Genomic DNA, 55679 nt, shown 5'->3' with positions numbered 1-55679 from the left:
GAAGCGTGTCGGCGAGGGGACGGGGCTTGGCCTGTCGACCGCATATGGCATCGTCAAGCAGACCGGCGGTTATATCTTCTGCGATAGCGTGACCGGGCAGGGAACCTGTTTTTCACTGTATTTCCCGGCGCATGCTGATGCTGCGATCCACATATCCCCTGTGTCTGCCGCACCTGCGGAGGCTACAGCACCGTTGCCGACACGACAGGCTACGATCCTTCTGGTAGAGGATGAGGCGCCTGTCCGCGCATTCGCGGCGCGTGCCCTGAAGCTCAAGGGTTACGACGTCCTTGAGGCCACGAACGCCGAGCATGCACTGGATCTGCTGTCGGACAGCCGGCTGACAATCGATGTTTTTGTGACAGACGTCGTGATGCCCGGCATGGACGGGCCCAGTTGGGTCCGCACGGCGCTTAGGGATAGGCCGGGGACTCGCGTCATCTTCATGTCAGGCTATACCGAGGACATTTTCGGAGAGGGGCATGCCCCGGTCCCGAATTCGCTGTTTCTTGCGAAGCCGTTCACGCTTGCGGAACTGACCCATCTTGTCGAGGCGCAGCTTGCAGGGACCGGAGCGCCGACACTGCATTAAACATCGCCAGCCGCCGCCTCGTCTGTGCCGTTGTCCTTTCCGATCTTCGCGTAAAGCGATATGTCATCACGAAGGCATTCGCGCAGCAGAGTTTCCTCGTCTTGGTCAAGACGCACATCGACCGAGGGGGGCACGTTGATACGCGGAAGTTCGATCGCACAATTCAGGCGATCTTCAAGAAATTCCACGAATCCAGCCATGTCTTCGTATCGGAAGATCCGGTCGACATGTCCATGGTCATCGGTCAGGAACTCGGATTGCGTCCCGATCATCAGGCTGGCACGACCTCCTGGCGAGATGTAGTCGCGCACAAAGCGGCTGAAACTTACGCCTTCCATGCGGTGTAGAGGATCTTCAAGATCGTCCCTCAACTTGAAGCGATACCAGCTGCGAAGCCAGTCCACCGGCTCGCGCATCAGCGCGACGGTCGTGAAGCGATCGCCCGTCTGTGCGTCAAGCCACGGGGCCAGATGGCTGCGATAGCTGGAAATATTCGTGTGCTTGAGGACGGCCGGGCGTTGGATCGCTGCGGAGGAAAGGGATTCAAGTGCCGTCTCGACCGCGGTGGAGCCTGCCTTTGGGGTCGCAAGAAAGACCAGCCGTTCTTCCCAGAAGATCAACATGTCCGAACTGTCCTGTGGCTGTCGCGTCGGGCGCGATAACGACAGAGATGCCGGTTGTAAACGCTTTGTTAAGCGTTGGGCGGGATAATCGCAGCAAGATTATGCGAAACGGCGGTGTTCGGCCTTGAAAAGCAAAGCTAGATCGCGCAAAGGTTAACACAAGAACAAGAAGTGAACATATCCCCCACGGCTCGACAGATTGCCCCGCTTCGAGGGCTGTGAAATAACGGTGAGGACAACATGGCACAGGCGAGCATTTTCGACATGAATGACAAACGCGGCGCGGACAAGCAGAAGGCGCTGGACAGTGCCCTGGCACAGATCGAGCGTCAGTTCGGCAAGGGCTCGATCATGAAGCTGGGCAAGGACAACCCGGTGACCGAGATCGAGGCAACATCGACCGGCTCGCTAGGGCTGGACATCGCCCTTGGCATCGGCGGTTTGCCCAAGGGACGCATCATCGAGGTCTATGGCCCTGAAAGCAGTGGCAAGACGACGCTGACGCTGCATGCGGTGGCCGAAGAACAGAAGAAAGGCGGCGTTTGTGCCTTCGTCGACGCGGAACATGCGCTGGATCCGCAATATGCGCGCAAGCTGGGCGTCAATCTTGACGAATTGCTGATCAGTCAGCCCGATACCGGCGAACAGGCGCTGGAAATCGTCGATACGCTGGTCCGTTCCGGCGCGGTCAACATGGTGGTCGTCGATTCGGTTGCCGCGCTGACCCCAAAGGCCGAGATCGAAGGCGATATGGGCGATCATCAGGTGGGTGCGCAGGCGCGCCTGATGAGCCAGGCAATGCGCAAGCTGACCGCCAGCATCGGCCGGTCGAACTGCATGGTGATCTTCATCAACCAGATCCGCATGAAGATCGGCGTGATGTTCGGCAACCCTGAAACCACTTCGGGTGGGAACGCGCTGAAATTCTATGCATCGGTCCGTCTGGATATCCGCCGCACCGGATCGATCAAGGACCGCGATGAGGTTGTCGGCAACTCGACCCGCGTCAAGGTGGTCAAGAACAAGGTCGCGCCGCCGTTCCGGCAAGTCGAATTCGACATCATGTATGGCGAAGGCATCAGCAAGATGGGCGAATTGATCGATCTGGGTGTCAAGGCTGGTGTGGTTGAAAAGTCGGGCGCTTGGTATTCCTATGGCGATCAGCGGATCGGGCAGGGACGCGAGAACGCCAAGCAGTTTCTGCGTGAGAATCCCGACGCCGCCACCGAGATCGAAGACAAGATCCGCGCTAGCCACGGCCTGGATTTCGGCACCGCTGGCGGCGAGGAAGAGGCGCTGACCGAAGACTGAGCCGAACTTGACGATTCGTGCCGCGCCGGGGGTATCACCCGGCGCGGCAGGTTTCTTCGCGAGTTTCACCTGCCAGACAATGCGCTGACTTCCTTCATGGCGATCAGACTGCGCGGCGCCTTGGATCGCTGGACAGCGAACCCCGCGGGGGCTAGACCGGGCGACAGCCCGGCTGTGGCCGGAAAGCATGCTTGCGATGAAGGCCCCTCATGCCCAGTCTGAACGATATCCGATCCACCTTTCTCGGCTTCTTCGAGAAGAACGGTCACCGCGTGGTCGACAGCAGCCCGCTGGTGCCGCGAAACGATCCCACGCTGATGTTCACCAATTCCGGGATGGTTCAGTTCAAGAACCTGTTCACCGGTGTCGAGACGCGCGACTATAACCGCGCCACGACGGCACAAAAATGCGTCCGCGCGGGCGGCAAGCACAACGATCTGGACAATGTGGGCTATACGGCCCGTCACCATACGTTCTTCGAGATGCTGGGCAATTTCAGCTTCGGCGATTATTTCAAGTCCGAGGCGATTCCCTATGCGTGGGAATTGCTGACAAAGGATTTCGGCATTCCGAAAGACAAGCTGCTGGTCACGGTCTATCACACCGATGACGAGGCCGCTGATATCTGGAAGAAGGTCGCGGGTCTGTCGGATGACCGCATCATTCGCATCCCCACCAGCGATAATTTCTGGCAGATGGGCCCTACCGGACCCTGCGGTCCCTGCACCGAGATCTTCTTCGATCATGGCGACCATATCTGGGGTGGCCCTCCGGGTTCTGCCGACGAGGACGGCGACCGCTTCATCGAGATCTGGAACCTGGTCTTCATGCAGAACGAGCAGTTCGAGGACGGCTCGATGCGCGCGTTGGACATGCAGTCGATCGACACGGGAATGGGGCTGGAACGGATCGGCGCGCTGCTGCAGGGCAAGCACGACAACTATGACACCGACCTGATGCGCAGCCTGATCGAGGCGAGCGCGCATGCGACCAGCGCCGATCCCGATGGACCCGGCAAGGTGCATCATCGCGTGATCGCCGACCACCTGCGCTCGACCAGTTTCCTGATCGCAGATGGCGTGATGCCCAGCAACGAAGGTCGCGGCTATGTGCTGCGTCGCATCATGCGACGCGCGATGCGCCATGCCCATATGCTGGGCGCGCAGGATCCTGTCATGCACAGGCTGGTTCCCGCGCTGGTTCATCAGATGGGCGTTGCCTATCCCGAACTGAATCGTGCGCAGGCCCTGATCGAGGAAACCCTGCGATCCGAGGAAACCCGTTTCCGGCAGACGCTGGATCGCGGTCTGCGCCTGCTGGATGACGAATTGGGCAAGCTTCCCGAAGGCGCGAACCTGCCCGGCGAAGCTGCCTTCAAGCTGTATGACACCTATGGTTTCCCGCTGGATCTGACGCAGGACGCGCTGCGCGAGCAGGGCAGGGCAGTGGATATCGCGGGTTTCGACAGCGCCATGGCCGAACAGAAGGCCAAGGCACGAGCGGCCTGGGCCGGCAGCGGCGAGACGAAGGACGCCGCGATCTGGTATGATCTGGCCGATCAGCATGGCGCGACCGAATTCCTGGGCTACGATACCGAAGAGGCCGAGGGGCAGGTCATGGCCCTGGTTCAGGACGGTGCCGAGGTTGCCGAGGCCCGGGAAGGCGACTCGATCCAGATCGTGGTGAACCAGTCGCCGTTCTACGCTGAGTCGGGCGGTCAGGTCGGCGATAGCGGTCTGATCAAGACCGAGACCGGCGCCGCGCGCGTGACCGACACCAAGAAGGTCGCGGGCGTGTTCGTACATGAGGCCGAGGTGACGATGGGAACGCTGGCCCGCGGTCAGGCTGCGCAGCTGTCGGTGGACCATGATCGTCGCGGCATGATCCGGGCCAACCATTCGGCCACGCACCTGCTGCACGAGGCTTTGCGGCGCACGCTTGGCGAACATGTCGCACAGCGCGGCAGCTTGAACGCGCCGGATCGGCTGCGCTTTGACTTCAGCCACAACCATGCGGTCGGCGCTGAGGAAATGGCGAAGATCGAAGGCGAGGTGAACGACTATATCCGCCAGAACAGCCCCGTCGAAACCCGCATCATGACCCCCGACGATGCCCGCGCCATCGGTGCGCAGGCGCTGTTTGGCGAGAAATACGGCGATGAGGTACGGGTCGTTTCGATGGGCCAGCAGGCCAATTCGGGCAAGGGCGGCGACGGTCAGACCTATTCGCTGGAGCTTTGCGGCGGCACCCACGTCGCGCGCACCGGCGATATCGGGGCATTTGCCCTGCTGAGCGACAGCGCCTCGAGTGCGGGGGTGCGCCGGATCGAGGCGCTGACCGGGCAGGCGGCGCTGGAGTATTTGCGCGGCGCCGACCGTCAGTTGGGTGAGATTGCGGTCATCCTGAAGGCGCAGGCTGGCGATGTCGTGAACCGCGTGCGCGCGCTTTCGGATGAACGCAAGGCGCTGGCAAACGAGGTCGCACAGCTGAAGCGTCAGTTGGCGATGGGCGGTGGCGGAGCGGCCGAGGCGAAAGAGATCGGCGGCGTCAAGTTCATCGGCCGCAGGGTCGAGGGTGTCGGCGGCAAGGAGCTTGGTCCTCTGGTCGATGAGATGAAGGCGCAACTGGGCAGCGGTGCCGTGCTGGTCCTGGCTGAAGCCGACGGAAAGGCGACCGTCGCGGCGGGCGTGACCCCGGATCTGGTGGAACGTCTCAGCGCGGTGACGTTGGTTCAGGCGGCAACGGTTGCGCTTGGCGGCAAGGGGGGCGGTGGCCGCCCCGACCGCGCACAGGGCGGTGCGCCCAGCCTTGATGCCGCCGATGCCGCGTTTGCCGAGGTCGAGAAGCTGATCGGAGAGATAGCATGACCGCACTTTGGATCGCCCATGTCCATGTGACCGATGCCGAGGCCTATGGTCGCTATGCGAAAGCGGCCGGCCCTGCCATCGCGGCCCATGGTGGCGTCTTTCTGGCCCGCGGTGGGCGCTACAGGCAAATGGAAGGCGGCGATCGGTCACGCAATGTCGTGGCCCGCTTTCCCAGCCTTGAGGCCGCAGTTGCCTGTTACGAGAGCAGCGAATACCAGGCTGCCCTTGAACATGCCAAGGGCGCGGCCGAGCGCGACCTTGTGATCGTCGAGGAAACCCCGCCCTCATCTGAATAGGTGAACGTCTCAGACTTTCGTGCTAGGGCTGCCGCAAAGACGTCATGACACGAAGGGGCAGGATCATGTGCCGTTGGGCCGCCTATGTGGGCCAACCCATCTTCCTTGAAGATATCGTCAGCCTCCCGGCGCATTCGCTGATCCGGCAAAGCCAGGGCGCGACGCGCTGCACGACGCCGGTCAATGCCGATGGATTCGGGCTGGCGTGGTATGGCGAACGGCCCGAGCCGGGCCTGTATCGCGACGTGATGCCCGCCTGGTCGGACTGCAACCTGCGCAGTCTGGTCGGGCAGGTGCGCTCTGGCCTGTTCATGGCTCATGTCCGCGCCTCGACCGGCACCGCGACCAGCCGCAACAATTGCCATCCTTTCGCCGTCGGAAACTGGTCCTTCATGCATAATGGCCAGTTCGGCGGCTACGAGGCTTTCCGTCGCGACGCCGATTATCTGATACCCGATGCGCTGTATGGACACCGCAAGGGCGCGACCGACAGTGAGGCGTTGTTTCTGATCGCACTGGGTGAGGGTCTGGCCGACGACCCGATCGGCGCGATGAGCCGCGCCATCGGGCGCCTGTCGGCCCTGTCGGACAGCCGGGGCATGGCACCGCATGTTCGCGTCACCTGCGCCTTTTCGGATGGCACCCGCCTGTTCGCACTGCGCTGCGCGAGCGACGACCATGCGCCCACGTTGTTCCATCGCTGGTCCGACAGCCGCAATGGGCGGGCGGTGGTGTCAGAACCTCTGGAGACGGATGAGGATGACTGGCAAGAGGTGCCGTCGGGCAGCTTCTGCATCTTCGAGGGGCAGGACGTGAAGATCAGCGATTTCCGGATCGAGGAAACGCCGCAGGTTGAGTGACCTCAGCCTTGCAAATCTGCCTTGTGGTCGGATCCACTTTCCGCCTTGTTCGACAGCTTGGGATCGGCGGGTTCGGATGAAACCGCGCGGCCAGGTGATGCGGCTTCAGGCAGATGCGGGGTGGGGCGCGGCTGCGGCGCAGGCGACGCCGCGGCGGGATATTCCGGCTGCGGCCTGCGTTCCATATCCGCGACGCTGCCGGCCGATGCGGTCTGTGGGCGGCGGAAAATCAGCAGATTGTGATAGACGGTGGCACGCCCCGTCAGTCCGCTGCGCTCTTCCGAAGGAAGAACATCGGCCCGAATATACTCCCAGCCGTCCGATGCCATCCGGTTCAGCTCGGCCGCGACCGCCAGGGCGTACCGGTCTGTCGGGGTCTTCGCGTCTTTCGCCTTTTCGCCGCGGGTCGGGGCCGGAATGGCGGTATATTCGAAGCGCATCGTGCTGTCCTGCCTGAGATCCGAGATGACAGATAAAGCAGTCGCCGCCACAAGGAAAGTGCGTGCGGGTCGCTCGGTTCGGCAAATCTGCGTCGGTTGTGTGGCCCGGCACTCGGCATCAGATGGGATGCTTGACCGGACCGCCACGCTTCGGTATCAGCGCGCGGTGCCTGAAATCGGGCATCGACTGTTGAAACCAAGAAATGCCGTGGCCATCCTGTCTCGCTTCGAGGATGTGTCCGGCCAAGGAGAAGCGACATGAAACTGCATGAAATTCACGATAACGAAGGCGCGAACCGCAAGAAAAAGCGTGTTGCGCGTGGCCCCGGCTCTGGCAAGGGTAAGACCGCTGGCCGCGGTATCAAGGGTCAGAAGTCGCGTTCCGGCGTCGCGCTGGGTGGCTACGAAGGCGGCCAGATGCCGCTGTATCGCCGCCTGCCCAAGCGTGGCTTCACCAAACCGAACGCAAAAAGCTTCGCGGTGATCAACCTGGGTCAACTGCAGTCCTTCGTGGATGCAGGCAAGCTGGACCCCAAAGCCGAAGTGACCGAGGATTCGCTGGTCGAAGCCGGTATCGTTCGCCGCAAGCTGGACGGTGTGCGTCTGCTGGCGAAAGGCGAACTGAAGGCTGGGCTGACCATCGTCGTCACCGGCGCGTCCAAGGCTGCTGTCGAGGCGGTCGAGAAGGCGGGCGGCAAGGTGACGCTGCCGGCTGCTGCGGCGGCCGCGGAATAAGCTGTTGATTGGGGCGCACGCGCCCCATAGATAGCAAAGCAGGTTTTCCAGGCGCCGCCGGTCCCCGGAAACGGGTCGGCGGCGCTGTCATGACACGGGACGGATTCACATGGCGTCAGCCGCAGAACAGATGGCCGCTAACCTCTCTTGGGGGGCATTGGGCAAGGCCACGGAACTTCGCCAGCGCATCTGGTTCACGATCGGACTGCTGATCATCTATCGCCTAGGTACCTATATCCCGGTGCCCGGGATCGATGGCGCCGCGCTGCGGAACTTCATGGAACAGGCGCAGTCGGGTATCGGCGGCATCCTGTCGATGTTCACCGGCGGCGCGCTGGGGCGGATGGGCGTCTTCGCGCTGGGGATCATGCCTTATATTTCGGCCTCGATCATCGTCCAGTTGCTGGCATCCATGGTGCCGTCGCTGGAGCAGTTGAAGAAAGAGGGCGAGCAGGGCCGCAAGAAGATCAACCAGTACACGCGCTACGGCACCGTGCTGCTGGCGCTGTTCCAGGCTTACGGCCTGGCACGCAGCCTGGAGGCTGGCGGACTGGCGCACACGCCGGGTCTGTTCTTCCAGGCCTCGGTCGTGATCACGCTGGTCGGCGGGACGATGTTCCTGATGTGGCTGGGTGAACAGATCACCGCGCGCGGGATCGGTAACGGCATTTCGCTGATCATCTTCGTCGGCATCGTCGCCGAGATTCCCGCCGCGCTGGCCAATTTCTTTGCGCAGGGACGGTCGGGTGCAATTTCCACACCGGTGATTCTTGGCGTGATCGTCATGGTGGTCGCGGTGATCGCCTTCGTGGTCTTCATGGAACGCGCGCTGCGCAAGCTGCGCATCCAGTACCCGCGGCGTCAGGTCGGCATGAAGATCTATGATGGCCAGTCGTCGCATCTGCCGATCAAGGTGAACCCGGCGGGTGTGATCCCGGCGATCTTCGCCAGCTCGTTGCTGCTGCTGCCGGTCACCATCTCGACTTTCTCGGGCAACCAGGCGGGCCCGATCATGTCCACGATCCTGGCATATTTCGGACCCGGGCAGCCGCTTTACCTGTTGTTCTTCGCGGCGATGATCGTGTTCTTCGCTTATTTCTATACCCAGAACGTGTCGTTCAAATCCGATGACGTGGCCGACAACCTGAAGAATCAGGGCGGTTTCATCCCCGGCATCCGTCCGGGCAAGCGGACCGAAGAATATCTGGATTACGTCGTGAACCGTGTGCTGGTCATCGGTTCGGCCTATCTGGCAGGGGTCTGCCTGCTGCCTGAAATCATCCGCCACCAGTGGTCCGTGCCGTTCTATTTCGGCGGCACATCGGTCCTGATCGTGGTTTCGGTGACGATGGACACGATCAACCAGGTGCAAAGCCATCTGCTTGCACATCAATACGAAGGCCTGATTGAGAAATCCCAGCTGCGTGGTAAACGGAAGCCGGGAACCGCGAAGCCGCGCCGCGCACCGTCGCGTCGCTGAGACTGACTGAAGAACAGCCAGCCGAGGGGGACAGGCTTTCATGACGATCAATATCATTCTTCTGGGGCCTCCGGGTGCCGGCAAAGGAACGCAGGCCAAGAAACTGGTCGAAGATCGGGGCGTGGTGCAGTTGTCGACGGGCGACATGCTGCGCGCGGCCCGCAGTTCAGGCACGGAAATGGGCAATCGCGTCGCGGCTGTCATGGACCGCGGCGAACTGGTTACCGATGAAATCGTCATCGGCCTGATCCGCGAAAAACTGGAAGAGGGCGGCAACGGCTTCATCTTTGACGGCTTCCCGCGCACGCTTGCTCAGGCTGACGCGTTGGGCGATCTGTTGACCGAGATGGGCATGAAACTGGATGCCGCGATCGAGCTGAAGGTCGATGACGAGGCGCTGGTTGCCCGCATCGTCAAGCGCGCCGAGGAATCGCGCGCTGCCGGCGAGCCTGTGCGCAAGGACGACACGCCCGAGGTCTTTTCCGACCGCCTGCGCGAGTACTACAAGAAGACCGCGCCGCTTCTTGGTTACTATTATGCCAAAGGCGATCTTCAGCAGGTGGACGGCATGGCGTCGATGGACCAGGTGGCCGCCCAGATCGCGGACGTTCTGGGGAACTGAAACCGTCGCCTTGATCCGCTTTGCGGCTTGTCAAGATGAATTCGACGCCTGCCCTTGACGGGGCAGGCGTCTGCCTTTAGATCACGGCATCTCGCAAGAGAATCATCCGCATGTCGGGTGGACGATAGACTGGCCCGAAGGCACGGCCCTCGGGCCTTGTGTTGTGAAAAAAGGTTCCGGTGCTACGGAACCGCAACTGGAAAAGGATAACGCGTGGCTCGTATTGCTGGCGTCAACATTCCGACGGGGAAACGTGTCCCCATCGCACTGACCTATATCCATGGCATCGGCTCCATGTATGCCGAACAGATCTGCGAGGCCGTCGGCATTGACCGCGCGCGCCGCATCAACGAGCTTTCGGATGCCGAAGTTCTGCAGATCCGTGAGTATATCGACGCCAATCTGACCGTCGAAGGCGATCTGCGCCGCGAGAACCAGATGAACATCAAGCGGATGATGGATCTGGGGTCGTATCGTGGTCTGCGTCATCGTCGTGGCCTGCCGGTCCGCGGTCAGCGCACCCACACCAATGCCCGCACCCGCAAGGGCCCGGCGAAGCCGATCGCCGGCAAGAAGAAGTAAGGGGGACGGACAATGGCACGCGACAAGACTCGTATGAAGCGCAAGGAACGTAAAAACATCGCCACCGGTGTGGCGCATGTGAATTCCAGCTTCAACAATACCAAGATCCTGATTTCTGACGTTCAGGGCAACGCGATTTCGTGGTCGTCCGCCGGAACGATGGGCTTCAAGGGCAGCCGCAAGTCGACGCCCTACGCCGCACAGATGGCAGCCGAAGACGCCGGCCGCAAGGCGCAGGAACATGGCGTGAAGACGCTGGAAGTCGAAGTTCAGGGCCCCGGCTCGGGCCGCGAATCGGCCTTGCGCGCATTGGCTGCGGTCGGCTTCAACATCACGGCAATCCGCGATGTGACCCCGATTGCACATAACGGCTGCCGCCCGCCCAAGCGTCGCCGCGTCTGATCCTGGATTATCAATACCCTGCCCGCGCCAAGAGGCGCGGGCAGGACTTTTCGCATTTCACCTCGGGCGTTTCCGACCTTGGTCATGGGCCGGGAACAAGTATGGAGGCAAATCCATGATCCACAAGAATTGGGCCGAGCTCATCAAGCCGACACAGCTGGTCGTCAAGCCGGGCGCAGACGCGACCCGGACCGCGACGCTGGTCGCCGAGCCGCTGGAGCGGGGCTTTGGCCTGACGCTTGGCAACGCGCTGCGCCGGGTGCTTCTGTCGTCGCTGCAGGGCGGCGCGATCACTTCGGTTCAGATCGATAACGTCCTGCACGAATTCAGCAGCGTTGCCGGGGTCCGCGAGGACGTCACCGATATCGTGCTGAACCTCAAGGGCGTCACGCTGAAGATGGATGTCGAAGGCCCCAAAAGGCTGACGCTTGCGGCGAAGGGTCCGGGCGAGGTCAAGGCCAGCGCCATTCAGGAAACCGCCGGTATCACGGTTCTGAACCGCGATCATGTCATCTGCCATCTGGATGACGGCGCCGATCTGAACATGGAACTGACCGTCGCGACCGGCAAAGGCTATGTCGCCGCGGACAAGAACCGTCCCGAAGATGCCCCGATCGGTCTGATCCCGATCGATGCGATCTTCTCGCCGGTGAAGCGTGTCAGCTATGAGGTCACGCCGACCCGCGAAGGGCAGGTGCTGGACTATGACAAGCTGACAATGAAGATCGAGACGGACGGATCGTTGACCCCGGAAGACGCCGTGGCCTACGCCGCGCGCATCGTTCAGGACCAGCTTTCCGTGTTCGTGAACTTCGACGAGCCGGAATCGGCCAGCCGCCAGGACAGCGACGACGGGCTGGAATTCGATCCGCGCCTGTTGAAGAAGGTCGATGAGCTGGAGCTGTCGGTCCGTTCGGCGAACTGCCTGAAGAACGACAACATCGTCTATATCGGCGATCTGATCCAGAAGACCGAAGCCGAGATGCTGCGCACCCCGAACTTCGGCCGCAAATCCTTGAACGAGATCAAGGAAGTGCTGTCGGGCATGGGCCTGCACCTGGGCATGGACGTGGTCGATTGGCCGCCGGAGAACATCGAGGATCTGGCCAAGCGTTTCGACGACCAGTTCTGAGAAATGGACGGGGGGCGACCCCCGTCCCATTCGGGCGCAAGCCCCAAGGAGAGTGGCCCGCACGCATGGGCTGCCGGACAAAGCAAAACACGCACTAGGAGATTATCATGCGTCACGCCCGCGGCTATCGCCGCCTCAACCGTACCCACGAGCACCGCAAGGCGCTGTTTGCCAACATGGCCGGCTCGCTGATCGAGCACGAGCAGATCAAGACGACGCTGCCCAAGGCCAAGGAACTTCGTCCGATCGTGGAAAAGCTGATCACGCTTGCCAAGCGTGGCGATCTGCACGCCCGCCGTCAGGCCGCGTCGCAGTTGAAGCAGGACCAGCACGTCGCCAAGCTGTTCGACGAGCTGGGCGCCCGCTACAAGGACCGCCAGGGCGGATATGTCCGCGTTCTGAAAGCCGGCTTCCGCTATGGCGACATGGCCCCCATGGCGATCATCGAACTGGTGGACCGCGATCCGTCGGCCAAGGGCGCAGCGGATCGGGCGCGCACCGAAGCTGAAGTCGCCGAGGATTGATACTGGCCTGGCGCCCATGAAGGGCGCGGCCCATACGAATCAGATGCCCTGCTGCTGTTGAAGTGGCGGGGCGTTTTTGTTGGATGCGCCAGAATCCATGGGGTGGCCGGGTCGATATAGCAGGTGCTTCAGTGCCACAGCGACGTCACGACACTCGGCAAGATCCAGCGCCCCGCAATGTTGCAGATCAAGCAATTGCTGGCGCAAATCGTCCGGCAAGGTTATCATCGGATCTGGCCGGGCCACGATATAATCCTGCTATCATTAACGGACTAGCAACTATATTGCTCCAACACTACTTTGTACGTTGACGGTAACGAACTCAATTTGTCTAAAAAGTCATGTCCTCACGCGCTGACATAAACGCCGGATTGCGGAAACTGGGCAAATTTGCCCCGTCAGGCTATTTTGTTGGCCTGCACATCCGCTTTGCCGCGCCATTGATGCAATTTCAAACCTATCCTCAGGAATGGGCCGATTTCTATTCCCAGAACGGCTATGCGCTTCGTGACCCCACGATCGCATGGGGGTTTTCGACGACGGGCGCCTGCCGCTGGTCGAATCTGCCGATTCCCGATCCGTTCAACATCCTCAAGGATGCCGCCGATCACGGCCTGATTTTCGGGCTGACGGTCTCTCACGGACCGATCAGCTCTCGCACCATCGCAAGCTTTGCGCGCGACGACCGCGAGTTCAAGGATGACGAGATTGCAGATATCTCGACAACGGTACGACGGCTTCACGATATAACGGAGCCGCCGGCGAGCCTGACAAAGGCTCAGAAAGAAGCCCTTCGTTGCATCGCGGAGGGCGATCGTCACGCAGCAGCGGCTGCCAAACTTGGCATTACCGAAAGCGCGTTCAAGGCTCGACTGATCTCGGTTCGTGAAAGACTGAAGGCCAGAACGACTGCCGAGGCGCTGCAGAGGGCCAAGGAATACCGTCTGTTGTAGGCGTTCGCCCAGGGGAACCGTGAGGCGGTGAGGGGTCCCCTCACACCCCAGGAGTACGTAATAATGCAGACGACCACCCTTTCATTCTCGAACCTCCACAACCACGGAGAGCTGTTCGCCAACCTGTTCCGTGCGCGCAAGCAAAGCTTCATCGTCCAGAAGAACTGGGACCTTCCCGAAGCGGACGACATGGAGTTCGACCAGTATGACACGCCGCAAAGCCGCTGGATCGCGATCCACGACAAGGGCGCCGTCATGGCCGGGATCCGGCTGACGCCCACCACGGCGCGCTGCGGCATCTACAGCTACATGATTCGCGACGCCCAGAAAGGCATCCTTGGCGGGTCGATCCCACAGGACCTGCTGTATGGCGATGCCCCGGTCGAGGAACAGACCTGGGAATGTTCGCGCGTGTTCGTCAGCCATTCGATTCCTCAGATGTATCGCCGCAAGGTTCACTTCAAGATGGTCGAAGCGATGACCGGCTCTGCCCGTGAACTGGGCGCGACCAAGCTGATCGCGCTGACCGGTGCGAACTGGCCGCGCTGGTATGGGCGTTGCGGACTGGATGCGCATGCGATCGGCCGCGAGATGTGGATCGACGACGGCAGTTTTCAGTGCGTGTCGATCGATTTGTCGGGCAAGATGCACTGATCTTTCAGGGTGCTGGAAGGGGGCTGGTTCGCCCCCTTCGCCAGGCCTAGTATTGCCACGTCATGGCAGATCTATTCGAAACAAGCCCAAACCCCGAGTCTCGTGCCGCGGCGTCGCCGAGGCCATTGGCAGATCGCATTCGTCCGATGCGCATGACGGATGTGATAGGTCAGGAAAATATCCTTGGGCCCGAAGGCCCGTTGGGGTCGATGCTGGCGGCGGGCAGCCTGTCCTCTCTGATCCTCTGGGGTCCGCCCGGCGTCGGCAAGACCACCATCGCCCGTCTGCTGGCCGACGAGACCGATCTTGCCTTCGTCCAGATCAGCGCGATCTTTACGGGCGTCCCCGAGTTGCGGAAGGTGTTCGATGCCGCGAAGCTGCGCCGTCAGCAAGGTCGCGGCACATTGCTGTTCGTCGATGAAATCCATCGTTTCAACAAGGCGCAGCAGGACAGTTTCCTGCCGCACATGGAAGACGGTACGATCCTTCTGGTCGGCGCCACGACCGAGAACCCGTCATTCGAACTGAACGCCGCGCTGATGTCGCGGGCGCAGGTGATCGTTCTGCAGAGGCTGAGCCTTGCGGATCTGGAACGCCTCGCGCAGCGCGCCGAGAAAGAGCTTGGCCGCAAACTGCCGCTGACCGCACACGCACGCGAAGCTCTGCTAGAGATGGCGGATGGCGATGGTCGCGCGGCGCTGAACCTGATCGAACAGGTTGCGGCGTGGAAGACGGAAGCACCTGTCGATCAACAGGCGATGGCGCAGCGGTTGATGCGACGAGCCGCGAAATACGACAAGTCCGGCGATGAACATTATAACCTGATTTCGGCCCTGCATAAATCCGTGCGAGGCAGTGATCCCGACGCCGCCCTGTACTGGTTCGGCAGAATGCTGGAGGGGGGCGAGGACCCACGTTACCTTGCCCGACGCATCACCAGGATGGCCGTCGAGGATATCGGCCTGGCCGATCCCGCCGCCGCCCGGCACTGTCTTGACGCCTGGTCGTTGTATGAACGGCTTGGCAGTCCCGAGGGTGAACTGGCGCTGGCACAGGCGTTGATCTATCTTGCGCTCGCTCCGAAATCGAACGCGGGCTATGTCGCATACAAGGGGGCACGGGCCGAGGCCCGGCGCACCGGCAGCCTGATGCCCCCAGCCCATATCCTGAACGCACCGACACGGATGATGAGGGACCAGGGCTACGGTTCGGGCTATGCCTATGATCACGACGCCGACGACGGGTTCAGCGGCCAGAACTATTTTCCCGACGGTATGAAAAGGCCCGTTCTCTATACTCCGGTCGAACGCGGCTTCGAGCGAGAGCTGAAGAAGCGGCTGGACTGGTTCGTGGGCCTGAGGAAAAAGCGCGGCGGTTGACTTTCGCCATCGTTCCGGCGCAGGAGCATGCCATGATGAATCCGTTCTTTCAGGTCGCTATCGGCGGCGCAATGGGTGCCACGGCGCGCTATGCTGTCTATCGTGCCATTGCGTGGCACGGGCCCGGTTTTCCTGTCGCCACAGGCGTGGTCAACGTTGTGGGCAGCTTTGCCATGGGCTTGCTTGCGGCGTTCATGGCCTATCGCTGGAACAACCATTTCGCGCCGTTGCTGCTGACCGGCTTGCTGGGAGGGTTCACGACGTTTTCGGCCTTCTCGCTGGATGCGCTGACCCTGTGGGAGCGCGGCCAGCATGTCGGTGCCGCGGTCTATATCATCGCCTCGGTGCTGCTATCGATTGCCGCCGTGGTGGCGGGCATGGTGCTTGGTCGCGGGCTATGGGCATGAGCGGAGTTCAAACCATGATCGTTGGCGCGGACGAGGGCGATCAGCGGCTGGATCGCTGGCTGAAGAAGCGGTTTCCGCAACTGACCCAGGGCGCTGTCGAAAAGATGTGCCGCACCGGCCAGTTGCGCATCGATGGGGGGCGCGTGAAGGCGAATGTCCGGATCGAGGCCGGGCAAGAGGTGCGCGTTCCGCCGGTGCCCTCTGCCGCGGCAACGCCCAAACCTGCGGCGGAACGAATCCCCGACGCAGATCGCGATGTGATCCAGCAGGCGGTGCTGTGGAAGGATCAGCATATCATCGCCCTGAACAAGCCGCCGGGACTGCCAAGTCAGGGTGGCAGCGGCCAGGGTAACCGCCATGTCGACGGGCTGACCGATGCGCTGCTGTTCGGCTACAAGGATCGTCCGAAACTGGTGCACCGCCTGGACAAGGATACCTCGGGCCTGCTGTTGCTGGCGCGCACCGACCGCATCGCCCGCGCCCTGTCCGAGGCTTTCCGGTCGCGCACGACCCGAAAGATCTACTGGGCGGCCGTTGCCGGCGTGCCATCGCCGCGCATGGGCACGATCCGCTATGGTCTGGTGAAGGCGCCCGGCCACGGACGGTCCGGAGAGGGTGAGAAGATGGTCGCCGTTCACCCCCGCGACATCGCCGCGACCGAGGGCGCGAAGCGCGCGACGACCGATTACGCCGTTCTGGATGCGCTGGGAACGCGTGCCAGCTGGTGCGCGCTGGTGCCGATCACGGGTCGCACCCATCAGCTGCGCGCACATATGGCGGAACTGGGTCACCCGATCGTCGGGGACGGAAAATACGGCGGTTCGGGTCAGGAAAACCTGGGCGACGGATGGGGAGCGCAGCTGGGGGGAGAGATCAGCCGCAAGCTGCATCTTCACGCCCGCAGCCTGAGCTTCGATCATCCGATCAGCGGCAAGCGCATGACGCTGACGGCGCCGCTGCCCGACCATATGACGCGCACCTGGAAAACGCTTGGCTGGCACGAAAGCGACGTGCCTGATGATCCCTTCGCCGAGGACGCATGAAGCTGGTCGTCTTCGACGTCGATGGGACGCTGGTGGACAGTCAGCACCTGATCTGCGCCTCGATGGGTCGCGGCTTTGATCTTGTCGGGCTGGAAACACCCGATCGGCCGCGAATCCTGTCCTGCGTCGGGCTGTCGCTGGATCGTGCCGTGGCAGAGCTTGCGCCGGACGCTGACGATGCCGTGCAACGCCGTATCGCCGCCGGGTATCGCTCGGCCTTCAGTTTCGGACGGATCGTCGAGCAGCCGCCCTTGTATCCTGGCGCGCGGGACTGTCTGGACCTGCTGTCCGCGCGGGATGATCTGTTGCTGGCGGTCGCCACGGGAAAGTCACGGCGCGGCGTGAACAGCATGATCGAGGCTCATGGCCTGGCAGGGTTTTTCGTCAATCTGCAGACGGCCGACGACCATCCGTCGAAACCCGATCCCGCGATGCTGCGAGCCGCGATCTTCGAAACCGGCGGCGATGCGTCGTCATCGGTCATGATCGGCGATACCGGATACGACATGCAGATGGCGGGCGCGGCCGGTGTCGCGGGGTTTGGGGTCGCTTGGGGTTATCACGATGCTGCGATGCTGCGCGAGGCCGGTGCGGCGCTGGTTGCGCCTGATTTTCAGACACTGACCCGCGAAATCGAAAGGTGGGCAGGATGAGCGAATGGAAGGCAAGGCGCTTCTGGACGGGCGCCTCGGTGCGGCAGGTCACGGATCGCGGATGGGAGGTGACGCTGGACGAACGACCGGTCCGCACCCCCGGAAAGCTGGCTCTGGAATTGCCGACAATGCGGCTGGCGCAGGCGATCGCCGCGGAATGGGAGGCGCAGCGCGAGGTGATCGATCCCACGACGATGCCGCTGACCCGTGCGGCGAATTCCGCCATCGAGAAAGTCGCGGTGCAGTTCGATGGCGTGGTGTCGATGCTGGCGGATTACGGGGCGACCGACCTGCTGTCCTATCGCGCGGATCAGCCCGAGACGCTGATCCGGATGCAGGCCGAAGGCTGGGATCCGCTGATCGATTGGGCGGCGACGCAGCTGCATGCCCCTTTGCGGATCACTCATGGCGTGATCCCGGTGCCGCAGGATGCCGGAGCGCTGGCCCGCCTGCGGTCCCAGTTGAGCGGGCTTGACCCTTTCGGTCTGATGGCAATGCATGATCTTGTGACAGTGCCGGGCTCGCTGATAATCGGGCTGGCGGTGGCGCATGGCCGGATCAATGGCGAGGAAGCGCACCGGCTGTCGCGCATAGACGAGGCATTTCAGGCCAGCCAGTGGGGCGAAGACGAAGAAGCGATGCAGGCTGCCGAATCGCGCCGTCAGGCCATCCTGTCGGCTGAAAGGTTCTGGCACCTGTCGCGTGCGGATTGAGTTGATCACGAAAGCAAGGGTCGGCTTGACCTGACAGGCGGTATCGGCACAATACTGCCTATCGAAGATCGGCGGCGGCAGGCGGATTTCATCAACGAGAACGGCGTGTCAGCGGGTAGCGGCGAAAAGGGTTTGTCGGCTCGGAAGAAGGGGCAGTGATGATTGGAAGGGCAACACTCGGCGCGCTTGCGGCTACCGGGATGCTGGTGGCTCAGGCATCTGCCGATGTGCTGGCGGATATCAGGCAGCGCGGGGAACTGCATTGCGGTGTGAATGCCGGCCTGGCGGGCTTTGCCGCGCCTGATGCCAATGGCAACTGGACGGGGTTCGACGTGGCGTTCTGCCGCGCCGTCGCCGCCGCGGTTCTCAGGGATCCGTCCAAGGTCAAGTTTGTTCCGACCGATCTGGATACCCGCTTCAAGCTGCTGATGGATGGCGAGGTGGATCTGCTGGTTCGCAATTCCACCTGGACCTTCTCGCGGGATGCCGCACTGAAGCTGGAATTCGCGGGCGTCAATTACTACGACGGTCAGGGCTTCATGGTGCGCAAGGAATTGGGCGTCACATCGGTCAAGGAACTTGGCGAGGCGCCGATCTGCGTGCAGCGTGGTTCGACCAGCGCGCAGAATCTGGCCGATTATTTTGGCGCCAACGGCATGACGCTGAACACGGTCGAGGTCGAAGGCGATGCCGAGGGTGAGCGGCGTTATACCGCTGGCGACTGCGACGCCTATACGACGGACGCCTCGGGTCTGGCCGCGACGCGCGCCGCCTTCGCCGATCCCGAGAATCATATCGTTCTGCCCGAGATCATCTCGAAAGAGCCGCTTGGCCCGGTTGTCCGCCAACAGGACGGGCAATGGGGCGACGTGGTGCGGTGGACATTGTTCGCGCTGATTGCGGCGGAAGAATACGGCGTCACCTCGAAGAATATCGAGGAACTGGTCAAGTCGTCGGCAACCCCCGAGATCCAGAGGCTTCTGGGCGTCAAGGATGATCTGGGCGCGATGATCGGGCTGGATGCGGAATGGGCCAAACGCGCCATTCAGGCCAGCGGAAACTATGGCGAGATCTTCGCGGCCAATATCGGAGAACAGACTCCGATCGGTCTGGCGCGTGGCCTGAATGCACAATGGACGCAGGGCGGGCTTATGTACGCGCCGCCTTTCCGTTGACAGCCGGTCCCGTGAAGTCGGCGGCTGACAAGGAACAATGACGACGCCCCGACGTCGGGGCGCCACGCGGGTCAGTTTCGTCCGTCAAGGCGCACGAAATCCATGACGCTGCCTTCGCCCGGACGCATCTCGGACCAGCTGTCGATCTGGAAATCCACGACCAATGTCGCCGCAGTCGGGTAACGGCGGAAATCCGGATCCAGGGGCGGGCGCGCCGGCAGCAGCGCGGCAAATTCCGAAATGCCCGGATTATGTCCGATCATCATCACGGTCGGGTGGCTGGCGGTTCGCAGGATCGTCAGCATCTTGTCGGGACTGGCGTGATACAATCCCGGTTCAATGCGCAGCAGTGGCCTGACCTCGACCGGGGCAGCCGCCACCATCGCCCAGGTTTCCTGCGTACGGCGCGCGGACGAGCACAGGACTTCCTCGGGCTCGTATCCACGGCTCGCCAGCCAGTCCCCCAGCGCAAGTGCGGATCTGCGGCCCCTGGCGTTCAAGGGCCGGTCATGATCTGCAAGCGTCGGATCGTCCCATGCCGATTTGGCGTGGCGGGTCAGGATCAGCCGTCGATGTCCAAGCGGTGTCATGGGGTAAACTGCCTCATATGCCATGCCAATTGTTCAGGCAGCCTGCCACAGGCGCTGCGGCGCGGGCAAGCGCCACCGACATCGCGCGAAGATACATGCGCTCGCGAAGTCGTACCCAGATCCGCAGCGTCTTGGCCGCGGGTGCGTGGCAGGTCGGTTTCCGGTACCGATCGTCGGTTTGAGCTATAGCCCGCCTTCGCCTTGCCGAAGGCCGCGCGGTGTCACGCGCGGTTCGGTCGAACGGATCAGGCTGCCCGCACCGTGTTCGGTGAAAAGTTCCAGAAGACAGGCATTGGGAACCCGGCCATCAAGGATGACGACGGCACGCACGCCATCCTCGATCGCCTTCAGCGCGGTCTCGGTCTTCGGGATCATGCCGCCGCCGATCCGGCCATCGGCGATCATCTCGCGGACCTGATCGGGGTGCAGTTGCGTCACCACCTCGCCGGTCTCGTCCTTGACCCCTGCGACATCGGTCAGCAGCAGCAGCCGGTCGGCCTTCAAGGCACCGGCGATCGCGCCGGCAGCGGTGTCGCCATTGACGTTGAAGGTTTCGTTGTCCTCCATGCCCGTGGCCACAGGTGCGCAGACCGGGATCATGCCTGCGGTGTACAGATCGCGGATGATCTGGATGTTCATTTCCACGGGACGGCCCACGAAGCCCAACTCTGGGTCATCGGCCTCGCAGACCATCATGTCGTCATCCTTGCCGCTGATACCCACGGCGCGACCGCCCGCGTCGTTGATCGCCTGCACGATGCGTTTGTTCACCAGACCGGACAGCACCATCTCGACCACTTCGACGGTTTCCTTGGTGGTCACGCGCTTGCCCCGCACGAAGCGGCTTTCGATTCCCAGCTTGGCCAGCAGGTCGTTGATCATGGGGCCACCGCCATGACAGACGATCGGATTCATGCCGACCTGCTTCATCAGGACGATATCGCGGGCGAATTCGGCCATCGCCTCGTCGTCGCCCATCGCATTGCCGCCGAACTTGACCACGACGACTGCGTTGGAATAGCGCTGCAGATAGGGCAGGGCCTCTGACAATGTGCGCGCGGTGGCGATCCAGTCCCGGTTCATCTTCTGTTTTTTCATCCCTAAAGGCCCTTGTGCGACAGGGCGGACCCTAGGACGGCGCGCGCGGTCAGTCCAGACCGGCGATGATCGCCCGCAATATCGCGATGCCTTCGCCCTTTTCCGACGATGTGGCGACCAGTTGCGGGAAGGCGGCAGGATGTTTCTGCAGTTCGGCCTCGACCTGCGCCAGAACCGGCTTTATCGCGTTCGGGCCCAGCTTGTCGGCCTTGGTCAGAACGACCTGAAACGGCACGGCGGATCTGTCCAGAAGGGTCATGATTTCGTGGTCGACCGGTTTTACGCCATGCCTGGCGTCGATCAGGCAAAAGGCCCGGCGCAGCGTCGGGCGGCCCGCCAGGTAGGATTTCAGCAACGCCTGCCATTTGGCGACGACGGCGACCGGTGCCTTGGCGAAGCCATAGCCCGGAAGATCGACCAGATAGCCGTGATCGCCAAGCGTGAAATAGTTGATCTCTTGCGTTCGGCCGGGTGTGTTCGAGGCACGGGCCAAGCCCTTGCGACCGGTCAGCGCATTGATCAGGCTGGATTTGCCGACATTGCTGCGACCGGCAAAGCAGACCTCTGGCCGATCTGCGGCCGGCAGGCCGTCCATCGCGACCACGCCCTTGACGAAATCGACCGGGCCGGCGAACAGCAGGCGGGCGGCCTCGGCCTGATCGGCGTCGGGTTCGGGGGCACAGGGGAAGGCGACTTTCATGCGGCGATCCTATCCCCGATGGCGATGTCCCCGCCGGTGACAACTTCGGCGAAAATGCCGAACTCGGTGTGCCCATACAGGCGTTCCAGCGTTGCGACCATATCCAGATCGCGCTGGCCGGTGCCGGTGTCCGCGCTGGTCGCATCGCATCGGCCAATATGATCGGTCACGCGCAACTCGACATTGCCGATGGTCAGAATCTGTCCGATCAGGTCGCGTTCCGCAAAGGGCTGCCACCCGTCGATCCACAGATTGCCACGCCAGCGATGGATCCCCAGCGTGTGACCAATTTCCTGTTCCAGATGCGCGAGGCTGGTCATCGACAGGATCGAGATCCAGGGCCATTTGTTGTCGGTCCAGATCGCCGCGCCCCTGACCAGCCGCGATGCGACCCCGGCCTCGCCGGGCCATAGAGGCCGCAGCCAGTCCAGCAGTCTTTCCTGCTCGGTCTCGGGATCGAAGATCAGGCCGGGCTGCGCGGGATGCGTCAGCGCGATGCGGTTATCCTGCCAGCCGCCACTGATCGCCTGGACCAGAGGCGAGACGACGCCGCGCACAAAGCAGGACTTGGGCAGCCAGCGATCAGGCTGGCCAGCCGTTTCGCTGGCGCGCGCATTGCGTTCGCCCCGTTCGGTGACGACCGCGAATTCGCGGTCGCCGGGCAGGCGGCGTGCGGCGGTCAACGTGACCTTGTCCAGCCCCTCGCCGCCGATCGACTTGATCGGATGGCGGCGGATATGGGCCAGACGTCCTGTCACTTGCCTTTGCCCTTGCCGTCGACCTTGTCATCCGGCTGGCCGTTCTTGGCCGCGTTCACCCGCGGTCGCTTCGGCATCGCGGCCTTGATGTTTCCGAACAGGTCTGGACGGTGGCCGTGCATCGACATGATCGAATACTGCTGGATGATGGTGATGGTGTTGTTGGTGATCCAGTACAGCACCAGCCCCGAGGCAAATCCGCCCAGCATGAACATGAACACCCACGGCATCCACGCAAAGATCATTTTCTGTGCGGGGTCGGTGGGGGTCGGGTTCAGCCGTTGCTGCATCCACATGCTGATCCCCAGCGCGATCGCCAGAACCGGCAGCGACAGCGAGTGCAGCAGCGTTCCCTGGGCAGGCGGCGAGAAGGGCAGCAACCCGAACAGGTTCAGCAGGCTTGAGGGATCGGGCGCGGCAAGGTCGCGAATCCAGCCGATCCACGGCGCGTGCCGCAGTTCGATCGTGACGAAGATCACCTTGTAGAGCGCAAAGAAGATCGGGATCTGCAGCAGCACCGGAAGGCAGCCCGCGGCCGGGTTCACCTTCTGGGTCTTGTACAGTTCCATGACCTCTTTCTGATACTTCATCCGGTCGTCGCCGGTGCGTTCCTTGATGGCCTCCATCTCGGGCTGCAGTTCCTTCATCTTCGCCATCGAGATGTAGGATTTGCGCGCCAGCGGGAAGACCAGCAGCTTCAGGATGAAGGTCAGGGCGATGATCGACCAGCCCATGTTGCCGATATGCGCGTTCAGCCAGTGCAGCAGGCTGAAGATCGGTTTCGTCAGGAAATAGAACCAGCCCCAGTCGATCGAATCGACGAAGCGCTGGATGCCGGGATCTTCTTCGTAACCGCGAATGATCTCGGTCACCTTTGCGCCGGCAAAGAGATAGCCGGTCGCGCTGGCCTGCGCGCCGGGCTGAACCGTCTGCAGCGGATAGCGGGCCTCGGTCTGATAGATATCCGCGTTCTCGGCGTACTTGACGACGGCGGTGAATGCCTGGCCCGGTGCCGGTGCCAGCGTGGTCATCCAGTACTTGTCGGTAAAGCCGATCCAGCCGTTCTCGTTCACGTCGATCACCTCGGCGCGGCCTTCGCGAGCCACCGGATCAAGATCGACAATATTTTTGTATTTCAGCTCCATCAGTTCGCCGTCATGCATGCCGACCGCGCCTTCGTGCAGAACGAAGAAGTTCTGCGTGTCGGGTCGTCCGTGACGCGCGATGATGCCGTAGGGCGCAGCGCTGAAGCTGCTGTCGCTGTTATTCTGAACGCTCTGATTGACGGTAAAGAGATAGTTGTCGTCAAGTTCGAAGACGCGACGGAAGATCTGGCCCGCGCCGTTGTCCCATACCAGCGTGACGGGCCGGCCGGGTGCCAGCGTATCGCCGGATTCCACGCGCCAGATCGTTGCCGGGCCGGGGACCTGCGCGGGATCCACGCCGGGACCGGGGGTCCAGCCGTAGACCGCGTAGTAGGGTTTGGTGCCAGCGGCGTCGATCGACGGGTCCGCCGTTGCGGATGAGGGGGCAAGCAGCCGGACATCCGGGGAATCTTCGGCCAGCGTCTCTTGGTATTTCGTCAGTTGCAGGTCGTCGATCCGTCCCCCCGCCAAAGAGATCGAACCGCTCAGCGAGGGGGTCTCGATCTCGATGCGTCCGGCGCGTGCCTCGGCCTCGGTGGCGTCGGCGCTGCCCAGATCGGCGGTGGTCGTCGCGTCCGGCGCGTTCGCGGAAGGCGGCGCCGCAGTACCGTCATTGACACCCTGTTCTGCCACGGCAGGTTTGCGTTGCTGTTCCGCTGGTGGTTCCGGTGCGAAGACGGTGTACCAGATCAGGATCACCAGAAACGACAATACCGTCGCCAGGATCAGATTGCGGTTGTTGTCTTGCATCGGGTCACCACTGTCATCGCGTCAGTCGCGCCGGTTCAACAGAAGGGGGGCTGAAAGGTCAAGCGCATTTGCCCGCGTGCGACGGTGCCGGGTAAGAAATTCACCCGATTGGCAGGCCGCGCGTGTGGTTTTGCAGGCAGGAAGGGATGGCCGAGGTCGCGTTGCGCAGCTTGACGCCCGCGATCTCAGCCTGCGTCTCGCCGCGGAAGCCCCGGCATGTTCCTGGAATTCGCGGCGTGCTGCGACAGGAATTCGAACGTATCTTCCAATGGCATGGGGCGCGCGATCGCATAGCCCTGCACCTCATCGCATCCCATCTGCGCCAGGAACCCGTGTTCGTCTCGGGTTTCCACACCCTCGGCCAAGGCCGCGATGCCCAGCCTTTCGGCCAGTGCCAGGATCGCTAGGATCATGCGCTGCTGACCGGCATCGATGTCGCATCCCATCACGAAGCTGCGGTCGATCTTGATCCGGTGGATGCCGAATTGCCGGATCGCGTCAAGGCTGGCATATCCGGTCCCGAAATCGTCCAGATCCAACCGGCAACCCGCACGCGTCAACAGGGACAGGTTTTCCCGGGCTTCGTTGCTGCTGGTGACGGGCGCGACGTTTTCCAGCACTTCCAGAACCAGCCGGTCGGCACCGATGTCCTGCCGGTCCAGTTCCCACAGCAATGCCGTGGCAAATCCGGGGTCCGACAATTCGCTGTTGGATATGTTGATCGAGACGGTCGGCACATGCCAGCCCTGCTGGTCCCAGTGCTTCAGGGCCAAGATCGCCTGACGCATCATGCACAGGGTCAGGGCCCGATGATCCTCATCGCTCATCCGCGGCATGAAGGCCGAAGGCGGCAGAAGGCCGCGGGCAGGATGGTTCCAGCGTGCCAGTGCCTCGAACCCGGTTACACGGCCGGAATTGCAGCATAGCTGGGGCTGGAAATGTGCCACGATCTGTCCGTCAGCCGCGGCTTCGGCGACCGTCGCGGGCAGGTCGCCGCCGTCAAGGTCGGGGTCATGCGCAAAGAGCGTGATCTGCCCCAGGCGTGATGGATCGCCGTCGTCCAGACGGCAGCGGGCGTTGCGAACCAGATCTTCCAAGTCGGGTTGGTCGGCGCCTTCCGCGTGGACCAGCACGCCGGTCAGGACGGGCAGAACCGATATTCCCGAGATCGGAAGATGTTTCTGGGCCTGCGCCTGAAGCCGCAGGGCGATGCGCTTTGCCTCATCTTCGTGACGGTTCGTCAACACCACGGCAAACATGCCGCGTTCTGGCATCTGCACAGGATCATCAGGGCGGATGGCGCGGCTGAGGCGCACCGTCAGGCCGACCAGCAGATGGTTGAATCCGGCCTTTCCAAGATGAGCCGAAAGCAGGTCACGATTTTCCAACCGCAGCAAAAGCAGGCTGCGCGCATGGGGTGTCGATCGTCCATTCAGGCGTTGCCGCAGCCCACGCAGGAACCGGTATCCGGAAGTGATTGCCCTTGCCAACATCGCGGCCCTTTCACGGAAGCGTCGCGACCATGACTAGCCCAGAATACTTTTTGTTCCGTTAATGTTCCTGTCGTCCGACTTGATAATCAACCAGAGCCTGAGGAATCCGGGAACAGCGAGGCGAAATCGAACAGTTTCGGGTCCAGCAGATGCGAGGGGCGGGTATTCATCAGCGCGCGGAACATCACCTGTCGGCGCCCCGGGCTGCGCGCCTCCCATTCATCCAGCAATTTCTTGACCTGAACGCGCTGCAGCCCTTCCTGGCTGCCGCATAGATCGCAGGGAATGATGGGATAGTTCATCGCCCGTGCGAACCGATCGCAGTCGTCTTCGGCGACATAGGCCAATGGACGCAACACATTCAGATCGCCTTCCTCGTTCAAAAGCTTCGGCGGCATCGCAGCCAGCCTGCCACCGTGGAACAGGTTCATGAAAAACGTTTCCAGAATATCGTCACGATGATGGCCCAGCACCACGGCCGAGCAGCCTTCCTCCCGGGCGATTCGATACAGGTTGCCGCGCCTCAGTCGCGAGCATAGCGCGCAAAAGGTTCGTCCCTGCGGGATCTTGTCGGTGACGATGGAGTAGGTGTCCTGATACTCGATCCGGTGGTCCACGCCGCGCGCGGTCAGGAACTCCGGCAGGACCGTCGCGGGAAACCCCGGCTGGCCCTGATCCAGGTTGCAGGCAAGAAGATCGACGGGCAGCAGGCCACGCCATTTCAGTTCGTGAAGCACCGCCAGAAGGGTATAGCTGTCCTTGCCGCCCGACAGGCAGACCAGCCAGCGATCACCGGGCCGGAGCATGCCGAAATCCTCGATTGCGGCGCGGGTCTCGCGGACCAGCCGCTTGCGCAGTTTGCGAAATTCGGTCGATGACGGGGCGCCTGCGAACAGGGCATGAATGTCGGTGTCGTCGCTGTCATCCAGCATCGGAATGCCTTTCGTGATCGGGGTCGGCGCCGGGCACCGGATCATAGCCCTGACCGCCCCAGGGGTGGCAGCGGAAGATGCGCCGCAGCGCCAGCCAGCCGCCACGGATCGCGCCGTGACGTTGCAGTGCCTCCAGCGCATAGGCGGAACAGGTCGGCTGGAACCGGCAGCCATGTCCGACCCAGGGAGAGGCGACCAGACGGTAGGCGCGCACCGGCAGTGCAAGCATCCGTGCCAGCGGGCTCATGAGTGAATCTTGCGCAGTGCGCGCGACAGATCGTCGCGCATCGCGGTGAAGTCGCGGCTGACGGTGACCCCGGGCCGCCCAATCAGCACATAGTCCCAACCACGCATTCCCGCGTCTGGCAGGCAAAGCCTTGCTATTTCCCGCAAGCGACGCTTGGCGCGGTTGCGAAGAACAGCGTTGCCGACCTTCTTTGAACAGGTAAAGCCGACCCGCGCCGGACCGTCATCAGCGCGTCGCCGCGCCTGCAACAGAAAGCCGGGCGTCCCCTGCCGACGTGCCTTGGCCGCAGCCAGAAACTCGGCACGCTTCCTGAGCACAGGGGGCATTCCATTCGGTCTGCCAGACATGCGAAATGCCGCCATGCCGTCATCCCGTGGCTGAGCTTCAGCGCCTGGATGGGGCATGGGCGGCATGATCACAGCCTTTCGACGGCGGACGATGCCGCCGGTCGTGCTTAGGCCGACAGGCGCTTGCGGCCCTTGGCGCGACGGGCGTTCAGCACGCGACGGCCGCCCTTGGTGGCCATGCGGGCACGAAAGCCGTGACGGCGCGCACGAACGAGGTTCGAGGGTTGGAAAGTGCGCTTCATGGTCAGGTCTCCGGGTCGATGCTTGCGGGTGGCGGCTGGTGCGGCAGGACAAAACGTCACAGCCCCGCACGCGAACGCGCCGGTTGTTCGAAGCCCGCTGGATAGTGCAAGCTGGGGGTGGCGTCAACCGGCATCACCTGTCTTTATGGCGTCGAAATATATCGGTCGCGCTGGTGGAACCCTGCAGCGATCACATTCGTTTGATGTGCAATTGCCGCCTTGCCCGGCAAAAGCGGGTGTTAAAAGGCCACGACCCGGACAAGATGCGACTGAACACGATCTCTGGCCGATTCGCAGCACTGACGATGATTTTCGTCGTGCTTGCAGAAGTCTTCATCCTGCTGCCCGCGCTGGCCAGCTTTCGGCTGGACTATCTCGAATCGCGACTGGAGCGTGCACAGATCGCCAGCCTCGCGCTGTTGGCGACCACTGATGAGACGCTGGCCGCCGATCTGGAATCAGAGCTTTTGCAGAATGCCGGCGTCTTCAACGTCGTCCTGCGGCGTGACGACGTGCGTCAGCTTGTCCTGGCCTCGACCATTCCCGGCCCTGTCAGCGACACCTATGATCTGCGCGACGAGACCGTCTTGCAGACGGTGGATGACGCGCTTGCGACGCTTGGCGACAATACCGACAGGGTGATCCGCGTGATCGGCGCCCCCGTCAATCAGGCGGGCCAGTTGATCGAGATCACCATGCCCACTGCGCCGCTACGTGCGGCGATGGTCGAATATGGCGTGCGGCTTCTGGCGCTGTCGGCGGCATTCTCGATCCTGACTGCGGTGCTGCTGAACCTTGCGGCCCAGCGGCTGATTCTGGTCCCTATTCGAAGGGTGATCAGCAACCTGTCCGCCTATGCCGGTGCGCCCGAGGATCCACGTCACATCATCCGTCCCGATGCCAGGCTGGCCGAGCTGCGCGAGGCCGAGACCGCGCTTGAGGCCATGCAGAAGACCGTGACATCTTCGCTGAAGCAGAAGGAACGGATGGCGCTGTTGGGGCAGGCCGTCGCCAAGATCAGTCACGATCTGCGCAATATCCTGACTACCGCACAGATCTTCGCCGACAGGCTGGAAGACAGCGCCGATCCCAAGGTCAAGCGGGCCGCGCCAAAGCTGCTGAAATCCATCTCTCGGGCTGTGACCCTGTGCGAGACGACTTTGGCGTTCGGCAAGGCCGAAGAGCCCGCACCGACACTGTCGCGGTTCAACCTGTCGCAGCTTGTGTCTGAACTGGTCGAGGCCGAGACGCTGGCAGGGCAATCGGCCGGTCAGCCGCAGGTCGAATTTCTGACCGACATCCCGCCCAGTCTGATGATCCGCGCCGACAAGGATCAACTGTATCGCGTCCTGACCAATCTGGGCCGCAATGCGCGCCAGGCCATCGAGGGGACCGGCCAGCCCGGCACGGTCGAGATCGGGGCAGGCGAGACCGACAGCGACTGGTGGATCCGTGTGGGTGATACCGGGCCGGGCCTGCCCGACAAGGCGCGAGAGTTCCTGTTCAAGCCATTCACCGGCAGCGCGCGGAAGGGTGGCACCGGGCTTGGCCTGACGATCGCGGCAGACCTGATCCGCGGCCATGGCGGAAAGCTTGAACTGATGCGCAGCGATGCCGAAGGGACCGAGTTCATGATACACATGCCGCGGGACATGGCCTCGCCACCCGTGCCGCAGGGTGCGGGGGCAGGCTGATCAGCAAGCAACCGACAGATCAACTTTTTTGTCTGCTACCCCCTTGCATCCCCCAGACGGCGGCGATAGATCACCGCCCTACGACGGACCCGTAGCTCAGCTGGATAGAGCACCAGACTACGAATCTGGGGGTCGGGCGTTCGAATCGCTCCGGGTCCGCCATTTCTCCTATTATCGTCTGTCAGAGATATTCGGCTTTCCGTCAGATTTCTGACCCAACCTGACGTCTGGCGTCGTCGCCGACGTCTGGCATTTTGCGTCCTGGGCATCCCTTTTCCTTCCATCATTGGCGTAACCTGCAAGAACCGGCCCTTGGGCCGCGCTCTTGCAGGTCTGTCACGTGGCGAACGCGGAAGGGGGCGAGGCAAGTCTATTCGACCGGGGTGGTGCGGCCCGCAGGCGCAGCCGAGGACACGGCCCGGTCTAATCGGCTTGCCCGAGGGGGAAGGCAGCGTCTTCCCCCTGTCGTCCAAGGGCGTTTGGCTTGCCCAAATCCCCTTGGACCCGGAAAAGGCGCGGCCGGGCAATCTCCCTGCCCCCTATAAATGATCTGGGATCATGGTGCCGCAGGGGTAGACGTTCATGCAGCGAGCATCGAATGCCGGCTTTGAGCCCTTTTTCACCGATGCTGCGGGCTGCATGAATGGCAGCTAACGGATCGGTGTCCAAAGCTCTCCGGCGGTCATTCCGTGTGCGCTTTGCGGCTGTCGGACGGGGCCTGCGCACGGTCGAACATGCCGTAGTCCCGAATGACGCTGGCGATGCGAAGACGGTAGTTATCAAACACGCCTCCGCGCCCCTTCGCCTGTGCCCCCCGGTGGGCGCTTAGGTTGCGCCAACGTGCGATGGCTGCTTCATCTTCGAAGAATGATAGGGACAGGATTTTACGAGGATCGGTCAGGCTCTGGAACCGTTCAACCGAGATAAAGCCCTCGATCCTGTCCAGCATCGGACGCATTTCAGCGGCGATATCGAGGTATTCCTCCTTGCGCCCATCGACCGGTTCGACCTCGAAGATGACCGCAATCATGTTGTGGTTCCGGGGCCGTGGGGCGCGGACGCGAGTTTCAGGAATGTCCTGTCTTCGCGGAGCAGGAACTTCTCTTTCAGGGCAAACTCATAGTTCTCGCGCCCTAGCGGGTCCGCCGCCAATCGCAAGCGATACGTTTCATATTCGGCCAAGCTCGCGACATTGTAGATGCCATAGGCCAAGGTCGATGAGCCTTCGTGCGGGGCATAATAGCCGATAAGATCAGCCCCGCAGCGCGGGATCGCCTGTCCCCAGTTGCGGGAATACTCCTCAAACTGGGCTCTTTTAGTTGGGTCGATGTGGTAGCGGATGATACAGGTCAGCATTGTCGCCTCTTTCAAGATCGTCTTTCCGCCAGGCTAAACGATTGCATGGAGCAAATGCTTCGACTAGGGTCGAAGTATGAAAGCGGGTCCAGATATTGCTCACACCGCCGCCCTGATCGGCGACCCGGCTCGCGCCAACATGCTGACCGCACTGATGAGTGGTAAGGCCTTGACCGTGAGCGAGTTGGCGGAAGAGGCCGGTGTCACGATCCAGACGACCAGCTCGCACCTGTCGAAGCTTGAAGCAGGCGGGCTGTTACGCCCCCGTAAGCAGGGTCGGCACAAGTATTTCTCCCTCGCCAGTGATGACGTTGCGCACGTTCTCGAAGGACTGATGGGTTTCGCGGCCGGAGCCGGACATTTGCGAAAACGCAATGGTCCAAAGGACGCCGAACTACGCGAGGCGCGGGTCTGCTACAACCACTTGGCAGGGGACATGGGCACGCAGATGTTCGACAGCCTGATGGCACAGGGGCATATCGTCCTTGAGGACGAAGGCCTGAAACTGACCGACTCGGGCGCAGCGTTCGCGGCAGGTTTCGAGATCGACCTTTGCGCTTTGCAAAAGGCGCGCGCGCCCCTTTGCCGCGAATGCCTAGACTGGAGCGAGCGCAGATCGCACCTTGCAGGAAGCCTTGGGAGGGCGTTGCTGACGCGCTTCGAGGAGCTGGCTTGGGCAAAGCGGGATCAGAAAACCCGTGTCGTATCGTTCTCGCACACTGGGGCCAAAGCCTTTCATCGGATGTTTCCAAAAGACCTCGCGTGATGAAACCGGACGTTGGCGTTCGCGCAGCGAATGCCCGCTTCGTCCCGCAAAGCAGCGCGTAAAAACTCACAGAACCCCATTCCGTGTGAACTGCCGGCCTGCCTGACGCAGGCCGTGGCATTTGTCCGGTGGATGTTCCTGCGCAGCAGGTTCTGCCTGTGGCAGCTTCAGTGCAGTCAGGTTTCAGACGGGTAGGGCCTAAGCCACCCAATCCTTCGGGATGCGCGGCATGGCGGCGACAAGGCGGCGGGTATAGGGGGCGCTGGGGGCGTCGATGACCTGTTCGGCGGCGCCGTCCTCGACGATGCGGCCTTTCTGCATCACCAGCACGCGATCGGTGATGCCGCGCACCACCGACAGATCATGGCTGATGAACAGATAGGACAGGCCGTGGCTGCGGCGCAGACCGGCCAGCAGGTCCAGCACCTGCGCCCTGACGCGGACATCCAGCGCGCTGACCGCCTCGTCCAGCACGATCAGGTCGGGGCGGATGATCAGGGCGCGGGCGATGGCGATGCGCTGACGCTGCCCCCCCGAGAATTCGTGGATATGCCTGTCGGCGTCATCGGGGTGCAGCCCGACCTCGGACAGGGCCGCGCCGACGCGGTCGCGCCAGTCGGCCGGACGGTCGGTCAGGTGGAACGGTTCGGCCACCAGGCGGGCGACGCGCCAGCGGGGATCGAAGCTGCCGAACGGGTCCTGAAACACCACCTGCATGCGCGCGCGCAGATCGCGCGGCATCCGCCGCCCTGCCATCACCTGTCGCCCGTCCAGCGCGATCGTGCCGCCCTGCAACGGATCAAGGCCAAGGATCGCGCGGGTCAGCGTCGATTTCCCGCAGCCGGATTCGCCGACCAGTCCGACGCTTTCGCCGCGACCGATGGACAGGCTGACCCCATCGACGGCGCGCAGCCTGTCGCCGCCGGGCAGGCGGTATTCACGCACCGCGTCGCGGATCTGCAGCAGCGGGCTGCCGGTTGCGGGCGCATGGCGCGACGGGGCGTGGCGCGAGGCCGCGAAAAGCTGGCGCGTATAGGGGTGCGACCGGGTGCGGAACAGCGTCTCGGTCGGTCCTTCCTCGACGATCTTGCCCGATTTCATCACCGCCACGCGGTCGGCCAGACCGGCGACCACGGCAAGATCATGGGTGATCAGCAACAGCGCCATGCCTTCGTCGCGGACCAGCCCGGCCAGCAGGTCAAGGATCTGCGCCTGCGTGGTCACGTCCAACGCGGTCGTGGGTTCGTCCGCGATCAGCAGGTCGGGGCGTTCGGCGATGGCCAGCGCGATGGCCACCCGCTGACGCTGGCCGCCCGACAATTCATGCGGATAGAGGGTCAGCGGAAAGCGCGGATCGGGCAGGCCGACGCGGTCCAGCCTTTCGCGGACACGGGCCAGCGCCGCCGCGCGGTCCATGCCGTGGTGGATGCGCAGCACCTCTGCCACCTGATTGCCGATGGTCATCAGCGGGTTCAGCGCGGTCATCGGTTCCTGAAAGATCATGCCGATCCGCCTGCCGCGGATCTTGCACAGCGCCGGTTCGGGCATGGTCAGCAGGTTCTGCCCGTCCAGCACCACCTGGCCGACGGCGCGCGCCCGGTGCGGCAGAAGGCCCATGATCGCCAGCGCCGTCATCGACTTGCCCGATCCGCTTTCGCCGACCAGCCCGGTGATGGTGCCGGGCATGAGGTGCAGATCGACATCGCGCAACACCTGCGTGTCGCGGATAGAGACCGACAGATCGCGCAGATCGATCACCGCACCACCTTCAGCCGCGGGTCCAGCGCATCGCGCAGGCCGTCGCCCAGAAGGTTCAGTCCCAGCACCGTCAGCACGATGCACAGGCCGGGAATGATCGCGACATGCGGGGCCAGCGTGACCATGGTCTGCGCCTCGGCCAGCATCCGGCCCCAGCTTGGCGTGGGCGGCTGCGCGCCAAGCCCCACATAGGACAGGGCGGCCTCGGCCAGGATGCCGAGGCTGAACTGGATGGTGCCCTGGACGATCAGCAGATTGGCGATGTTGGGCAGGATATGCTGCAGGCTGATCAGCGCGGCGCCCTTGCCCGACACCTCGGCCGCGCGGATGTAGTCCAGCGTCCAGATCGGCAGCGCCCCACCGCGCGTGACGCGGGCAAAGACCGGGATGTTGAAGATGCCGATGGCGATGATCGCGTTCAATGCCGACGGTCCGAAGACGGCGGTGATCAGGATGGCGATGACAAGGCTGGGAAAGGCGAAGATCAGATCGTTGCCGCGCATCACCAGATCGTCCAGCCAGCCGCCGCGATGGGCGGCCGCCAGCAGTCCCAGCGGTAGGCCGATGCCCGCGCCGATGCCCACAGCCACCAGCGCGACGGCGATCGAGACCCGCGCACCCAGCATCACCATCGACAGGATGTCGCGTCCGAAATGGTCGGTGCCGAACGGATGGGCGCCGGAGGGCGGTTGCAGCCGGTCGGCGATGGCAAGCTGGGTGATGTCATGGGGTGTCCAGACGAAGGACAGGACCGCCGCGATCAGCGCCAGCCCGGCCAGCGCCGCGCCCAGGATCATGCCCCATCTCATCGGTTGCGCAGCCTTGGATCGACGGCGGCATAGGCCAGATCGACCAGGAAGGTCACGGAGATCACGGCGGCGACCAGCACCAGCACGGCCGATTGCACCACGATCAGGTCGCGCTGGCTGATCGCCTGAAAGATCAGCCGGCCCAGGCCGGGCAGGTAGAAGACATTCTCGATGATGATCGCCCCGGCCAGAAGAAAGGAAAACTGCATTCCCATGATCGTCAGCACCGGGATCAGCGCGTTGCGCAGCGCGTGGCGGCGCAGTGTCTGTCCGGCGGTCAGCCCCTTGGCGCGGGCGGTTCGGATATAGTCCTGGCCCTGCGTCTCGATCAGTGCGGATCGCAGCACGCGGACAAGGATCGCGGCCTGCGGCAGGGCCAGCGCCACGGCGGGCAGGATCAGCGATCGCAGCGCGGCGGCAGGCTGGCTCCAGCCCGGAAAGCCGCCTGCGGGCAGCCAGCGCAGCTTGACCGCGAACAGCAGCACCAGAAGCATCGCGAACCAGAAATTCGGCAGCGCGATTCCCAGCTGCGTGCCGCCCATCACCGCCGCATCGCCCACCTTGCCCCGGCGCGCAGCAGCGTAGATGCCCACCGGAAAGGCGATGGCCGCGGCCAGCGTCAGCGCCATCAGCGCCAGCGGCAGCGAGACCTGCATCCGTTCCAGGATCATCCCCGCGATGGGGGTCTTGTAGGTGAAGCTTTGTCCAAGATCACCCTGTAGCAGCGCGCCGACCCACGCCGCGTAGCGCAGGGGCAGGGGCTGATCCAGCCCCATCTGCTGACGCAGCGCGGCGACGGTTTCGGGCTGTGCGCCGGTGCCCAGCATGAAGCTGGCCGGATCGCCGGGCACCAGTTCGACGACCGAAAATATCAGCGCCGAGGCCACCAGCAGGCTTAGCCCCAACGAGATCATCCGGCGAAGAAGAAAGCACAGCATGACACCGACGCTAATCAACCGACGCGCGGCGGTAAAGCGGGTTGCACCTGCCGTCCGTCTGGCGATCATGTGCGCAGAAAAAAGGGAAGGGGGCAGCATGAGGCTTCAGGACAAGATCGCCGTCGTGACCGGTGGGGGCAGCGGCTTTGGTGCGGGGATCGCACGCAAATTCGCGGCCGAGGGCGCGCAGGTGGTCGTCGCCGACATCAACGACACCGCCGCCCGTCAGATCGCGGAGGAAATCGGCGGCCTTGGTGTCCATGCCGATGTCGCCGACAGCGCCAGCGTCGCGGAAATGGTTGCGCAGACGATCCGGGCGTTCGGGAGGATCGACGTGATGGTGAACAACGCGGGCGTGACGCATCTGCCGACGCCGATGGAAGAGGTCACCGAGGCGGATTTCGACCGTGTTCTGGCGGTCAACTGCAAGTCGATCTATCTGATCGCGCGCGAGATCGTGCCGCTGATGAAGACCGCGGGGCGGGGTGCGATCGTGAACGTTGCCTCGACCGCGGGCGTGTCGCCCCGGCCGCGGCTGAACTGGTACAATGCCTCGAAGGGCTGGCTGATCACCGCCACGCGGGCCATGGCGGTCGAGCTTGCGCCGTTCGGCATCCGTGTGAACGCGATCAATCCGGTCGCCGGGGAAACGCCGCTGCTGAAAAGCTTCATGGGCGAGGACACGCCCGAGATGCGGGCCAAATTCCTGTCCACGATCCCCATCGGGCGTTTCTCGACGCCCGAGGACATGGGCAACGCCGCCTGTTTCCTGGCCTCGGACGAGGCGTCGATGATCACCGGCGTCGCGATGGAGGTCGATGGCGGGCGCTGTATCTGAGGGGCGCCGCCATCGGCGCGGCGTTCTAAGGCGTCAGCAGCATGACCTGCACATCGGCGACATTGGTTCCAGTGGCCCTTGTCACAAGCAGGTCGCCCGCGTGCTTCAGTGCCGCGTAGCTGTCGTTGTTGGCCAGCAGGGCCGCCGCGTCGGCGCCGCTTGCGGCGATGCGGCCGGCGGTTCCCTGATCGACCAGTCCGCCCGCGGCATCGGTCGGACCGTCGCGCCCGTCGGTCCCGCCGCTGAGAAACACCCAGCCCGGCGGCAGGTCGCCGCCCTGCATGGCGACGCGCAGCGCCAGTTCCTGGTTGCGCCCGCCGCGCCCGTCGCCGCGCAGCCGCACCGTGGTTTCGCCGCCGAAAATCAGTGCGGTCGGCTGGCGCAACGATGTGTCGCGTGCGGCGGTGATGACCCTGCGGGCGGCGTCGCCCACGTCACCGGTCAGGTGGTCGGACACGATCCGGGCCGTCCAGCCATCAGGCACCGCGCGCTGCATCGCCTGAAGGGACAGATCGTTGCTGCCGATCAGGTGATTGTCCGCGTCCGGCGACCGTGATGGTTCCCGGGGCGTTTCCAGCAATTCGCGCACAGGCAGCGGCAGGCGATCGAACAATCCGTGACGGCGCAGCAGCGCCAGCGCGTCGGCGCGGCTTCCCAGCGGCGCGGTCGTCGGGCCGCTGGCGATGGCGGCCAGATCGTTGCCGATCACGTCCGACAGGATCAGCGCGGTGACCGGGGCGGGGGCCGCCAGACGCAGGAAACCGCCACCCTTCAGCGTGGACAGCTGCTGCCGGACCAGGTTCATCGACGCGATGTCCAATCCGCTTTCCAGCAGGACGCGATTGACCTGTTGCTTGTCCTGCAGGGTCAGGGGTGGGACCGGCGCGGGCACCAGCGCCGATCCGCCGCCCGAGACCAGGGCATAGACGTGATCATCCGCGCCCGCCCCGGCCAGCAGCCCGGCGATCTGCTGTCCGGCGTGCAGACCTGCCGCGTCGGGCACGGGATGGCCTGCCTTCAGAACGCGGGCGCCTGGCACGGTCTGGCTGTTTTCATGATGCGTGACGGCAAGCGCGTCGAAGGGCGGTGGCACACGGCGCATCGCCTCGGCCAGCATGGCGGGGGCGGCCTTGCCGATCGCGATCAGATAGTGCTGTCTGCGGCCATGCAGCGCGGCGGGCGGGTGACGTTCGAAATGCGCGCGCACGGCGCGGGCCGGGTCGGCCGCGCCGACGGCCACATCATACAGATGCCGCGCCAGCGCGCGCATGTCTTTGGTGTTCGGCTCAGCCTGCAATCTGACGTGCCTTTTCGACCAGCACCTGCGCCTGCCGGATCGAGGCATAGTCGATCAGCCGTCCATCCAGCGATACGGCGCCCTTGCCGGCGGCCTCTGCCTCGGCCATCGCGTCCAGGATCTTCTGCGCGCGGGCGATTTCGGCCTCGGACGGGCTCATCACTTCATTGGCCAGGGCGATCTGGCTGGGATGGATCGCCCATTTGCCTTCGCAGCCCAGCACGGCGGCGCGATAGGCTGCGGCCCTGAACCCGTCCGGGTCCGAGAAATCCCCGAACGGGCCGTCGATCGGGCGCAGCCCGTTGGCGCGCGCGGCAACGACCATCCGCGACAGCGCATAGTGCCACATGTCGCCCCAGTGAACCTGACGTTCACCGGCGGGATCGGGGTCGGTCAGCACGGCATAGTTTTCGTTCACGCCGCCGATCACGGTGGTCCGGGCGCGGGTGCTGGCGGCATAGTCCGCGACGCCGAAATGCAGGCTTTCGTTGCGCTTCGATGCCGCCGCGATGTCGCTGACATTCTGCATGCCCAGTGCCGTTTCGATGATATGTTCGAACCCGATCCGCTTGGTCCAGCCCTTGGCATCCTCGATCTGCGTGACCAACATGTCCGCGGCATAGACATCGGCGGCGGTTCCGACCTTGGGGATCATGATCAGGTCAAGCCGCTGCCCGGCCTGTTCGACCACATCGACCACGTCGCGATACATGTAATGCGTGTCCAGTCCGTTGATTCGGACCGACATGGTTTTCCTGCCCCAGTCGATCTCGTTCAAGGCCTTGATGATGTTCTTGCGCGCCTGTTCCTTTTCATCCGGTGCTACCGCGTCTTCAAGGTCCAGAAAGATCACGTCGGCGGCGGATTCCGCTGCCTTCTGAAACATTTGCGGCTGGCTACCGGGCACTGCCAGCTCGCTGCGGTTCAGCCGCGCCGGGGCCTGCTCGATGGAATGGAAACTCATCTCGGTTCGCTCCTCTTGGGGAATTCGGATCGGCGCCTTCATGCAACGAAGAAATGATCTTTCGCGTCAAGACGGCGCAAGGTCGCATTCCTGCGCCCGCGTTTCAGCCGTCGGCGGATGTGCCGTCCCCGCCGGGCAGGCGGTTCGAATAGAAGAAGGCGATGGCCTGCGCGCGGTTCCTGACCGACAGCTTGTCATAGAGGTTCGACAGGTGGAACTTGACCGTGTTGGTCGAGATGCCAAGCTCTTTCGACAATTCGCGGTTGCTGAGGCCCCTGGACAGCGCCTCGAGCATCACCCGTTCGCGGCGCGACAGGCTGTGGATCGGATCCTTCTGCAAATCGCGCACGTCCAGATAGGGAAAGACCATCTTCCCGGCGGCGACCGCGATGCAGGTATCCAGCAGCGCCTCGACCGGGCCGTTGCGGGTGACGAAACCCGCGGCGCCCGCGCCCATCGCCGCGCGGTGCGCGGCGCTGCCCTGATCGGCATAGACGACCATGCGCGGGCCGTCGTCCTGTTCGCGCAGGACCTCCAGCAGGCGCGCGCCGCCCAGGATCGGCAGATCCCAGTCGATCACGCCGACCTGTGCAGGCACGCGGACGACGTTGGCCAGAAATCCCTCGGCCGTGGCGGAGGTCGCGATCAGCGAGAAGCGGGGATCACGCTCGAACACCGCCGACATGGCGGACAGGACCAGCGGATTGCTGCAGGCAAGGCTGACGGAAATCCGGGAAGTCGATGCGCTGACGGTCGGCATTCTAGTCCTTTCCTCTGATTTCCTCCCGGATCGGGTAGGGTCACTTCAGCCAAAGGTGGCATTTCCACCCTTATGGGCAGGGAAACAGCCATCCCAATGGATGCCAAGATGCAGGAGTAACGCATGTTGTGGTTCCAGTCGAGACAGGGCCTTGTTCCAAGAGCAATTTAGTTTCGGGAACGCGCTGACATGAGCAAGATAATGACTTTCCCGCAGTTGGAGATTCCGCCGACACTGGCGGCCGGACCGGGGCCGGGCAATACCGATCCACGGGTTCTGGCCCGGTTCGCCGGCGCGGGTACCGCCGACCACATGCAGGCCGATGTTCTGCGCGGCATGATCGAATGCAAGACGATGCTGCGCGAGGTGATGGGCACCGCCAACATCCACACATTCGGCGTCGCCGGCACCGGGTGGAGCGGGCTGGACGCGATGTTCGGCGCGGTCATGCCTGGCGACAAGGTGGTGATGTTCGTGAACGGCACGTTCTCGGGGATCGACGGGCTGACGGTGCGGATGAAGGCCGCCACCGCCGAAGAACTGGCGGCCAGCCCGCTGGATCCGCAGGCGGCATCGGTCACCGTCGTGACGGTGCCGCACGGCGCGTCGGTCACCGGCGAGATCGTCGAGGCCGCGCTGGCCGAACATCGCCCGAACTGGGCGGCGATGGCGCATTGGGAAACCGGTTCGGGCCGGATCAACGATCTGCGCGGATTTTCGGACGCCTGCGAACGCCATGATGTGATGGGGCTTGTCGATGCGGTGTCATCGCTGGGTGTCGCGGATTTCCGTATCGATGATTTTCCGGGCGTGCATGGCTGGGCCTCGTGCCCGCAAAAGGGCATCTGCTGCCTGCCGCTGACCTATGCGCCGGTGTCGTTCAGCGACCGTTACATCGCAACGCTGCGGGGGACCGGATGCCGCAGTTTCGTCCATCATCCGATCCTTGAAGCTCGCCACTGGGGCATCATCGACGGCAAGGATGTCGAGAAGGGAACATATCACCGCACCCACAGCGCCTATGCGGTCGCGGCCTTTCACGAGGCGCTGCGGATCACCCTGCAGGAAACCGTCACGGGCCGGGCCAAAAGCTATGCCTTCCACGAGGCGGTGCTACGCGAGGCGGTCACGGCGATGGGCTGCAAGGTGACGTCCAACATGACCTCGCTGGTGGTGCTGACGCTGCCGGACCATCTGGCCGGCCGCGAGATGGAACTGGTGCAGACGTGCCGTGCCGAGGGCTTCGGCATCTGGCCCACGCTGTCCGAACCTGTGCAGGTCCGCATCGGCATCCTCAACCTGCTGAACCGCCGCGCGATCACCGAGATCGTCACCCGGTTCGGCGAGGCGATGAACCGGATGGGGGCGGGCATCGACATGACGCGGATCACGGCAATTCTGGACCGACAGTTCGATCGCGCCGTCGCGGCGGAATGACAGGCGCACAGGGGAGGGGACGACATGGATATCCATGAATATCAGGCCAAGGAAATTCTCAGCAATTTCGGCGTGGCCATTCCACAGGGCGCGCTGGCCTACAGCCCCGAACAGGCGGCGTATCGCGCCCGCGAGATGGGTGGCAGCCGCTGGGTCGTCAAGGCGCAGGTGCATGCCGGCGGACGCGGCAAGGCCGGCGGGGTCAAGCTGTGCGACAGCGACGCCGAGATCCAGAACGTCACCGAAGACATGTTCGGAAAGAAGCTGGTGACGCATCAGACCGGCCCCGAGGGCAAGGGGATCTATCGCGTCTATGTCGAAGCCGCGGTACCGATCGAGCGCGAGATCTATCTGGGCCTGGTCCTGGATCGCGCCAGTCAGCGCGTGATGATCGTCGCCAGCCGCGAGGGCGGCATGGAGATCGAGGACATCTCGGCCGAAAAGCCCGACAGCATCGTGCGCGCCACGGTCGAGCCTGCCGTCGGCCTGCAGGAATTCCAGTGCCGCGAGATCGCCTTTGCCCTGGGGATCGCGCCGGCCATGATCCAGCAGATGGTGCGCACGCTGCGCGGCTGCTATCGCGCCTTCCGCGAACTGGATGCGACCATGGTCGAGGTCAATCCGCTGGTGATCACCGGCGACGACCGCATCCTGGCATTGGACGCCAAGATGACCTTCGACGACAACGCCCTGTTCCGGCATCCGCAGATTTCCGAGTTGCGCGACAAGTCGCAGGAAGATCCGCGGGAATCGCGCGCGGCGGATCGCGGGCTGAACTATGTCGGTCTGGATGGTCATATCGGATGCATCGTCAATGGCGCGGGGCTGGCGATGGCGACGATGGACACGATCAAGCTGGCGGGGGGCGAGCCCGCGAATTTCCTGGATATCGGCGGCGGGGCCACGCCGGAACGGGTCGCCAAGGCGATCCGGCTGGTGATGTACGACAAGAAGGTGCAGGCGCTGCTGGTCAACATCTTCGCGGGCATCAATCGCTGCGACTGGGTGGCCGAGGGCGTCGTGCAGGCGCTGCGCGAGAACCCGGTCGATGTGCCGGTCGTCGTCCGGCTGGCCGGCACCAATGTCGAGGAAGGCCAGAAGATCCTTGCGGAAAGCGGGCTGCCGCTGATCCGCGCCGCGACCCTGAACGAGGCCGCCGAGCGCGCGGTGGCCGCATGGAAAAGCGACATGAACCAACAGAATTCAACGCTGAGGGCGGTCTGATGAGCATTCTGATCGACAGCGACACAAGAGTCATCGTCCAGGGCATCACCGGCAAGATGGCCCGATTCCACACCCGCGAGATGATCGAATACGGCACCAATGTCGTCGGCGGCGTCGTGCCCGGAAAGGGCGGCGAGACGGTCGAGGGGGTGCCGGTCTTCGACACGGTCAAGCAGGCGGTTGCCGAAACCGGGGCCCAAGCGACGCTGGTTTTCGTGCCACCGCCCGCCGCCGCCGACGGGATCATGGAGGCGGCGGATGCGGGCATCCGATACTGTGTCTGCATCACCGACGGCATCCCGGCGCAGGACATGATCCGGGTGAAACGCTACATGTTCCGATACCCACGGGAACGGCGCATGGTGCTGACCGGCCCGAACTGCGCCGGCACGATCAGCCCCGGCAAGGCGATGCTGGGGATCATGCCCGGCCATATCTACCTGCAGGGTCATGTGGGCATCATCGGCAGGTCGGGAACGCTGGGTTACGAAGCCGCATCGCAACTGAAGGAACGCGGGATCGGCGTCTCGACCAGCGTCGGCATCGGCGGCGATCCGATCAATGGATCGTCCTTCAGGGACATCATGAAGTATTTCCAGGATGACGACGACACCCACCTGATCTGCATGATCGGCGAGATCGGCGGCCCGCAAGAGGCCGAGGCGGCCGACTTTATCCGCGATCACGTCAAGAAGCCCGTCGTGGCTTATGTCGCGGGCCTGACCGCGCCCAAGGGACGGACCATGGGTCACGCTGGCGCGATCATCCAGGCGTTCGGGGAAAGCGCCAGCGAGAAGGTCGAGATCCTTGGCGCGGCGGGCGTGACCGTGGCCGAGAACCCGGCCGCGATCGGCGAGACGATCGCCCGTGTGCTGCAATAGGAGGGATGGATGGCGAAACCCAGGATACTGGTCACCCGCCGCTGGCCCGCCGCGGTCGAGGCCCGGCTTGCGGATCTGTTCGATGCCGATCTGAACGTCTCGGACCGGCCGCTTGATCAGGACTGCCTGAAGCAGGCGATGCAGCGATATGACGCGATCCTGCCGACGGTGACCGACAGGATCGGCGCCGCAACGCTGGAACTGGACCGGCCGCAAGCCAGGATCCTGGCCAATTACGGCGTCGGCTACAGCCATATCGACATGGCCAGCGCCGGTCAGCACGGCATCGTGGTGACGAACACGCCCGATGTTCTCAGCGAATGCACCGCCGATCTGGCGATGACGCTGCTGCTGATGGTCGCGCGCCGCGCGGGCGAGGGCGAACGCGAGTTGCGAGCCGGACGCTGGGGCGGCTGGCGGCCCACCCATCTGGTCGGCACCAAGGTGTCGGGAAAGACGCTTGGCATCATCGGCTATGGCCGCATCGGGCAGCAGATGGCGCGGCGCGCGCATCATGGGTTCGGCATGAAGATCCTTGTCCACAACCGCGGCAAGGTCGCGCCCGAGGTTCTGGCGTCATGCGCAGCGATGCAGCTGGACAGCATCGACGAATTGTTGCCGCAATGCGATTTCGTGTCGCTGCACTGTCCGGGCGGGTGCGAGAACCGACATCTGATCGATGCGCGCCGACTGGGGCTGATGCGGCCCGGTGGGTTCCTGATCAACACCGCGCGCGGCGAGGTGGTGGACGAAGAGGCGCTGTCCCGCGCGCTGTGGTTCGAGACGATCGGCGGTGCGGGGCTGGATGTGTTCGACGGTGAACCGCGGATCAACCCGGCGCTGCATGGCTGCGAGAACCTTGTCATGCTGCCGCATCTGGGCAGCGCCACCACCGAGGCGCGAGAGGCGATGGGATTTCGCGTGGTCGAGAATCTGCGCGATTTCTTCGCGGGGCGCGAGCCGCGCGACCGGGTGAACTGACCCACGCGCCGCAACTCCGATCCATGATCACGACCAAGGCCCGCGACAATGCGGACCGACGGACGTTGTCGCCCGGAAAACCTGAAGGCTGGATTGAAAATCTGGTGCGGTCGAGAAGACTCGAACTTCCACTCCGGTTAAGGAACAGCGACCTCAACGCTGCGCGTCTACCAATTCCGCCACGACCGCATCCGGGCAGTGCGCGGGGTCATAGCCGAGCGGAAAGCGATTGAAAAGGGGTTTCTTGCAGCAATGAACCTCTGCGGTGGCGGCCAGATCCGTGGTCCGGGCACTTGACGCCAAACAGCCTTGGGGTCACATGCGCACGCATGGTGGAATGGATCATCAGTGACGGCCTGACAGGCCACGAAGAGGCCGTCGCCCGGATGGAGGCCCGCGTGGCCGCGATCCACGCGGGCGAGGCGGACGAACTGATCTGGCTGGTCGAGCATCCGCCGCTTTACACCGCCGGCACAAGTGCGCGCGACGCCGATCTGCTGGATGCGCGCTTTCCCGTCCATGCAACGGGCCGGGGCGGGCAATATACCTATCACGGTCCCGGACAGCGTGTCGTTTATGTCATGCTTGACCTGAACCGGCGTGGACGGGATGTCCGCGATTTCGTCGCCCGGCTGGAACGCTGGGTCATCGCCGCGCTGGCGGAATTCGGCGTCACCGGCGAGATCCGCGAGGGGCGGGTCGGTGTCTGGGTCGCGCGCCCTGAAAAACCGGGTCTGCCGGACGGCACCCCGCGCGAGGACAAGATCGCGGCGATCGGCGTCAAGTTGCGCCGCTGGGTCAGCTTTCACGGCATCGCCGTCAATGTCGAACCCGACCTGACCCATTACGCCGGCATCGTTCCATGCGGCATCAGCGGCCACGGCGTGACCAGCCTGGTCGATCTTGGCCTGCCGGTCGGCATGCCCGACCTGGACAGTGCGCTGAAACGTTGCTTCGATCCGATCTTCGGGCCGGATCACTGACCGCCGGAAATCTGACGAACATGTGCAAATTTTGCCATGCGACCTTATGACGGGTGGATTCCGCGATTTGAGCGCCTATAACCGGGCGTTGGGACATCCAATTCTGGTTGAGCGAGGAAAACACGTATGAAAATCGCGATTATCGGCTCTTTGATCGGTGCCGCCCTAGCCATGCCCGCATTTGCACAGGACGGAGATGCCGCCAACGGCGAAAAGGAATTCCGCAAATGCAAGGCCTGCCACATGATCCAGTCGCCAGACGGCGAGGACATCGTGAAGGGCGGCAAGGTCGGGCCGAACCTGTACGGGATCGTCGGGCAGCCGGCGGGCAGTCAGGAAGACTTCAAGTATTCGGACGCGCTGGTCGAGCTGAAGGACAGCGGCGAGGTCTGGACGGTCGAGGATCTGGCCGCCTACATCACCGACCCGAACAAGTTCGTTCAGGAAAAGACCGGCGATGACAGCGCGCGGACCAAGATGACTTTCAAGCTGAACAAGAATCAGGCGGACGTCGCGGCCTTCCTGGCCAGCCACTCGCCCGAGGCGGAATAGACCGCGCTTGCGGAAAGTGCGGCAATCCGTCGCAGTTCAGCCTAACATCGCCTCCGCGGAATGTGATATTCTTGCGGAGGCGTTCAAATTTACGCCAGTTCGGCACATTGCCCGGTGCGCGCCACTGGTCTAGAAGACTTACGGAACATCGCCGGTCTGCCTGACCGGCTCGACGATATCTGAGGGAGTTCGGGTATGGCAGACGCAGCCGCTCACGGCCACGACGACCATCACGACCAGCGCGGGTTCTTTACCCGATGGTTCATGTCCACCAATCACAAGGACATTGGTATTCTTTACCTTTTCACCGCCGGTCTGGTGGGCCTGATCTCGGTCAGCTTCACCGTGTACATGCGGATGGAACTGCAGCATCCGGGCGTGCAGTACATGTGCCTTGAAGGCGCGCGCTTCATCGCCGATTCGACGGCCGAGTGCACGCCGAACGGCCATCTGTGGAACGTGATGATCACCTATCACGGCGTCCTGATGATGTTCTTCGTGGTCATTCCGGCCCTGTTCGGCGGTTTCGGCAACTATTTCATGCCGTTGCACCTTGGCGCCCCGGACATGAGCTTCCCGCGCCTGAACAACCTCAGCTACTGGATGTATGTCGTTGGCGTCGCGCTTGGCGTCGCGTCGCTTCTTGCCCCGGGCGGCAACCAGCAGATGGGTTCCGGCGTCGGCTGGGTCCTGTATCCGCCACTGTCCACGACCGAGGGCGGCTATTCGATGGATCTGGCGATCTTCGCCGTCCACGTCTCGGGCGCGTCCTCGATCCTTGGTGCGATCAACATCATCACCACCTTCCTGAACATGCGTGCCCCCGGCATGACCCTGTTCAAGGTGCCGCTGTTCGCCTGGTCGGTGTTCATCACCGCATGGCTGATCCTGCTGGCACTGCCGGTTCTGGCGGGCGCCATCACCATGCTGCTGATGGACCGCAATTTCGGCACGAACTTCTTCAATCCGGCCGGCGGCGGTGACCCGATCCTGTATCAGCACATCCTGTGGTTCTTCGGCCACCCGGAGGTGTATATCATCATCCTTCCCGGCTTTGGCATCATCAGCCACGTCATCGCCACCTTCGCCAAGAAGCCGATCTTCGGCTATCTGCCGATGGTTCTGGCCATGGCGGCGATCGGCGTACTGGGCTTCGTAGTCTGGGCGCACCACATGTACACCGTAGGCATGTCGCTGACCCAGCAAAGCTATTTCATGCTGGCGACCATGACCATCGCGGTGCCCACCGGCATCAAGGTGTTCTCGTGGATCGCGACGATGTGGGGCGGTTCGGTCGAGTTCAAGACGCCCATGCTGTGGGCCTTCGGCTTCCTGTTCCTGTTCACCGTCGGTGGCGTGACCGGCGTCGTGCTCAGCCAGGCGCCGCTGGACCGCGTCTATCACGACACCTATTACGTCGTGGCCCATTTCCACTATGTGATGAGCCTTGGCGCCGTCTTCGGCATCTTCGCGGGGGTCTATTTCTGGATCGGCAAGATGTCGGGCCGCCAGTATCCCGAATGGGCCGGCAAGGTGCATTTCTGGATGATGTTCATCGGCTCGAACATGATCTTCTTCCCGCAGCACTTCCTGGGTCGTCAGGGCATGCCGCGCCGCTATATCGACTATCCGGTCGAATACGCGTTCTGGAACAATATCAGCTCGATCGGTGCCTATATCAGCTTTGCCTCGTTCCTGTTCTTCATCGGGATCGTGTTCTACACGCTGCGCGCCGGACAGCGCGTGAACGTGCCGAACTACTGGAACGAGCACGCCGACACGCTGGAATGGACCCTTTCCTCGCCCCCGCCCGAACACACGTTCGAGCAGCTTCCCAAGCGCGAGGACTGGGATCACGCCCGCGCGCACTGATGCCTTACGAATGGCAAGACGCGGCCCCGGACGATTCCGGGGCCGTTTGCTTTCGGCTGCGGGCCTGGCCATACCGTTCGCTGCCCGTGCGCGGCTTCGTGTGGTTCATCGGCGCGACGGCGGCCCTGCTTGCGCTGCCACTGCTGGCGGCGCTTGGCACGGCGGTGCTGTGGGGGCTGCTGCCCTTCGCGGCGCTGGTCGTCTGGGGGATGTGGTATGCGCTGCAGCGAAGTTACCGAAGCGGCGAGACGGTCGAGGAACTGACGCTGGATCGTCAGACCCTGTGGCTGCAGCGGCACGACGCCGGACGGCCGGTGCGACAGTGGAAGACCAACAGCTACTGGGTGCGGCCCGCGCTGAGGAAAGGCCCGGTCGAGGATTATCTGACCCTGACCGACGGTCAGCGCGAGATCGAGCTTGGGGCGTTCCTGACACCCGAGGAGCGCCGCGCCCTGTGCGCGGATCTGCAAAACCGGCTGGCGCGCCTGAGATAGGAAACGAAAGGCCCGGTGAGCAGGGAAACCTGGTCACCGGGCCTTTGGATATTTCGCTGAGGCGGCGTTATCCCAGCCGATAGTTCGGGCTTTCCCGCGTGATCTGCACGTCGTGGACGTGACTTTCCTTCAGCCCGGCACCGGTGATCCGCACGAAATTGCAGTTCCGGCGCATTTCGGCCACGGTCGCGCAGCCGGTATAGCCCATCGCCGCGCGCAAACCGCCGACCAGCTGATGGATCACCGTGCCCGCCGGACCCTTGTAGGGCACCTGGCCCTCGATCCCCTCGGGGACCAGCTTGTCGGTGGCCGCGTCCTTCTGGAAATACCGGTCAGCCGAACCGCGCGCCATGGCGCCCAGGCTGCCCATGCCCCGATAGGACTTGAACGAACGACCCTGATACAGGATCACCTCGCCGGGGCTTTCATCGGTTCCGGCGATGGCGCTGCCGACCATGGCACAGCTGGCCCCGGCGGCGATCGCCTTGGCGAAATCGCCCGAGAACTTGATGCCCCCGTCCGCGATCACCGGCACGTCGCCGGCGGCGGCCGAGGCGTCCATGATCGCGGTCAGTTGCGGCACGCCGACCCCTGCCACGACGCGCGTCGTGCAGATCGATCCCGGGCCGATGCCGACCTTGACGGCGTCCGCGCCGGCATCGATCAGCGCCCGGGTCGCTTCGCCAGTGGCGACATTCCCGGCGACCACCTGCACTTCGTTCGAGAACGCCTTCACACGTTCGACCGCCTTGGCGACACCGGCCGAATGGCCATGCGCGGTGTCGATCACGACCATATCCACGCCCGCCTCGATCAATGCCTGGCTGCGTTCGAAGCCCTCTTCGCCCACGGTCGAGGCAGCCGCGACCCGCAGCCGACCCAGATCGTCCTTGCAGGCCAGCGGGTTCAGCACCGCCTTTTCGGTGTCCTTCAGCGTCAGCAGCCCGGTCAGATGCCCCTTGCCGTCGACGACCAGCAGCTTTTCGATCCGGCGTTCCTTCATCAGGTCGATTGCCTGCTGACGGTCCGCCGGCTCGGTCAGCATCGCCAGCCTGTCCGATGTCATCATCACCCGCACGGGCGTCTTGTCGTCGCTGGCAAAGCGCATGTCGCGATTGGTGACGATGCCCATGACGCGGCCCTGATCGTCCACGACCGGAAATCCGGTGACGCTGTAGCGATCCTGCAGCGCCTTGGCATCGGCCAGGGTCTGGTCGGCGCGCAGGGTGATCGGATTATAGACGATCCCGCTTTCAAAGCGCTTGACGCGGCGCACCTCGGCGGCTTGCTGATCGATGGTCAGGTTGCGGTGGATCACGCCCATGCCGCCCGACTGGGCCATGGCAATCGCCATGCGGCTTTCGGTGACGGTATCCATCGCCGAGGACAGCAGGGGAATGTTCATCCGGATGGAGCGCGTGACCTGCGTGGTCACATCGGCGGTCGATGGCATCACCGTCGAGGCGGCGGGAACCAGAAGCACGTCGTCGAAGGTCAGGGCCTCACGAATCTGCATGGGAGTTTCCTTGCGGCAAGTTCGTTTGGCAGTTTCCCCTTTCACGCGCAGGCGGGTTTGTCCAGCCCCCGATCGGGAAAGCCGGGCACCCACCGTCTGCCGTGGGGCGGCGGTTTCGTTGCAATCAAGTCACAATGCCGCAAGGTCACATCCTATATGCCTAAAATTCGCGCCTGTGGTGAATTGAACCGTTGCCTTCACACGCTAAGGTGATCGCATGATATCGAGAGGGGCGCACACGCCTGAGAGGGAGGCAACAAGATGAAAAGAACTGCTACAGGAATGGCGGTCCTGCTGATGGGCACGGCCCCGGCATTGGCCGGCGGGATCGAGCGCGCGCCGCAATCGCTGACGGCTTTGTTCGAGGAAGGCAACTATGCCGAACTGAGCTTCGGCGGTGTCGATCCGACCGTCGAAGGGACGGACGTCGCCGGTTTTGCTACCGGAGATGTGGCGCAGGGTTACGGCTTCGTGGGACTTTCCTACAAGCATCAGTTCAATGAGAATCTTTCTGCTGCATTCATTCTGGAGCAGCCTTTCGGCGCGGACCTGCTGTATCCGTTGGCGCCTGAAGGGTCACCCGTTCTGGGCGGTACCCGCGTTCAGATAGATTCGACGACCTATACCGCGCTCGCGCGCTATAAATTCCAGAACAATTTTTCGGTTCACGGCGGTATCCGCGCTTCGACAGCAGAAGGTCAGGTGAACCTTAACGGCTTAGGTTATTCCACCACTGCAGGATATGACCTATCGATCGACAACGAACTGGGAGTGGGCTATGTCATCGGCGCGGCCTATGAGATGCCGGAAATTGCGGGGCGCATCTCACTGACCTACAACTCGCCCATTGAGCATGATTTCACCATGACGGAAAGCGGCCCGATCATTCTGGCAGCGACAGGCGGCCTGACTGACACAGTGACCGGCGATTACAAAGTCAAGACGCCGCGCAGTTGGAATTTGGAAGGTCAGACGGGTATCGCGGCCGACACCTTGCTGTTTGGTTCCATCCGCTGGGTCAAGTGGTCGGAGTTCAAGGTAGAGAACTTCGTGTTCCCGATCCCAGTTGGCGCCGGCATTCCGCTGGTCGAGCTTGAGGATACAACCACCTACACGATTGGTGTCGGCCGCAAGTTTAACGAGAACTGGTCGGGTTCGGTCTCATTCCTCTATGAGGCGAGTGAGGGGGATACTGTATCGCCACTGGCCCCAACGAACGGACGCAAGGCGGTTACGTTGGCTGCTATCTATACTCGCGACAACATAAAGGTCACGACAGGCATCAACTACACCAAACTCGGCGGTGCTGATCTGGGCGTCGGCGAGACCGGCAACAAAACTCAGGTGGCAACAACCGATGATGGTGACGCATGGGGCGTGGGCGTCAGGGTCGGCTACAGCTTCTGATCCTGCATCGACGCAACAATGGCACGGCCCCGCTTCGGCGGGGCCTTTGCTTTGTTGGGGCAACGGATTACCTATGCGCCGTTCAGAAGGGGAACCGGCATGATCTATGGCAGTGGCAGCGCGTGGCGGCAGGCAGCGAACAGGCGCATCGTGCTGTTCGGCATGTCCGGGCTTGGCAAGACCTACCTGTCCAACATGCTGCGCGCGGCGGGCGACTGGTTCCACTATTCCATCGATTACCGCATCGGCACCCGCTACATGGGCGAATACATCGCCGACAACTTCAAGCGCGAGGCGATGAAGGTGCCGCTGCTGCGGGAATTGCTGATGTCCGACAGCGTCTATATCGCCAGCAACATCACCTTCGACAATCTCGCGCCCCTGTCCACCTATCTGGGCAAACCCGGCAGCCCCAGCCGGGGCGGCCTGCCATTCGACGAATACCGCGTGCGCCAGGACCAGCATCGCCGGGCCGAGATGTCGGCCCTGCTGGACACGCGCCATTTCATGGATCGCGCGATAGATATCTACAGTATCCCGCATTTCGTCTGCGACAGCGGCGGCTCGATCTGCGAGGTGGTGGGCCCCGAAGATCCCGATGATCCGGTGCTGGCCGCGCTGGAACGCGACCTGCTGATGGTCTGGATCAAGGGATCGGACGCGCATACCGCCGAACTGGTCCGCCGGTTCGACCGCGCGCCCAAGCCGATGTATTACCAGCCCGAGTTCCTGGAAAAAGCCTGGGTGGTCTATCGGGTCGAGAAGGGTCTGCAGGGCGAAGAGGTGAACCCCGATGAATTCATCCGCTGGACCTATGCCCGCGCACTGGCCCATCGGCAGCCGCGATACGAGGCGATGGCGCGTCGCGGCGTCACCGTTCTGGCCGAAGAGGTCGCCGAGGTGAAGACGCCCGTCGATTTCACCGACCTGATCGCCCGCGCCATCGACCGCAAGGATTGACCTGATGCCCATCACCCTGAACGAAGACCTGCCCGCCTTCCGCATCCTGTCGGACGAAGGCGTCATGGTGATGTCGCCCGGGCGCGCCGAAAAGCAGGACATCAGACCGCTGCGGATCGGGTTGCTGAACCTGATGCCGAAGAAGATCCAGACCGAGAACCAGTTTGCCCGGCTGATCGGCGCGACGCCGCTGCAGATCGATTTCCAACTGATCCGCATGTCGCAGCATGAAAGCCGCAACACCGCCGCCGATCACATGGAAAGCTTTTACCGCCCCTTCGCCGAGGTCGAGGCATCGGGCGAGAAATTCGACGGGCTGGTGATCACCGGTGCGCCGATCGAACACCTGCCCTTCGATCAGGTCACATACTGGGACGAACTGACGCGGGTCTTTGAATGGACCCAAAGCCATGTGCATTCCACCTTCGGCGTCTGCTGGGGCGGCATGGCAATGGCGTCGCATTTCCACGGCCTGCCCAAGCACATGCTGGATCACAAGGCGTTCGGCTGTTTCCGGCATCAGAACCTGGCACCGGCCTCGCCCTATCTGCGCGGCTTCTCGGACGACGTGCTTGTGCCGGTCAGCCGCTGGACCGAGGTGCGCCAGTCCGACGTGGATAGCTGTCCGGGGCTGACGACGCTGCTGGCCAGCGATGAGGTCGGCCCCTGCCTGCTGGAAGATACGGGGCATCGGGCGCTGTATGTGTTCAACCACTTCGAATATGACAGCACGACGTTGAAAGACGAATACGATCGCGATGTGGCGGTCGGAAAGACCATCAACGTGCCGCGCAACTATTATCCGGGTGATGATCCTGCGGCTGTGCCCACGAACCGCTGGCGCAGTCACGCCCATCTGCTTTACGGTAACTGGATCAACGAGATCTACCAGACCACGGAATACGACATGACCAGGATCGGAAACCGCTGATGGCCAAGTCAAACCGCACGATGCCGGAACTGCCGCTGGTCGGACAGATCTCGGACTACCTGGACAAGGGCGCCCCGAAAGAGATCCGCAAGACCATCGAAAAGGCCGGCAAGGACGATATCCTCGACCCCGGCTATCCGTATCGCGAAGAAATGGACAAGGACGACTACGAAGATCACCTGGAGGCGCTGCAACTGCAACTTGTTCGGATGATGCATGACGTGGTGGCGACGGGTAAGCGGGTGGTGGTCCTGTTCGAGGGGCGTGACGCCGCGGGCAAGGGCGGCACGATCGAACGTGTGCGCGAGAACCTGAACCCGCGATCCTGCTATATCGTCGCGCTGCCCAAGCCGACCGAGCGGGAACAGGGGCAATGGTATTTTCAGCGCTATGTGGACTGGCTGCCCGCCGCCGGAGAGATCGCCCTGTTCGATCGCAGCTGGTACAATCGCGGCGTTGTCGAACGCGTCTTCGGCTTCTCGACGGACCATCAGCGAAATGCATTCTTCCGGCAATTGCCGGGGTTCGAACAAACCCTGGTCGATGACGGCATCACCTTGGTCAAGCTGTGGCTGAATGTGGGACGCGCCGAGCAACTGAAGCGGTTCCTGGACCGCGAACAGGATCCGCTGAAACAGTGGAAGCTTTCGCCCATCGACGTGGACGGCCTGGCGAAATGGGACGATTACAGCACCGCGATACGCGACACGCTGAACCTGTCGCATTCGCCCATCGCGCCATGGACGGTGATCCGGTCCGATGACAAGCGTCGTGCCCGGATCGCTGCGATCCAGACGATCCTGCATGCGGTGGATTATGCGGGCAAGGATCCGCGCGCGATCGGCAAGGTCGATCCGCAGATCGCCGGTGATCCCGAACTTCTGCTGTCATGATCGGCTGCATGCGCGAAGGGCTGCGTCCGCGGGGGCGAAATCATGCCGTCGCGCGCTTTGCAGCGTGCCGGAATCGCGCTGAAACGCCGCCTCTGCTGGACCCGGCAAGGTCGCCTTCCGGGTCAGAAATGCATGACGATTTTCTTGGAGGTGGGTACCGGAATCGAACCGGTCTTCACGGATTTGCAATCCGGTGCGTAACCACTCCGCCAACCCACCGCAATGCTGCGTTTGCTATGGTTTTCGCGAAACGGGGTCAAGGGGGTTATCACACCCGTTATCACTTTCACGTTCTGGCCCTGTTCTGTTCCATCAGCCGCGCTTGGCTCGGGCCTGCCTCGCCCGCATGATCTGGCGGGCTTCCCCGGCATACTTCCGCACCATCGCTTTGGTGCTGTGGCCGCTGTAGGACATGATCTCGTCGTCGTCGCAGCCTGCCCACGCCAGCTCCATCACTCCGCGATAGCGCAGCGCATGGAGGTCGTAGGCTTCAAACCCAAGCCGCCGGCGCTCGGCCAGCATTAGTTCGGCCAGGCGCCGATACTCCATCCGGCTGCCGTCCTGCTTGGTGATGATGTGGCGGGCGGGCAGAGGGGCGAAAGGTAGCGCGGCCTTCGCATTGTCCAATGCGGCCTTGAGAGCCACTGTGCAGGGCAGGATCAGCGGCTTGTCGCCCTTGTTCTGTCGCAGCCTCAGAGTTCCGTCGCCTGCAGGGTCATAGTCTCCCCAAGTGAAGCCCACCCAATCTCCGGGTCTTTGAACGGTGCCAACGCCGATCTCGAAGATCAGCCGTTCAACCGGTCCCGCTTCGGTCCGCCACCTCTCAACGGCAGCATCGGGCCACGGGACGTGTGGTTGTCTGCGATCCTTCGGCACTGCCAGCCGCTCGATGCCTTTGGCGGGATTTTCGTTCAGCCAGCGCCGACGGATCACTTCCTTCGCGATCATGCTAATGGCAACGGGGATGTAATTCGCGAATCGGACGCGATGCTTGTTCTTATCCATCGCCGCATAGATGTCGGCCTGCGTCAGGCGCGCCACGTCACGCTTGCCGATCTTGTCGATCAGGTAGGCCAGAACCGGTTCCAGATCTTGGCGGTAACGTGTGGATTTCTCGGCCCATCGATCCGATTGGCGCAGGATCTGGATGGCCGCAGCCCAAGACCGTTTGGCTTCCATCGTCTTGCCGGTCATCACCTCCCAGTATTGGCGGTCAAACTCGGCCGTACCCTCGGGAGCGGTGAAGCGGTGAAGATATTTCCCGCCTTTGCGGAAATACAGGTATCCGGGCTTGGCCTCGAACACATAGGGTTTGCGACCTTCCTTCCTCACCAGTCTATTCCTCCGTCTACTGCCTCACCGCTGACGATCTTGCGCAGATCATCCACGGGCCACCTTACCATTCCTGGTGCAATCTCGCGTCCGCGTGGCAGGCAGCCGCTATCTACCAGCCGCTGAAACTCGGACTGCTTCATGTCCAGCAGCTTCGCGGCGGTGCTGGCGCTGGCGAATAGAGGCTGGACTTGGCCCATGTCACTTATCCTCTTTCTGTCCGCGGCGGGCGCCTGGCTTGGGTGTATAGGGTCGCGCCATCAGCCTGCCTCCTCGAACTTGTCGGCCTCGTTTCCCCAGTTCCACCAGCCCGGTCTGCGCTGCCGGCTGAAGACCTCGATGCGCCGGGCGACCGGTATCAGCTGCTCGGCGGCCGCGAAGGCCTCGTCGGGCTTCCGGCTGTGTTCGCGGATCTTGCCCATGACGACCGACCGGACAGAGCGTGTGGTCTTCGGCTGCCCGCGCGTGCCGATCAGGAACGGCTCGCCCGCGCATCGCAGGATGTAGCCGGTGCCGAAGGCCTGCTTGCCGGTGCGGGTCAGCTTGGCCCAGTGGCCGGCCGTCTTGAATTCGAAGCCCCAGGCGTGCAGCACCTCGATCGCCTGGGGCAGCATCGGGTTGGTCGCCCAGAGCCACAGGACGCAATCGTCTGCCGCCAGTGCGCTGACGGGCAGGGCGGCGATGTCGGCCAGCGACATGCAACCATATTGCGCCTGCGGAGCCTTTCCTTCGCCTTTCTCGGAGCGCAGTTCGTACGACCAGGGCGGATCCGCCATGATCAGGTCGAAGCCGCCGAAGGGCCGCAGCGCCATGAACTGATGCAGAGCGGTACTCATGCTGCCTCCTCGAGGGCGGATCCGCCCCACTGGTCGGCGCAGGCCTCGGCCACGCCTTCGAACGTGCGACTGCGGATCTTCCAGCGGTCTGCCGTGCGTGGGGCTCGGTGGACGATCGACCATGCTTTCCATTCGTCGCTTCCGCGCTCGGGCTCTGGCAGTCGGTTTGTCTCGGTCAGCTCGGGCAGTCCGCGCAGGTAGAAGCCCGTCGCCTTGTAAGCTGGCTCTCCAAACCAGAACGGTTGGACGATCTGCGGTGCGGGCAGGTCGGCCGGCATCCGGTCGCGCGCGAGATCGTTCATCACCGGGTTCTCGATGGCCACGCACTCGATCGGCGCGCGCCAGCAGTCGATGAACAGGCTGACGCCTTCCTCGAATTCGGCGCGGAGATCTTCCACCGTCCGGCCCCTGGGCAGCTTCTTGGGCGGCGTCCATTTGCCTGGCCCGGACATCCA

General features: G+C 63.2%; 61 protein-coding genes and 3 tRNA genes (1 of these 64 running past the window's edge). 36 read left to right on the top strand and 28 right to left on the bottom strand.

The genetic code is table 11. The features are described 5' to 3' along the window. Window positions 1-592, top strand: the final stretch of a protein-coding gene (locus J7359_RS10205; RefSeq protein WP_209056540.1) for a PAS domain-containing sensor histidine kinase. It extends 1508 nt beyond the left edge of the window; 592 of the gene's 2100 nt are visible here — the last part of the coding sequence; its start codon lies beyond the left edge, outside the window; the stop codon is at window positions 590-592. On the opposite strand, the gene J7359_RS10200 is transcribed toward J7359_RS10205, so the two are convergent. Beyond that, a complete protein-coding gene (locus J7359_RS10200) occupies window positions 589-1215 on the bottom strand; it encodes a sulfotransferase family 2 domain-containing protein (protein ID WP_209056539.1) in 627 nt (208 codons plus the stop codon). The genes J7359_RS10205 and J7359_RS10200 overlap by 4 nt on opposite strands. 240 nt (window positions 1216-1455) lie before the next feature. Between J7359_RS10200 and recA the strand changes: the two genes are divergently transcribed. From recA to J7359_RS10180, 4 genes are all read left to right on the top strand, one after another. Continuing rightward, a complete protein-coding gene (gene recA / locus J7359_RS10195; RefSeq protein ID WP_209056538.1) occupies window positions 1456-2526 on the top strand; it encodes a recombinase RecA in 1071 nt (356 codons plus the stop codon). A gap of 209 nt (window positions 2527-2735) precedes the next feature. Continuing rightward, entirely contained in the window at window positions 2736-5393 is a 2658-nt protein-coding gene (gene alaS, locus J7359_RS10190; RefSeq protein ID WP_209056537.1) for an alanine--tRNA ligase, read from the top strand. Then, window positions 5390-5689, top strand: coding sequence for a DUF1330 domain-containing protein (locus J7359_RS10185; RefSeq protein ID WP_209056536.1), 300 nt, complete (start codon window positions 5390-5392; stop codon window positions 5687-5689). The genes alaS and J7359_RS10185 overlap by 4 nt, the downstream gene beginning before the upstream one ends. Before the next feature lie 65 nt (window positions 5690-5754). Continuing rightward, complete coding sequence (locus J7359_RS10180; protein ID WP_209056535.1) at window positions 5755-6549, top strand: class II glutamine amidotransferase; 795 nt, start codon at window positions 5755-5757, stop codon at window positions 6547-6549. A 2-nt stretch (window positions 6550-6551) separates the two neighbouring features. Here the strand turns inward: J7359_RS10180 and J7359_RS10175 are convergent, their stop codons facing one another. Beyond that, complete coding sequence (locus J7359_RS10175; protein WP_348524369.1) at window positions 6552-7136, bottom strand: DUF4177 domain-containing protein; 585 nt, start codon at window positions 7134-7136, stop codon at window positions 6552-6554. 111 nt (window positions 7137-7247) lie between these two features. On the opposite strand from J7359_RS10175, the gene rplO reads away from it, so the two are divergent. The 7 genes from rplO (at window position 7248) to rplQ (ending at window position 12466) form a co-directional block, all read left to right on the top strand. Continuing rightward, complete coding sequence (rplO, locus tag J7359_RS10170; RefSeq protein ID WP_209056534.1) at window positions 7248-7724, top strand: 50S ribosomal protein L15; 477 nt, start codon at window positions 7248-7250, stop codon at window positions 7722-7724. A gap of 109 nt (window positions 7725-7833) precedes the next feature. Further along, the gene (secY, locus tag J7359_RS10165; RefSeq protein WP_209056533.1) at window positions 7834-9204 is read left to right on the top strand and encodes a preprotein translocase subunit SecY; all 1371 of its coding nucleotides are present in this window, start codon (window positions 7834-7836) and stop codon (window positions 9202-9204) included. Between the two features lie 40 nt (window positions 9205-9244). Beyond that, a complete protein-coding gene (locus J7359_RS10160) occupies window positions 9245-9826 on the top strand; it encodes an adenylate kinase (RefSeq protein WP_209056532.1) in 582 nt (193 codons plus the stop codon). A 213-nt stretch (window positions 9827-10039) separates the two neighbouring features. Then, window positions 10040-10408, top strand: coding sequence for a 30S ribosomal protein S13 (rpsM, locus tag J7359_RS10155; RefSeq protein ID WP_209056531.1), 369 nt, complete (start codon window positions 10040-10042; stop codon window positions 10406-10408). Window positions 10409-10420: 12 nt separating this feature from the next. Beyond that, window positions 10421-10810, top strand: coding sequence for a 30S ribosomal protein S11 (rpsK, locus tag J7359_RS10150; RefSeq protein ID WP_089344978.1), 390 nt, complete (start codon window positions 10421-10423; stop codon window positions 10808-10810). Window positions 10811-10925: 115 nt separating this feature from the next. Then, window positions 10926-11942: a DNA-directed RNA polymerase subunit alpha gene (locus J7359_RS10145; RefSeq protein WP_209056530.1), complete on the top strand. Its 1017-nt coding sequence runs from the start codon at window positions 10926-10928 to the stop codon at window positions 11940-11942. 107 nt (window positions 11943-12049) lie between these two features. Then, a complete protein-coding gene (gene rplQ / locus J7359_RS10140; protein ID WP_209056529.1) occupies window positions 12050-12466 on the top strand; it encodes a 50S ribosomal protein L17 in 417 nt (138 codons plus the stop codon). A 39-nt stretch (window positions 12467-12505) separates the two neighbouring features. On the opposite strand, the gene J7359_RS10135 is transcribed toward rplQ, so the two are convergent. After that, window positions 12506-12712, bottom strand: coding sequence for a hypothetical protein (locus tag J7359_RS10135; RefSeq protein ID WP_209056528.1), 207 nt, complete (start codon window positions 12710-12712; stop codon window positions 12506-12508). A 95-nt stretch (window positions 12713-12807) separates the two neighbouring features. Between J7359_RS10135 and J7359_RS10130 the strand changes: the two genes are divergently transcribed. From J7359_RS10130 to J7359_RS10095, 8 genes are all read left to right on the top strand, one after another. Beyond that, window positions 12808-13419 (top strand): autoinducer binding domain-containing protein, encoded by a 612-nt coding sequence (locus J7359_RS10130; protein ID WP_209056527.1) that lies wholly within the window; start codon window positions 12808-12810, stop codon window positions 13417-13419. A 63-nt stretch (window positions 13420-13482) separates the two neighbouring features. Then, window positions 13483-14073, top strand: a complete 591-nt coding sequence (locus J7359_RS10125; RefSeq protein WP_209056526.1) for an acyl-homoserine-lactone synthase — start codon at window positions 13483-13485, stop codon at window positions 14071-14073. 62 nt (window positions 14074-14135) lie between these two features. Further along, window positions 14136-15452, top strand: coding sequence for a replication-associated recombination protein A (locus tag J7359_RS10120; protein WP_209056525.1), 1317 nt, complete (start codon window positions 14136-14138; stop codon window positions 15450-15452). A 32-nt stretch (window positions 15453-15484) separates the two neighbouring features. Continuing rightward, a complete protein-coding gene (gene crcB, locus J7359_RS10115) occupies window positions 15485-15859 on the top strand; it encodes a fluoride efflux transporter CrcB (protein ID WP_209056524.1) in 375 nt (124 codons plus the stop codon). Beyond that, the gene (locus J7359_RS10110) at window positions 15856-16902 is read left to right on the top strand and encodes an RluA family pseudouridine synthase (protein WP_209056523.1); all 1047 of its coding nucleotides are present in this window, start codon (window positions 15856-15858) and stop codon (window positions 16900-16902) included. Before crcB ends, J7359_RS10110 begins: the two co-directional genes overlap by 4 nt. Continuing rightward, window positions 16899-17555, top strand: coding sequence for an HAD-IA family hydrolase (locus tag J7359_RS10105; RefSeq protein WP_209056522.1), 657 nt, complete (start codon window positions 16899-16901; stop codon window positions 17553-17555). Before J7359_RS10110 ends, J7359_RS10105 begins: the two co-directional genes overlap by 4 nt. Further along, on the top strand, window positions 17552-18268 hold the full coding sequence (locus J7359_RS10100) for an ATP12 family protein (protein ID WP_209056521.1): 717 nt from the start codon (window positions 17552-17554) through the stop codon (window positions 18266-18268). The genes J7359_RS10105 and J7359_RS10100 overlap by 4 nt, the downstream gene beginning before the upstream one ends. Window positions 18269-18426: 158 nt before the next feature. Continuing rightward, window positions 18427-19443, top strand: a complete 1017-nt coding sequence (locus J7359_RS10095) for an amino acid ABC transporter substrate-binding protein (protein WP_209056520.1) — start codon at window positions 18427-18429, stop codon at window positions 19441-19443. Between the two features lie 71 nt (window positions 19444-19514). Here J7359_RS10095 and J7359_RS10090 read toward each other — a convergent pair whose 3' ends face one another. The 10 genes from J7359_RS10090 to rpmH form a co-directional block, all read right to left on the bottom strand. Beyond that, the gene (locus J7359_RS10090) at window positions 19515-20033 is read right to left on the bottom strand and encodes a histidine phosphatase family protein (protein WP_209056519.1); all 519 of its coding nucleotides are present in this window, start codon (window positions 20031-20033) and stop codon (window positions 19515-19517) included. A 183-nt stretch (window positions 20034-20216) separates the two neighbouring features. Next, entirely contained in the window at window positions 20217-21116 is a 900-nt protein-coding gene (argB, locus tag J7359_RS10085; RefSeq protein ID WP_209056659.1) for an acetylglutamate kinase, read from the bottom strand. A gap of 64 nt (window positions 21117-21180) precedes the next feature. Further along, a complete protein-coding gene (gene yihA / locus J7359_RS10080) occupies window positions 21181-21831 on the bottom strand; it encodes a ribosome biogenesis GTP-binding protein YihA/YsxC (protein WP_209056518.1) in 651 nt (216 codons plus the stop codon). Next, window positions 21828-22589, bottom strand: a complete 762-nt coding sequence (locus J7359_RS10075; RefSeq protein WP_209056517.1) for an MOSC domain-containing protein — start codon at window positions 22587-22589, stop codon at window positions 21828-21830. The genes yihA and J7359_RS10075 overlap by 4 nt, the downstream gene beginning before the upstream one ends. After that, entirely contained in the window at window positions 22586-24484 is a 1899-nt protein-coding gene (gene yidC, locus J7359_RS10070; RefSeq protein WP_209056516.1) for a membrane protein insertase YidC, read from the bottom strand. Before yidC ends, J7359_RS10075 begins: the two co-directional genes overlap by 4 nt. A 185-nt stretch (window positions 24485-24669) precedes the next feature. Beyond that, a complete protein-coding gene (locus J7359_RS10065; RefSeq protein WP_209120201.1) occupies window positions 24670-25977 on the bottom strand; it encodes a GGDEF domain-containing phosphodiesterase in 1308 nt (435 codons plus the stop codon). An 86-nt stretch (window positions 25978-26063) separates the two neighbouring features. After that, window positions 26064-26909: a tRNA 2-thiocytidine(32) synthetase TtcA gene (gene ttcA / locus J7359_RS10060; protein WP_209056514.1), complete on the bottom strand. Its 846-nt coding sequence runs from the start codon at window positions 26907-26909 to the stop codon at window positions 26064-26066. Next, window positions 26899-27156 carry a membrane protein insertion efficiency factor YidD gene (gene yidD / locus J7359_RS10055; RefSeq protein WP_209056513.1) on the bottom strand — a complete coding sequence of 86 codons (258 nt, stop codon included), beginning with the start codon at window positions 27154-27156 and terminating at the stop codon, window positions 26899-26901. Before yidD ends, ttcA begins: the two co-directional genes overlap by 11 nt. Continuing rightward, window positions 27153-27518: a ribonuclease P protein component gene (gene rnpA, locus J7359_RS10050; RefSeq protein ID WP_209056512.1), complete on the bottom strand. Its 366-nt coding sequence runs from the start codon at window positions 27516-27518 to the stop codon at window positions 27153-27155. Before rnpA ends, yidD begins: the two co-directional genes overlap by 4 nt. 92 nt (window positions 27519-27610) lie before the next feature. Next, window positions 27611-27745, bottom strand: coding sequence for a 50S ribosomal protein L34 (gene rpmH, locus J7359_RS10045; RefSeq protein ID WP_028725980.1), 135 nt, complete (start codon window positions 27743-27745; stop codon window positions 27611-27613). A gap of 263 nt (window positions 27746-28008) precedes the next feature. Between rpmH and J7359_RS10040 the strand changes: the two genes are divergently transcribed. Both J7359_RS10040 and J7359_RS10035 read left to right on the top strand, forming a co-directional pair. Beyond that, the gene (locus tag J7359_RS10040; RefSeq protein ID WP_209056511.1) at window positions 28009-29439 is read left to right on the top strand and encodes a HAMP domain-containing sensor histidine kinase; all 1431 of its coding nucleotides are present in this window, start codon (window positions 28009-28011) and stop codon (window positions 29437-29439) included. Window positions 29440-29524: 85 nt separating this feature from the next. Continuing rightward, a tRNA-Arg gene (locus tag J7359_RS10035) sits at window positions 29525-29601 on the top strand. Window positions 29602-30121: 520 nt separating this feature from the next. On the opposite strand, the gene J7359_RS10030 is transcribed toward J7359_RS10035, so the two are convergent. Next, window positions 30122-30469, bottom strand: coding sequence for an antibiotic biosynthesis monooxygenase (locus tag J7359_RS10030; RefSeq protein WP_209056510.1), 348 nt, complete (start codon window positions 30467-30469; stop codon window positions 30122-30124). Beyond that, window positions 30466-30795, bottom strand: a complete 330-nt coding sequence (locus tag J7359_RS10025; RefSeq protein ID WP_209056509.1) for an NIPSNAP family protein — start codon at window positions 30793-30795, stop codon at window positions 30466-30468. Before J7359_RS10025 ends, J7359_RS10030 begins: the two co-directional genes overlap by 4 nt. A 76-nt stretch (window positions 30796-30871) precedes the next feature. On the opposite strand from J7359_RS10025, the gene J7359_RS10020 reads away from it, so the two are divergent. Continuing rightward, window positions 30872-31561: a winged helix-turn-helix domain-containing protein gene (locus J7359_RS10020; protein WP_209056508.1), complete on the top strand. Its 690-nt coding sequence runs from the start codon at window positions 30872-30874 to the stop codon at window positions 31559-31561. A 198-nt stretch (window positions 31562-31759) separates the two neighbouring features. Here the strand turns inward: J7359_RS10020 and J7359_RS10015 are convergent, their stop codons facing one another. From J7359_RS10015 to J7359_RS10005, 3 genes are read right to left on the bottom strand one after another with little or no spacing between them, the layout of a single operon-like run. Then, window positions 31760-33319, bottom strand: a complete 1560-nt coding sequence (locus J7359_RS10015) for a dipeptide ABC transporter ATP-binding protein (protein WP_209056507.1) — start codon at window positions 33317-33319, stop codon at window positions 31760-31762. Further along, window positions 33316-34128, bottom strand: coding sequence for an ABC transporter permease (locus J7359_RS10010; protein ID WP_209056506.1), 813 nt, complete (start codon window positions 34126-34128; stop codon window positions 33316-33318). Before J7359_RS10010 ends, J7359_RS10015 begins: the two co-directional genes overlap by 4 nt. After that, window positions 34125-35066 carry an ABC transporter permease gene (locus J7359_RS10005; RefSeq protein ID WP_209056658.1) on the bottom strand — a complete coding sequence of 314 codons (942 nt, stop codon included), beginning with the start codon at window positions 35064-35066 and terminating at the stop codon, window positions 34125-34127. The genes J7359_RS10010 and J7359_RS10005 overlap by 4 nt, the downstream gene beginning before the upstream one ends. 97 nt (window positions 35067-35163) lie before the next feature. On the opposite strand from J7359_RS10005, the gene J7359_RS10000 reads away from it, so the two are divergent. Beyond that, entirely contained in the window at window positions 35164-35904 is a 741-nt protein-coding gene (locus tag J7359_RS10000; RefSeq protein ID WP_209056505.1) for a glucose 1-dehydrogenase, read from the top strand. Window positions 35905-35929: 25 nt separating this feature from the next. Here the strand turns inward: J7359_RS10000 and J7359_RS09995 are convergent, their stop codons facing one another. From J7359_RS09995 to J7359_RS09985, 3 genes are all read right to left on the bottom strand, one after another. Further along, complete coding sequence (locus J7359_RS09995) at window positions 35930-37174, bottom strand: DUF4147 domain-containing protein (protein WP_209056504.1); 1245 nt, start codon at window positions 37172-37174, stop codon at window positions 35930-35932. Window positions 37175-37190: 16 nt separating this feature from the next. Next, window positions 37191-38165 (bottom strand): CoA ester lyase, encoded by a 975-nt coding sequence (locus tag J7359_RS09990; protein WP_209056503.1) that lies wholly within the window; start codon window positions 38163-38165, stop codon window positions 37191-37193. A gap of 103 nt (window positions 38166-38268) precedes the next feature. Continuing rightward, window positions 38269-38925 (bottom strand): response regulator transcription factor, encoded by a 657-nt coding sequence (locus tag J7359_RS09985; protein ID WP_209056502.1) that lies wholly within the window; start codon window positions 38923-38925, stop codon window positions 38269-38271. Between the two features lie 189 nt (window positions 38926-39114). Here J7359_RS09985 and J7359_RS09980 point away from each other — a divergent pair, with 189 nt between their 5' ends. The 4 genes from J7359_RS09980 to J7359_RS09965 are packed head-to-tail and all read left to right on the top strand — an operon-like array spanning window position 39115 to window position 43448. Next, entirely contained in the window at window positions 39115-40362 is a 1248-nt protein-coding gene (locus J7359_RS09980) for an alanine--glyoxylate aminotransferase family protein (RefSeq protein WP_209056501.1), read from the top strand. A 24-nt stretch (window positions 40363-40386) separates the two neighbouring features. Further along, on the top strand, window positions 40387-41586 hold the full coding sequence (locus tag J7359_RS09975; protein WP_209056500.1) for a malate--CoA ligase subunit beta: 1200 nt from the start codon (window positions 40387-40389) through the stop codon (window positions 41584-41586). Further along, window positions 41586-42467, top strand: a complete 882-nt coding sequence (sucD, locus tag J7359_RS09970; protein ID WP_209056499.1) for a succinate--CoA ligase subunit alpha — start codon at window positions 41586-41588, stop codon at window positions 42465-42467. The genes J7359_RS09975 and sucD overlap by 1 nt, the downstream gene beginning before the upstream one ends. A gap of 9 nt (window positions 42468-42476) precedes the next feature. Beyond that, window positions 42477-43448, top strand: coding sequence for a D-glycerate dehydrogenase (locus J7359_RS09965; protein ID WP_209056498.1), 972 nt, complete (start codon window positions 42477-42479; stop codon window positions 43446-43448). Window positions 43449-43550: 102 nt separating this feature from the next. Here the strand turns inward: J7359_RS09965 and J7359_RS09960 are convergent. Next, window positions 43551-43637: transfer RNA gene (locus tag J7359_RS09960), tRNA-Leu, on the bottom strand. Between the two features lie 140 nt (window positions 43638-43777). On the opposite strand from J7359_RS09960, the gene lipB reads away from it, so the two are divergent. The 4 genes from lipB to J7359_RS09940 all read left to right on the top strand — a co-directional run bounded on the left by lipB (window position 43778) and on the right by J7359_RS09940 (window position 47349). Continuing rightward, window positions 43778-44431: a lipoyl(octanoyl) transferase LipB gene (gene lipB / locus J7359_RS09955; RefSeq protein WP_209056497.1), complete on the top strand. Its 654-nt coding sequence runs from the start codon at window positions 43778-43780 to the stop codon at window positions 44429-44431. A 126-nt stretch (window positions 44432-44557) separates the two neighbouring features. Continuing rightward, window positions 44558-44983, top strand: a complete 426-nt coding sequence (locus tag J7359_RS09950) for a cytochrome C (protein WP_209056496.1) — start codon at window positions 44558-44560, stop codon at window positions 44981-44983. Between the two features lie 195 nt (window positions 44984-45178). After that, window positions 45179-46855: a cytochrome c oxidase subunit 1 gene (locus J7359_RS09945; protein ID WP_209056495.1), complete on the top strand. Its 1677-nt coding sequence runs from the start codon at window positions 45179-45181 to the stop codon at window positions 46853-46855. After that, a complete protein-coding gene (locus J7359_RS09940; protein ID WP_209056494.1) occupies window positions 46855-47349 on the top strand; it encodes a DUF2244 domain-containing protein in 495 nt (164 codons plus the stop codon). The genes J7359_RS09945 and J7359_RS09940 overlap by 1 nt, the downstream gene beginning before the upstream one ends. Window positions 47350-47416: 67 nt before the next feature. Here J7359_RS09940 and guaB read toward each other — a convergent pair whose 3' ends face one another. Further along, on the bottom strand, window positions 47417-48865 hold the full coding sequence (gene guaB, locus J7359_RS09935; RefSeq protein WP_209056493.1) for an IMP dehydrogenase: 1449 nt from the start codon (window positions 48863-48865) through the stop codon (window positions 47417-47419). A gap of 282 nt (window positions 48866-49147) precedes the next feature. Between guaB and J7359_RS09930 the strand changes: the two genes are divergently transcribed. The 4 genes from J7359_RS09930 to ppk2 all read left to right on the top strand — a co-directional run bounded on the left by J7359_RS09930 (window position 49148) and on the right by ppk2 (window position 53056). Next, window positions 49148-50272, top strand: a complete 1125-nt coding sequence (locus J7359_RS09930) for an outer membrane protein transport protein (RefSeq protein WP_247740319.1) — start codon at window positions 49148-49150, stop codon at window positions 50270-50272. Window positions 50273-50371: 99 nt separating this feature from the next. Then, window positions 50372-51232 carry an ATPase gene (locus J7359_RS09925; protein WP_209056491.1) on the top strand — a complete coding sequence of 287 codons (861 nt, stop codon included), beginning with the start codon at window positions 50372-50374 and terminating at the stop codon, window positions 51230-51232. Window positions 51233-51236: 4 nt separating this feature from the next. Further along, window positions 51237-52163, top strand: coding sequence for a homoserine O-succinyltransferase (gene metA, locus J7359_RS09920; protein WP_209056490.1), 927 nt, complete (start codon window positions 51237-51239; stop codon window positions 52161-52163). After that, entirely contained in the window at window positions 52163-53056 is an 894-nt protein-coding gene (gene ppk2, locus J7359_RS09915) for a polyphosphate kinase 2 (RefSeq protein WP_247740318.1), read from the top strand. Before metA ends, ppk2 begins: the two co-directional genes overlap by 1 nt. A gap of 145 nt (window positions 53057-53201) precedes the next feature. Here the strand turns inward: ppk2 and J7359_RS09910 are convergent. From J7359_RS09910 to J7359_RS09890, 5 genes are all read right to left on the bottom strand, one after another. Next, window positions 53202-53275, bottom strand: a tRNA-Cys gene (locus J7359_RS09910). A gap of 93 nt (window positions 53276-53368) precedes the next feature. Continuing rightward, window positions 53369-54361: a tyrosine-type recombinase/integrase gene (locus J7359_RS09905; protein ID WP_348524368.1), complete on the bottom strand. Its 993-nt coding sequence runs from the start codon at window positions 54359-54361 to the stop codon at window positions 53369-53371. A gap of 23 nt (window positions 54362-54384) precedes the next feature. Continuing rightward, entirely contained in the window at window positions 54385-54588 is a 204-nt protein-coding gene (locus tag J7359_RS09900; protein WP_209056488.1) for a hypothetical protein, read from the bottom strand. A 60-nt stretch (window positions 54589-54648) separates the two neighbouring features. Next, entirely contained in the window at window positions 54649-55224 is a 576-nt protein-coding gene (locus tag J7359_RS09895) for an MT-A70 family methyltransferase (RefSeq protein WP_209056487.1), read from the bottom strand. Continuing rightward, a partial coding sequence (locus J7359_RS09890) for a hypothetical protein (protein ID WP_209056486.1) occupies window positions 55221-55679 on the bottom strand: 459 nt, incomplete at its 5' end. The genes J7359_RS09895 and J7359_RS09890, both read right to left, overlap by 4 nt.

The organism is Paracoccus sp. R12_2, assembly GCF_017744015.1.
GTDB lineage: Bacteria > Pseudomonadota > Alphaproteobacteria > Rhodobacterales > Rhodobacteraceae > Paracoccus.
The sequence above is the reverse complement of the archived record's forward strand: the minus strand, read 5'-3'. Positions and strand labels throughout refer to the sequence as shown.

Coding starts and splice junctions, on each gene's coding strand:
- J7359_RS09975 (WP_209056500.1), top strand. CDS start 40,387: ATGGATATCCATGAATATCAGGCCAAGGAAATTCTCAGCAATTTCGGC.
- argB (WP_209056659.1), bottom strand. CDS start 21,116: ATGAACCGGGACTGGATCGCCACCGCGCGCACATTGTCAGAGGCCCTG.
- J7359_RS10005 (WP_209056658.1), bottom strand. CDS start 35,066: ATGCTGTGCTTTCTTCTTCGCCGGATGATCTCGTTGGGGCTAAGCCTG.
- J7359_RS10125 (WP_209056526.1), top strand. CDS start 13,483: ATGCAGACGACCACCCTTTCATTCTCGAACCTCCACAACCACGGAGAG.
- J7359_RS10130 (WP_209056527.1), top strand. CDS start 12,808: ATGTCCTCACGCGCTGACATAAACGCCGGATTGCGGAAACTGGGCAAA.
- J7359_RS10020 (WP_209056508.1), top strand. CDS start 30,872: ATGAAAGCGGGTCCAGATATTGCTCACACCGCCGCCCTGATCGGCGAC.
- yihA (WP_209056518.1), bottom strand. CDS start 21,831: ATGAAAGTCGCCTTCCCCTGTGCCCCCGAACCCGACGCCGATCAGGCC.
- J7359_RS10160 (WP_209056532.1), top strand. CDS start 9,245: ATGACGATCAATATCATTCTTCTGGGGCCTCCGGGTGCCGGCAAAGGA.
- metA (WP_209056490.1), top strand. CDS start 51,237: ATGCCCATCACCCTGAACGAAGACCTGCCCGCCTTCCGCATCCTGTCG.
- J7359_RS09985 (WP_209056502.1), bottom strand. CDS start 38,925: ATGCCGACCGTCAGCGCATCGACTTCCCGGATTTCCGTCAGCCTTGCC.
- rplO (WP_209056534.1), top strand. CDS start 7,248: ATGAAACTGCATGAAATTCACGATAACGAAGGCGCGAACCGCAAGAAA.
- J7359_RS10200 (WP_209056539.1), bottom strand. CDS start 1,215: ATGTTGATCTTCTGGGAAGAACGGCTGGTCTTTCTTGCGACCCCAAAG.
- J7359_RS10145 (WP_209056530.1), top strand. CDS start 10,926: ATGATCCACAAGAATTGGGCCGAGCTCATCAAGCCGACACAGCTGGTC.
- J7359_RS10090 (WP_209056519.1), bottom strand. CDS start 20,033: ATGACACCGCTTGGACATCGACGGCTGATCCTGACCCGCCACGCCAAA.
- yidD (WP_209056513.1), bottom strand. CDS start 27,156: ATGAGCCCGCTGGCACGGATGCTTGCACTGCCGGTGCGCGCCTACCGT.
- sucD (WP_209056499.1), top strand. CDS start 41,586: ATGAGCATTCTGATCGACAGCGACACAAGAGTCATCGTCCAGGGCATC.
- J7359_RS10180 (WP_209056535.1), top strand. CDS start 5,755: ATGTGCCGTTGGGCCGCCTATGTGGGCCAACCCATCTTCCTTGAAGAT.
- J7359_RS10025 (WP_209056509.1), bottom strand. CDS start 30,795: ATGCTGACCTGTATCATCCGCTACCACATCGACCCAACTAAAAGAGCC.
- J7359_RS10110 (WP_209056523.1), top strand. CDS start 15,856: ATGAGCGGAGTTCAAACCATGATCGTTGGCGCGGACGAGGGCGATCAG.
- J7359_RS10000 (WP_209056505.1), top strand. CDS start 35,164: ATGAGGCTTCAGGACAAGATCGCCGTCGTGACCGGTGGGGGCAGCGGC.
- J7359_RS10065 (WP_209120201.1), bottom strand. CDS start 25,977: ATGTTGGCAAGGGCAATCACTTCCGGATACCGGTTCCTGCGTGGGCTG.
- rnpA (WP_209056512.1), bottom strand. CDS start 27,518: ATGGCGGCATTTCGCATGTCTGGCAGACCGAATGGAATGCCCCCTGTG.
- J7359_RS10185 (WP_209056536.1), top strand. CDS start 5,390: ATGACCGCACTTTGGATCGCCCATGTCCATGTGACCGATGCCGAGGCC.
- yidC (WP_209056516.1), bottom strand. CDS start 24,484: ATGCAAGACAACAACCGCAATCTGATCCTGGCGACGGTATTGTCGTTT.
- secY (WP_209056533.1), top strand. CDS start 7,834: ATGGCGTCAGCCGCAGAACAGATGGCCGCTAACCTCTCTTGGGGGGCA.
- rpmH (WP_028725980.1), bottom strand. CDS start 27,745: ATGAAGCGCACTTTCCAACCCTCGAACCTCGTTCGTGCGCGCCGTCAC.
- J7359_RS09925 (WP_209056491.1), top strand. CDS start 50,372: ATGATCTATGGCAGTGGCAGCGCGTGGCGGCAGGCAGCGAACAGGCGC.
- J7359_RS10100 (WP_209056521.1), top strand. CDS start 17,552: ATGAGCGAATGGAAGGCAAGGCGCTTCTGGACGGGCGCCTCGGTGCGG.
- J7359_RS10030 (WP_209056510.1), bottom strand. CDS start 30,469: ATGATTGCGGTCATCTTCGAGGTCGAACCGGTCGATGGGCGCAAGGAG.
- J7359_RS09940 (WP_209056494.1), top strand. CDS start 46,855: ATGCCTTACGAATGGCAAGACGCGGCCCCGGACGATTCCGGGGCCGTT.
- J7359_RS10010 (WP_209056506.1), bottom strand. CDS start 34,128: ATGAGATGGGGCATGATCCTGGGCGCGGCGCTGGCCGGGCTGGCGCTG.
- J7359_RS10105 (WP_209056522.1), top strand. CDS start 16,899: ATGAAGCTGGTCGTCTTCGACGTCGATGGGACGCTGGTGGACAGTCAG.
- J7359_RS09945 (WP_209056495.1), top strand. CDS start 45,179: ATGGCAGACGCAGCCGCTCACGGCCACGACGACCATCACGACCAGCGC.
- J7359_RS09930 (WP_247740319.1), top strand. CDS start 49,148: ATGGCGGTCCTGCTGATGGGCACGGCCCCGGCATTGGCCGGCGGGATC.
- recA (WP_209056538.1), top strand. CDS start 1,456: ATGGCACAGGCGAGCATTTTCGACATGAATGACAAACGCGGCGCGGAC.
- crcB (WP_209056524.1), top strand. CDS start 15,485: ATGATGAATCCGTTCTTTCAGGTCGCTATCGGCGGCGCAATGGGTGCC.
- lipB (WP_209056497.1), top strand. CDS start 43,778: ATGGTGGAATGGATCATCAGTGACGGCCTGACAGGCCACGAAGAGGCC.
- guaB (WP_209056493.1), bottom strand. CDS start 48,865: ATGCAGATTCGTGAGGCCCTGACCTTCGACGACGTGCTTCTGGTTCCC.
- J7359_RS09990 (WP_209056503.1), bottom strand. CDS start 38,165: ATGAGTTTCCATTCCATCGAGCAGGCCCCGGCGCGGCTGAACCGCAGC.
- J7359_RS09950 (WP_209056496.1), top strand. CDS start 44,558: ATGAAAATCGCGATTATCGGCTCTTTGATCGGTGCCGCCCTAGCCATG.
- J7359_RS10040 (WP_209056511.1), top strand. CDS start 28,009: ATGCGACTGAACACGATCTCTGGCCGATTCGCAGCACTGACGATGATT.
- J7359_RS09895 (WP_209056487.1), bottom strand. CDS start 55,224: ATGAGTACCGCTCTGCATCAGTTCATGGCGCTGCGGCCCTTCGGCGGC.
- alaS (WP_209056537.1), top strand. CDS start 2,736: ATGCCCAGTCTGAACGATATCCGATCCACCTTTCTCGGCTTCTTCGAG.
- J7359_RS09980 (WP_209056501.1), top strand. CDS start 39,115: ATGAGCAAGATAATGACTTTCCCGCAGTTGGAGATTCCGCCGACACTG.
- J7359_RS09900 (WP_209056488.1), bottom strand. CDS start 54,588: ATGGGCCAAGTCCAGCCTCTATTCGCCAGCGCCAGCACCGCCGCGAAG.
- ttcA (WP_209056514.1), bottom strand. CDS start 26,909: ATGCTGGATGACAGCGACGACACCGACATTCATGCCCTGTTCGCAGGC.
- J7359_RS09995 (WP_209056504.1), bottom strand. CDS start 37,174: ATGCGCGCGCTGGCGCGGCATCTGTATGATGTGGCCGTCGGCGCGGCC.
- ppk2 (WP_247740318.1), top strand. CDS start 52,163: ATGGCCAAGTCAAACCGCACGATGCCGGAACTGCCGCTGGTCGGACAG.
- rpsK (WP_089344978.1), top strand. CDS start 10,421: ATGGCACGCGACAAGACTCGTATGAAGCGCAAGGAACGTAAAAACATC.
- rplQ (WP_209056529.1), top strand. CDS start 12,050: ATGCGTCACGCCCGCGGCTATCGCCGCCTCAACCGTACCCACGAGCAC.
- J7359_RS10095 (WP_209056520.1), top strand. CDS start 18,427: ATGATTGGAAGGGCAACACTCGGCGCGCTTGCGGCTACCGGGATGCTG.
- J7359_RS09965 (WP_209056498.1), top strand. CDS start 42,477: ATGGCGAAACCCAGGATACTGGTCACCCGCCGCTGGCCCGCCGCGGTC.
- J7359_RS10120 (WP_209056525.1), top strand. CDS start 14,136: ATGGCAGATCTATTCGAAACAAGCCCAAACCCCGAGTCTCGTGCCGCG.